Source organism: Mycetocola manganoxydans, from assembly GCF_003667545.1.
In the GTDB taxonomy this organism is placed as follows: Bacteria; Actinomycetota; Actinomycetes; order Actinomycetales; family Microbacteriaceae; genus Mycetocola_A; species Mycetocola_A manganoxydans.
Window position 1 is genome coordinate 281,636 of sequence record NZ_RCUV01000003.1, and the last position, 57,671, is coordinate 339,306.

The 57,671-nt window shown below is 66.7% G+C and carries 52 protein-coding genes (2 of these 52 running past the window's edge); 23 read left to right on the forward strand and 29 right to left on the reverse strand.

The window, feature by feature from the left end:
• On the forward strand, positions 1-428 hold the final stretch of the coding sequence (locus D9V29_RS03645; protein ID WP_121671961.1) for an NAD(P)H-hydrate dehydratase. The gene continues 442 nt to the left of window position 1, outside the view; 428 of the gene's 870 nt are visible here — the last part of the coding sequence; its start codon lies off the left edge, out of view; the stop codon is at positions 426-428.
• A 242-nt stretch (positions 429-670) separates the two neighbouring features.
• On the forward strand, positions 671-2,185 hold the full coding sequence (locus tag D9V29_RS03650; protein ID WP_121671962.1) for a DHA2 family efflux MFS transporter permease subunit: 1,515 nt from the start codon (positions 671-673) through the stop codon (positions 2,183-2,185).
• A gap of 74 nt (positions 2,186-2,259) precedes the next feature.
• Here the strand turns inward: D9V29_RS03650 and D9V29_RS03655 are convergent, their stop codons facing one another.
• Positions 2,260-2,811 carry a dihydrofolate reductase family protein gene (locus D9V29_RS03655; protein WP_121671963.1) on the reverse strand — a complete coding sequence of 184 codons (552 nt, stop codon included), beginning with the start codon at positions 2,809-2,811 and terminating at the stop codon, positions 2,260-2,262.
• Positions 2,812-2,901: 90 nt separating this feature from the next.
• On the opposite strand from D9V29_RS03655, the gene D9V29_RS03660 reads away from it, so the two are divergent.
• Complete coding sequence (locus D9V29_RS03660; protein WP_121672036.1) at positions 2,902-3,198, forward strand: GNAT family N-acetyltransferase; 297 nt, start codon at positions 2,902-2,904, stop codon at positions 3,196-3,198.
• Here the strand turns inward: D9V29_RS03660 and D9V29_RS03665 are convergent.
• On the reverse strand, positions 3,195-6,692 hold the full coding sequence (locus D9V29_RS03665) for a TM0106 family RecB-like putative nuclease (RefSeq protein WP_121671964.1): 3,498 nt from the start codon (positions 6,690-6,692) through the stop codon (positions 3,195-3,197). The genes D9V29_RS03660 and D9V29_RS03665 overlap by 4 nt on opposite strands.
• A 141-nt stretch (positions 6,693-6,833) precedes the next feature.
• Here D9V29_RS03665 and D9V29_RS14860 point away from each other — a divergent pair, with 141 nt between their 5' ends.
• From D9V29_RS14860 to D9V29_RS14865, 3 genes are all read left to right on the forward strand, one after another.
• Entirely contained in the window at positions 6,834-7,007 is a 174-nt protein-coding gene (locus D9V29_RS14860; RefSeq protein ID WP_183084898.1) for a hypothetical protein, read from the forward strand.
• 110 nt (positions 7,008-7,117) lie between these two features.
• Complete coding sequence (locus D9V29_RS03670) at positions 7,118-10,606, forward strand: DEAD/DEAH box helicase (RefSeq protein WP_121671965.1); 3,489 nt, start codon at positions 7,118-7,120, stop codon at positions 10,604-10,606.
• Between the two features lie 51 nt (positions 10,607-10,657).
• Positions 10,658-10,831: a hypothetical protein gene (locus D9V29_RS14865; RefSeq protein WP_183084899.1), complete on the forward strand. Its 174-nt coding sequence runs from the start codon at positions 10,658-10,660 to the stop codon at positions 10,829-10,831.
• 24 nt (positions 10,832-10,855) lie between these two features.
• On the opposite strand, the gene D9V29_RS03675 is transcribed toward D9V29_RS14865, so the two are convergent.
• From D9V29_RS03675 to D9V29_RS03700, 6 genes are all read right to left on the reverse strand, one after another.
• A complete protein-coding gene (locus D9V29_RS03675) occupies positions 10,856-12,274 on the reverse strand; it encodes an LLM class flavin-dependent oxidoreductase (RefSeq protein WP_121671966.1) in 1,419 nt (472 codons plus the stop codon).
• A complete protein-coding gene (locus D9V29_RS03680) occupies positions 12,271-13,500 on the reverse strand; it encodes an acyl-CoA dehydrogenase family protein (RefSeq protein WP_121671967.1) in 1,230 nt (409 codons plus the stop codon). The genes D9V29_RS03675 and D9V29_RS03680 overlap by 4 nt, the downstream gene beginning before the upstream one ends.
• Before the next feature lie 20 nt (positions 13,501-13,520).
• Entirely contained in the window at positions 13,521-15,170 is a 1,650-nt protein-coding gene (locus D9V29_RS03685) for a dipeptide ABC transporter ATP-binding protein (protein ID WP_121671968.1), read from the reverse strand.
• A 1-nt stretch (position 15,171) separates the two neighbouring features.
• Complete coding sequence (locus tag D9V29_RS03690; protein WP_121671969.1) at positions 15,172-16,065, reverse strand: ABC transporter permease; 894 nt, start codon at positions 16,063-16,065, stop codon at positions 15,172-15,174.
• Entirely contained in the window at positions 16,062-17,048 is a 987-nt protein-coding gene (locus D9V29_RS03695; protein WP_121671970.1) for an ABC transporter permease, read from the reverse strand. Before D9V29_RS03695 ends, D9V29_RS03690 begins: the two co-directional genes overlap by 4 nt.
• Before the next feature lie 62 nt (positions 17,049-17,110).
• Positions 17,111-18,766 (reverse strand): ABC transporter substrate-binding protein, encoded by a 1,656-nt coding sequence (locus D9V29_RS03700; protein WP_121671971.1) that lies wholly within the window; start codon positions 18,764-18,766, stop codon positions 17,111-17,113.
• Between the two features lie 279 nt (positions 18,767-19,045).
• Between D9V29_RS03700 and D9V29_RS03705 the strand changes: the two genes are divergently transcribed.
• From D9V29_RS03705 to D9V29_RS03745, 9 genes are all read left to right on the forward strand, one after another.
• On the forward strand, positions 19,046-19,999 hold the full coding sequence (locus D9V29_RS03705; protein ID WP_121671972.1) for a siderophore ABC transporter substrate-binding protein: 954 nt from the start codon (positions 19,046-19,048) through the stop codon (positions 19,997-19,999).
• Between the two features lie 158 nt (positions 20,000-20,157).
• On the forward strand, positions 20,158-21,054 hold the full coding sequence (locus tag D9V29_RS03710) for an ABC transporter permease (protein ID WP_373294797.1): 897 nt from the start codon (positions 20,158-20,160) through the stop codon (positions 21,052-21,054).
• On the forward strand, positions 21,044-22,045 hold the full coding sequence (locus tag D9V29_RS03715) for an iron chelate uptake ABC transporter family permease subunit (protein WP_121671974.1): 1,002 nt from the start codon (positions 21,044-21,046) through the stop codon (positions 22,043-22,045). The genes D9V29_RS03710 and D9V29_RS03715 overlap by 11 nt, the downstream gene beginning before the upstream one ends.
• Positions 22,042-22,800 carry an iron ABC transporter ATP-binding protein gene (locus D9V29_RS03720; RefSeq protein WP_121671975.1) on the forward strand — a complete coding sequence of 253 codons (759 nt, stop codon included), beginning with the start codon at positions 22,042-22,044 and terminating at the stop codon, positions 22,798-22,800. Before D9V29_RS03715 ends, D9V29_RS03720 begins: the two co-directional genes overlap by 4 nt.
• 172 nt (positions 22,801-22,972) lie before the next feature.
• Positions 22,973-23,245: a hypothetical protein gene (locus tag D9V29_RS03725; protein WP_121672037.1), complete on the forward strand. Its 273-nt coding sequence runs from the start codon at positions 22,973-22,975 to the stop codon at positions 23,243-23,245.
• 1 nt (position 23,246) lies between these two features.
• Positions 23,247-24,146, forward strand: a complete 900-nt coding sequence (locus D9V29_RS03730; RefSeq protein ID WP_121671976.1) for an FHA domain-containing protein — start codon at positions 23,247-23,249, stop codon at positions 24,144-24,146.
• Positions 24,147-24,219: 73 nt separating this feature from the next.
• Positions 24,220-25,215, forward strand: a complete 996-nt coding sequence (locus tag D9V29_RS03735) for a Gfo/Idh/MocA family protein (RefSeq protein ID WP_121671977.1) — start codon at positions 24,220-24,222, stop codon at positions 25,213-25,215.
• Positions 25,216-25,299: 84 nt separating this feature from the next.
• Positions 25,300-27,222: a DUF5107 domain-containing protein gene (locus D9V29_RS03740; protein ID WP_121671978.1), complete on the forward strand. Its 1,923-nt coding sequence runs from the start codon at positions 25,300-25,302 to the stop codon at positions 27,220-27,222.
• Between the two features lie 107 nt (positions 27,223-27,329).
• Complete coding sequence (locus D9V29_RS03745) at positions 27,330-27,749, forward strand: hypothetical protein (RefSeq protein ID WP_121671979.1); 420 nt, start codon at positions 27,330-27,332, stop codon at positions 27,747-27,749.
• A 179-nt stretch (positions 27,750-27,928) separates the two neighbouring features.
• Here D9V29_RS03745 and D9V29_RS03750 read toward each other — a convergent pair whose 3' ends face one another.
• The 14 genes from D9V29_RS03750 to D9V29_RS03815 all read right to left on the reverse strand — a co-directional run bounded on the left by D9V29_RS03750 (position 27,929) and on the right by D9V29_RS03815 (position 41,876).
• Positions 27,929-30,490: an ATP-dependent Clp protease ATP-binding subunit gene (locus D9V29_RS03750; RefSeq protein WP_121671980.1), complete on the reverse strand. Its 2,562-nt coding sequence runs from the start codon at positions 30,488-30,490 to the stop codon at positions 27,929-27,931.
• A 100-nt stretch (positions 30,491-30,590) separates the two neighbouring features.
• Positions 30,591-31,445: a ComEA family DNA-binding protein gene (locus D9V29_RS03755; protein WP_121671981.1), complete on the reverse strand. Its 855-nt coding sequence runs from the start codon at positions 31,443-31,445 to the stop codon at positions 30,591-30,593.
• Between the two features lie 8 nt (positions 31,446-31,453).
• Complete coding sequence (locus D9V29_RS03760) at positions 31,454-31,948, reverse strand: hypothetical protein (RefSeq protein ID WP_121671982.1); 495 nt, start codon at positions 31,946-31,948, stop codon at positions 31,454-31,456.
• The gene (locus D9V29_RS03765) at positions 31,945-32,661 is read right to left on the reverse strand and encodes a 4Fe-4S single cluster domain-containing protein (RefSeq protein WP_121671983.1); all 717 of its coding nucleotides are present in this window, start codon (positions 32,659-32,661) and stop codon (positions 31,945-31,947) included. Before D9V29_RS03765 ends, D9V29_RS03760 begins: the two co-directional genes overlap by 4 nt.
• Positions 32,658-32,870: a DUF2997 domain-containing protein gene (locus D9V29_RS03770; RefSeq protein ID WP_121671984.1), complete on the reverse strand. Its 213-nt coding sequence runs from the start codon at positions 32,868-32,870 to the stop codon at positions 32,658-32,660. The genes D9V29_RS03765 and D9V29_RS03770 overlap by 4 nt, the downstream gene beginning before the upstream one ends.
• A 50-nt stretch (positions 32,871-32,920) precedes the next feature.
• Complete coding sequence (locus tag D9V29_RS03775) at positions 32,921-34,555, reverse strand: Ycf46 family AAA ATPase (RefSeq protein ID WP_121671985.1); 1,635 nt, start codon at positions 34,553-34,555, stop codon at positions 32,921-32,923.
• Positions 34,552-35,460, reverse strand: coding sequence for a hypothetical protein (locus tag D9V29_RS03780; protein ID WP_121671986.1), 909 nt, complete (start codon positions 35,458-35,460; stop codon positions 34,552-34,554). Before D9V29_RS03780 ends, D9V29_RS03775 begins: the two co-directional genes overlap by 4 nt.
• A 204-nt stretch (positions 35,461-35,664) precedes the next feature.
• Positions 35,665-36,432 (reverse strand): SGNH/GDSL hydrolase family protein, encoded by a 768-nt coding sequence (locus D9V29_RS03785; RefSeq protein WP_121671987.1) that lies wholly within the window; start codon positions 36,430-36,432, stop codon positions 35,665-35,667.
• 113 nt (positions 36,433-36,545) lie between these two features.
• A complete protein-coding gene (locus tag D9V29_RS03790) occupies positions 36,546-37,220 on the reverse strand; it encodes an NAD(P)H-hydrate epimerase (protein ID WP_121671988.1) in 675 nt (224 codons plus the stop codon).
• Positions 37,217-37,579: a UBP-type zinc finger domain-containing protein gene (locus D9V29_RS03795; RefSeq protein ID WP_121671989.1), complete on the reverse strand. Its 363-nt coding sequence runs from the start codon at positions 37,577-37,579 to the stop codon at positions 37,217-37,219. The genes D9V29_RS03790 and D9V29_RS03795 overlap by 4 nt, the downstream gene beginning before the upstream one ends.
• A 59-nt stretch (positions 37,580-37,638) precedes the next feature.
• Positions 37,639-38,463, reverse strand: a complete 825-nt coding sequence (locus D9V29_RS03800; protein WP_121671990.1) for a DUF1206 domain-containing protein — start codon at positions 38,461-38,463, stop codon at positions 37,639-37,641.
• Positions 38,464-38,534: 71 nt separating this feature from the next.
• Entirely contained in the window at positions 38,535-39,317 is a 783-nt protein-coding gene (locus D9V29_RS03805; RefSeq protein ID WP_121671991.1) for an alpha/beta fold hydrolase, read from the reverse strand.
• 125 nt (positions 39,318-39,442) lie between these two features.
• On the reverse strand, positions 39,443-40,600 hold the full coding sequence (locus D9V29_RS03810; RefSeq protein WP_121671992.1) for a YihY/virulence factor BrkB family protein: 1,158 nt from the start codon (positions 40,598-40,600) through the stop codon (positions 39,443-39,445).
• A gap of 157 nt (positions 40,601-40,757) precedes the next feature.
• Positions 40,758-41,876 carry a carboxylate-amine ligase gene (locus D9V29_RS03815; protein WP_121671993.1) on the reverse strand — a complete coding sequence of 373 codons (1,119 nt, stop codon included), beginning with the start codon at positions 41,874-41,876 and terminating at the stop codon, positions 40,758-40,760.
• An 81-nt stretch (positions 41,877-41,957) separates the two neighbouring features.
• Between D9V29_RS03815 and D9V29_RS03820 the strand changes: the two genes are divergently transcribed.
• A complete protein-coding gene (locus D9V29_RS03820) occupies positions 41,958-42,767 on the forward strand; it encodes a class II glutamine amidotransferase (protein WP_121671994.1) in 810 nt (269 codons plus the stop codon).
• Positions 42,768-42,880: 113 nt separating this feature from the next.
• On the opposite strand, the gene D9V29_RS03825 is transcribed toward D9V29_RS03820, so the two are convergent.
• The 3 genes from D9V29_RS03825 to D9V29_RS03835 form a co-directional block, all read right to left on the reverse strand.
• Complete coding sequence (locus tag D9V29_RS03825; RefSeq protein WP_121671995.1) at positions 42,881-43,612, reverse strand: hypothetical protein; 732 nt, start codon at positions 43,610-43,612, stop codon at positions 42,881-42,883.
• A 230-nt stretch (positions 43,613-43,842) separates the two neighbouring features.
• Positions 43,843-45,543, reverse strand: coding sequence for a BCCT family transporter (locus D9V29_RS03830; protein ID WP_121671996.1), 1,701 nt, complete (start codon positions 45,541-45,543; stop codon positions 43,843-43,845).
• A 170-nt stretch (positions 45,544-45,713) separates the two neighbouring features.
• The gene (locus D9V29_RS03835; protein ID WP_121672038.1) at positions 45,714-46,187 is read right to left on the reverse strand and encodes a small multi-drug export protein; all 474 of its coding nucleotides are present in this window, start codon (positions 46,185-46,187) and stop codon (positions 45,714-45,716) included.
• A gap of 154 nt (positions 46,188-46,341) precedes the next feature.
• On the opposite strand from D9V29_RS03835, the gene D9V29_RS03840 reads away from it, so the two are divergent.
• From D9V29_RS03840 to D9V29_RS03860, 5 genes are all read left to right on the forward strand, one after another.
• Complete coding sequence (locus tag D9V29_RS03840; RefSeq protein ID WP_121671997.1) at positions 46,342-47,637, forward strand: sensor histidine kinase; 1,296 nt, start codon at positions 46,342-46,344, stop codon at positions 47,635-47,637.
• Entirely contained in the window at positions 47,634-48,251 is a 618-nt protein-coding gene (locus D9V29_RS03845; RefSeq protein ID WP_121671998.1) for a response regulator transcription factor, read from the forward strand. The genes D9V29_RS03840 and D9V29_RS03845 overlap by 4 nt, the downstream gene beginning before the upstream one ends.
• Positions 48,252-48,523: 272 nt before the next feature.
• Complete coding sequence (locus tag D9V29_RS03850) at positions 48,524-48,844, forward strand: PadR family transcriptional regulator (protein ID WP_121671999.1); 321 nt, start codon at positions 48,524-48,526, stop codon at positions 48,842-48,844.
• Positions 48,841-49,464, forward strand: coding sequence for a DUF2812 domain-containing protein (locus D9V29_RS03855; RefSeq protein WP_147436215.1), 624 nt, complete (start codon positions 48,841-48,843; stop codon positions 49,462-49,464). The genes D9V29_RS03850 and D9V29_RS03855 overlap by 4 nt, the downstream gene beginning before the upstream one ends.
• A 73-nt stretch (positions 49,465-49,537) precedes the next feature.
• The gene (locus D9V29_RS03860) at positions 49,538-50,530 is read left to right on the forward strand and encodes an alpha/beta fold hydrolase (RefSeq protein ID WP_229790429.1); all 993 of its coding nucleotides are present in this window, start codon (positions 49,538-49,540) and stop codon (positions 50,528-50,530) included.
• 246 nt (positions 50,531-50,776) lie between these two features.
• Here the strand turns inward: D9V29_RS03860 and D9V29_RS03865 are convergent, their stop codons facing one another.
• The gene (locus tag D9V29_RS03865) at positions 50,777-51,649 is read right to left on the reverse strand and encodes an SMP-30/gluconolactonase/LRE family protein (RefSeq protein WP_121672002.1); all 873 of its coding nucleotides are present in this window, start codon (positions 51,647-51,649) and stop codon (positions 50,777-50,779) included.
• Positions 51,650-51,773: 124 nt separating this feature from the next.
• Entirely contained in the window at positions 51,774-53,357 is a 1,584-nt protein-coding gene (locus D9V29_RS03870; protein ID WP_147436216.1) for a LuxR C-terminal-related transcriptional regulator, read from the reverse strand.
• A gap of 124 nt (positions 53,358-53,481) precedes the next feature.
• On the opposite strand from D9V29_RS03870, the gene D9V29_RS03875 reads away from it, so the two are divergent.
• Together D9V29_RS03875 and D9V29_RS03880 are read left to right on the forward strand one after the other, a co-directional pair.
• A complete protein-coding gene (locus tag D9V29_RS03875) occupies positions 53,482-54,126 on the forward strand; it encodes a hypothetical protein (RefSeq protein WP_147436217.1) in 645 nt (214 codons plus the stop codon).
• Positions 54,126-54,728, forward strand: coding sequence for a hypothetical protein (locus D9V29_RS03880; RefSeq protein ID WP_121672005.1), 603 nt, complete (start codon positions 54,126-54,128; stop codon positions 54,726-54,728). The genes D9V29_RS03875 and D9V29_RS03880 overlap by 1 nt, the downstream gene beginning before the upstream one ends.
• Before the next feature lie 178 nt (positions 54,729-54,906).
• On the opposite strand, the gene D9V29_RS03885 is transcribed toward D9V29_RS03880, so the two are convergent.
• A complete protein-coding gene (locus D9V29_RS03885) occupies positions 54,907-55,965 on the reverse strand; it encodes an NAD(P)-dependent alcohol dehydrogenase (protein WP_121672006.1) in 1,059 nt (352 codons plus the stop codon).
• 521 nt (positions 55,966-56,486) lie between these two features.
• Positions 56,487-57,671 carry the 3' portion of an alpha/beta hydrolase gene (locus D9V29_RS03890; RefSeq protein ID WP_121672007.1) on the reverse strand. The gene runs 1,020 nt beyond the window's last position, so only the last 1,185 of its 2,205 coding nucleotides appear in the window; its start codon lies beyond the right edge, outside the window; it ends in the stop codon at positions 56,487-56,489.

Here is a 57,671-nt window from a genome sequence, read left to right on the forward strand (position 1 = left end):
TGCTCCCGAAACTGCCCGGACTCGTCGACGCGTTCGGTGGGCGTCTCGTGCTCACCCCGAACAAGGAGGAGGCCGCGCGACTGCTCGAGCGCGATCTCGACGACCTTGTCGACGGAATCGCCGAGATCGCTCGCCGCTATTCAGCGGTCGTCACCTGTTACGACGTCATCGCCCACCCAGACGGCCGGATCTGGCGCACCGGCACGGGTGGGGGCGGGCTCGCGACGTCAGGAAGCGGCGACGTGCTCGCCGGGGCGATCACCGGGTTGTGCGCGCGCGGCGCCTCACTCGAGCAGGCCGCTGTCTGGGCCACTCACACCCACGCTGCGGCAGGTGACCGGCTCGCTGTACCCGTCGGTCCGCTTGGCTTCCTCGCGAGCGAGCTGCTCGACGAGCTGCCGCGGGTGCTCGTCGAGATCGGAGCCTGAGTACCGTCCGCGGTTGTTCCACGGGCACGTTCGCTGTCGTAAGCTCGATTTCTTCGATATCTTCCCGCCGATGCGGAATAGCGAGTCCATGTCACTCGTTGCGCTTCTTCGCCGCCGGTGTTGTGGCGCCGCGCTGGTGAAGCACCACCCGCGCGACTACCACTCGCCCGCGCGAGCCGCCCCAGACATCCGCTGGGCGTGTACCTCCTGATTTCTGTTCGGCCCCGACCATTGGAACCTGCGTGAACGACTCCGCCGCCGACCTCGACCTCTCGGAGCGCCCCACAGCGCCCCGCCCGGCCGCCCTCGACCACACGGCGCGCAACCGCCGGGTGATCTGGCTGCTGCTCTCCGCGACCTTCGTCGTCATCCTCAACGAAACGATCATGAGCGTTGCCATCCGCGAACTCATGCTCGACCTCAACATCGACGCCCGCGCCGCACAGTGGCTGACGACGGCGTTCCTGCTCACCATGGCGATCGTGATCCCGATCACCGGGTTCCTGTTGCAGCGATTCAATACCCGGCCGATCTTCCTCACAGCGATGAGCTTGTTCTCGGCGGGAACCCTTCTCGCGGCGCTCGCACCGATCTTCGAGGTCCTGTTGGTCGCCCGCGTCATCCAGGCCTCGGGCACCGCGATCATGGTTCCGCTCCTGATGACCACGATCATGACGCTCATCCCGGTCTCCCAGCGCGGCCGCACCATGGGCAACGTCTCCATCGTCATCTCGGTCGCCCCTGCCATCGGCCCGACCGTTTCCGGGCTCATCCTCAACGCGCTGAGCTGGCGCTGGATGTTCTGGCTCGTGCTGCCGATCGCCCTCGTGATGCTGTTCATCGGTTTCCGCAAGGTCGAGAACGTGACCGAGCCCGAGCGCGTTCCGCTCGACATCACCTCGGTGATCCTCTCGGCGTTCGGCTTCGGCGGACTCATCTACGGCCTCAGCCGCATCGGTGAGAGCGGAGCGGAGGACGCGAGTGCCGCCGAGCAGGCTGCGGCGACGATGCCGATGTGGATCGCTCTCGGTGTCGGCGTGATGGGCCTCGGCACGTTCGTCTGGCGCCAGCTTCGGCTGCAGCGCCGCGACCTCGCGTTGCTCGACCTGCGTACCTTCCGCTCGGCCAACTTCGCCGTGTCGATCGTCGTCATGGTCGTCAGCATGGCCGCGCTGTTCGGAACGATCATTCTGCTGCCGATCTACATGCAGCAGGTGCTCGGCTTCGAGCCGCTCCAAACCGGACTCCTGCTTCTGCCAGGCGGGCTCCTCATGGGTCTGCTCGCGCCGCTCGTCGGCCGCCTGTACGACCGGTTCGGCCCCAAGCCGCTCCTGATTCCGGGATCGATCATCGTCAGCTCAGCGCTCTGGGCGCTCACGATGATCACCGAGTCGACAACGTCGACGTACCTGCTCGGCGCGCACCTCCTGCTGAGCCTCGGGTTGGCGTTCCTGTTCACCCCGCTCTTCACCTCGGCACTTGGCTCGGTCAACCCGCACCTGTACTCCCACGCATCAGCGACGGTCGGTACCGTGCAGCAGGTCGCCGGCGCCGCCGGTACCGCCCTGTTCATCACGATCATGTCGTCGACGAGCGTTGCACTTGCGAGCGAGGGGGCTTCTGCCACCACTGCCGCCGCCGGCGGTGTTCAGGCCGCGTTCTTCGCCGGCGCTGTCATCTCGCTGCTGGCCGTCGCCGGGTCGATCTTCGTAAGCAAGCCGGCTGACGTTCCCGAGGGGATGCCCGCCGCACACTGAGTGCCAGAACGGCTGACCGAGAAAAACGGATGCTGCCCGCGCGACTCGCGCAGGCAGCATCCGTTTTTCTGCTGTCAGGTCGCGGGCAGCGGGCGATACGTGGCCTGGGTGAACCCGGAACCGAGGTCACGCGTGCCGGTGAGCTCGAGCCGGATGTCACGGTCCACGTCGCCGAACAGGGGAATGCCCGAGCCGATCAGCACCGGCGCGATACTCACCGTGAGCGAATCGAGCAAGCCCGCGCGAAGGAACTGCTGCACCACCGTGCCGCCGTCGACGTACACGTGCTGCCGGTTCTCCGCGCGGAGGGTGTCGATCGCGTCGTCGAGCGACGCGTGAACGGAGGCGTCAGGCCAGTCGATCGAGGTGAGCGTACTGCTCAGCACGAGTACACGTTTGCCACCGTACGGGTACTCATCGAATCCCCGAACGATGTCATAGGAGTTGCGGCCGAGCAGCATCGAGTCGACGGAGGCGAAGAAGTCGTCGTAGCCGGTGTCGCCGAGGCCGGCGCCGGCGTCGAGCAGCCAGTCGAGGCCACCGTCGGAGCGCGCGATGAACCCGTCGAGGCTCATCGCGAGGAAAGCGGATGCCCGGGGCAGGGGCAGAGCGGAATCGTCGGTCATGCGGGCACGCTATCACCGGCATCTGACAGTGTTGAAGGGGGGTGGTCCCGTCCCGTGGTCATTCCGGAGCGTGAGAACTACGCTGGCAGGATGGCTCCCGACTTCGCCCACGAACCCGACGCTCGCCGCTACACCCTTCGGATCGGCGACGAATTGGTCTGTGTTGCCGACTACTCGGAGCGACCCGGGCAGATCTACTTCACCCACACATACACGTCGCCGGCGCGACGCGGACACGGCCACGCGGCATCCCTCATCGAGTTCGCGGTGAATGATGTCGCATCGAGGACAACGGACCGGATCGTTCCGGTGTGCTCCTTCGTCGTCGACTGGTTCGACTCCCACCCGGAACGCGCCGACCTGCTTCGCCGCGACGCGAAGGCCTAGCTTTTCCCGCCAGGCTCCACGAGCGTGAGGAAGGCGCTGAGTTCGGCTATTCCCTGCGCATTGACCGGCAGATAATCGGTGAGCGCCGGCGAGTACACCAGGTACGCCGCCCATTTTGCGCGCGAGATGGCGACGTTGAGCCGGTTCTTCAGGATCAGGAACCCCATCCCCCGCGGTACCTCGGACGCAGCGGATGCCGCTAGAGTCACGATCGCGATCGCAGCCTCCTGGCCCTGGAACTTGTCGACGGTTCCCACCCGAACGCGGTCGAACCCAGCGGCTGCGAGGGTGTCGCGCACCAGCGCCACCTGCGCGTTGTACGGAGACACGACGATGATGTCGTCCTGGTCGAGCGGGTCGTCGTCACGGGACTCGGTCGGGTCTGTCCACGATCTGCCGATCGCCGCCCGCACCAGCTCGACCACTCGCGCGGCCTCCTCGGCGGAGGCGACGGCGTTGCCTGCGTGTTCGACGGCTTCGATGTGGAGTCCGGGTTCGATGCCGTCGAGGTACCTGCTGGAGGTGACCTCGTGTGCGTGCAACTCACCCTCGTATGACAGCCGCGACACCGGTGCGGTGACGGCGGGATGCATCCGCCTGCTTTCGGCGAGGAAGTAGCCGAGGTCGGCCGGAAGAACGTCGTGCCCGTCGCTCACCCAACCCAGCGCGGACGTGTCGATCGGTTCCGGGTGCAGCCCCTGGCTCACCTGCGGCAGTTGCTGCGGGTCGCCGAGAAGCATGAGGTTCCTGGCAGCGACGCTCGCCGCGATCGTGAACGCGAGCGAATACTGTCCTGCTTCGTCGATGACCAGCAGGTCGAGGCTGTGCCGCGGCACTCGGGCCTTGTTGCTGAAGTCCCACGCGGTGCCGCCGAGCACGAAGCCAGTCGCGTCATTCTCGGTGGCGAACATGAGGTGCCCGTTGGCATCGAGCGGCGTATAGGGGACGCTCGTGGCATCCACCCCTGTCTTCTTCACCTTGCCGACGAGCCCGGCGGGCAGCCCGGCCTTGACGACGGCGGTGAGCAGGTTCTCGACGACGGCGTGGGACTGCGCGACGACACCGATCTTCCAGCCGTGGTCGCGGACGAGAGCGGCGATGACGTGCGCGCCGAGGTAGGTCTTGCCCGTGCCTGGCGGGCCCTGCACGGCGAGGTAGGAACGGTCGAGATCGAGGATGCTCGCGATGACCGCGTCGATGCGCTCCCCGGTCACCGGGGTGAGAGCGCCGGATCGGGTGCGGGGTGGCGTGCGGCGGAGGATGTCGACGACCGGGTCGCTCGGCCACTCCGGCTGCGCGTCGACGATGGCCTGCGCCCATTCCTCGATGGCGGGTTTCTGTTGCCCGGCTGGCGGGGGCGCGGACGGAGTGAGCGCCATCGGCAGGTCGTCGAACGGCTCGATGCCCGCCTGAAGGGTTTCTTCGACGAGGGCGCCACGATCGTCGACCTCGAGCACCTTCACGGAGCGCGTCGGGCGGGAGCCGGGGTCGCCGACCGTCGCCTCGAACGGGCCCGGGTGCTCGTAGAGCACGAACGGTCCGGCTGAATCACCCGGTTTGACGCTGCTGCCCGGTGCCCATTTTCCGGTGAGCCGCACCCAGCGCCGGTCGGTGCGCTGCTTGCCCTCCCGGAACCACGGCTTCTCGACCGATGCTCCGCCGTCTTCGACGACGAGGACGTCTCGGTTGTCTTCCCAGGACTGGACGTCCTGGATCAGGCGCGCGAAGTGAGCCCACCAGAAGCTTTTCTGTTCCCGCTGGTGGTAGTCGATGGCGGCTGCCGCGAAGGCGGCGGCGGTCTGGTCGGCACTTCGCCCGGCGGCGAGACGGTCACCGGCGATCGAGAGCAGGGCATAGCGAAGCGGTGACGGCTCGATGTCCGGGACGGAGTCCTTGGCTTCGTGCAACGTGCCGGGCTGGATGCCGTGCTCACGACCGCGTTCGATCAGCCAGTCTCGAAGGCGAAGCGTCGAAACGCAGTCGTACCGGTTGTAGTCGCCGATCTCGTCGAGCTTGTGCTGCCCGTCCGTGTCGTTTCCGGTCTCGATCAGCTCCCGCGCATCCGCGTATTCGGTGATCGACGCTGCTCCGTCTTTCACGTCGCTCTCGCGCAGTTCGTCACCCATGTAGAGCGGTTCGAGCTTTTTGATCGAGTAGGAGCGGGAGCCGACCCGGATGCTCTTCTTCACCATCGGGTACAGGTCGACGAGGACGTTGTCGCGGAACAGCTGATCGACCTCGTCCTCGCCCTCGCCGTGGCGGGCAGCGATCGACGACAGGTGCGTGCGCTCGTATGAGGCGTAGTGATAGATATGCAGGTTCGGGAATGCACGCCTGCGGTCGGCGACGTAGTCGAGGAAGTTGCGGAGCGCGACGCGTTCCTCAGCGAAGCTGTGTGCCCAGAACGCCGTGAAGGTCCCGTCGACGTCGACGAGCCCGAAGAGGTAATCGAGCCCCCACGAACGGCCCTCGCCCTCGGTGTACAGCGGGTCACCTTCGAAGTCGAAGAAGATGTCGCCGGGGTCGGGTTCGGGCAGCGCGGCGAGTGCGAGCGGATTGAATACCCGCACCGGCGGCGGCGTGCCGGGGCCGGGCTCCGGTGGGCCCTCGAGCTGCAACTGGGCCTGCAGGCGCAGGCCGGCGAGCGTTGAGGCACCGATGCCGACGTCGCTCGCCTCACCGTCGAAGTCGACCAGTTGCTCGATCGTGGTGATGCCGTGCGCGGCGAGCCGGGCCCGCTGGGTCACACGCATCCCGCCGACGAGGAGCACGTCACGAGAGGAAAGGATCTCGGCTTCGCAGGTCTCGCAGCGGCCGCAGATCGTGTATCGGGCGTCTCCCCAGACCACAGCGGCATTGTTGGGGTCGTCGAACCGTTCCGCGATGATCCGGTGCAGCCGCTCTTCACGCTTGAGGTAGACGGGCAGGATGTCACTGACCCGGTGCGTGCTCGTCATCCCGTTGCCGAGCAGGATCTGCACGGTGTCGGCCGGCTCGACGCCGAGCTGCCGCAACTGGACGACGTAGGCGGCGAGCTGGAGCAAAGCGGTCACCTTCGCCGAGCGGGCGAGCTTGGTGTCCTGCACGAGGTACCGGCCGTCGCTCTGCCGCACGATGAAGTCGGCGAACCCGACGAAGTTCCCGTCGAAGAACGTGGCCTGGAAGACGACATCGGCTCCGGCGTCGAACGCACGCTTCGTGGCGGCAACGGCCTCGGCGAGCGCGTCGCGCGTCAACTCAGCGGGGCGCTCGATCTCGACGACACCGGGCCCGAATTCAGCACGGTAGGCGTCGAGGACCCGGGCTTCGTGTTCGTCTCCGAGCCTTCCTGTGCGCGCGAGCATCGCGTCGACCACCTCGTCGACACGCTCCGTGCGGCCGAGCTTGGCGTCGAGTTTGCGCAGGAAGGCGAACTCGCACGTGGACGCGACGGTGAGGTCGCTCGCGCTGGTGACAAGGCACGCGCGAGAGAGCGATTCGTCGAGGAAGAACATGGGACCTCCGAGGTCGGGCAGTTCCGAGGCTAGCGGCAGCCGCCGACATCAGACCCTGCTTCGCCCGGTGGTTGTAGCACAAACGCACGGATGCCCGCACTGCTCTATCGCGAACGACCCCCGGCCGCGTAGCGTGGGGCCATGACTGACAACGACACAACCGAGACCCCGAAGCCCCGCGACCGTTCGCACCACGACGAGACCACCGATCGTCCCGGGCAGTCGGCCGATGGCATCCCAGACGGTTCAGGCACCAACACCGACACCGGTGACGACACCGACCGCGACACTGTGTCCGGCGGCCCCGCCGACTAAGTCCCCCACGAAGTTCCACGAGTGGTTCACCGTCCCTCCGCAAGCGAGGGACTGTGAACCACTTTTGCGCTTCGGGCAAGGCGCAGGCCGAAGGATGAGAGAATGAACGGATGTCGTCTCCCGCCGCTCCCCTGGTGGATGTCACCGACATCATCCGTCTCGTCGGCAACTCCGCGTTCAATCGTGCGACCGCGTACGCCAGGAACGGTGCCGTCCGTGACCTCGACTGGGACCATGACGCCGGCAGCCTGACCGCTGAGGTGCAGGGCACAGCTCCTGATCCGTATCGGTGCAGGGTCGTGCTCGCTCCCGCCCGCAAGGAATTCAGCCGACCGACGACCTCCAGCTGCACCTGCCCGCTCCGCGCGAGCTGCAAACACGTCGCTGCCACCTTGCTCGCGAGCAACGCACGAGCGGTGAAGAACATCGATCTCCAGCCCGGAACACAGGATGACCCGGATGCTTTGTCGCGCGACCGTCAATGGATCGAACGCAACCTGCGATCCGCAGACGAGTGGTACTCAGGCGAGACGACGTGGCCGAGTGACACCTGGGATGAGAAGGAACCCGAGGTTCCCCGAGGCCCCGCTCAACCCGAGTGGAAATCCGCTGTCGGTGCACTGACCGGCCAGCTCGCGGCATCCGGAAGCGCGCCGACGCCGATGGGATTGCAATTCGAGTTGCGGGAGCAGACCCCGCGCACCCGCCACCGCTGGAACGGTCCAACCGCACGCACAGCAAAGAGCACGACCGGGTCCGGTGAGTACAGGCTCGGGGTGCGGCCGGTCATCCGGAACGAAAAGGGCAACTGGGTCCGCACGAACGTCGGCTGGAACACGTTCAGTTATCAGGTCAACCGGCTCGGCCTCGACCCGCAACAGCACCGCTGGTTCAGCCAGTTCGCCGCGCTTCATCGGGCCGCCCGCAACGTGTATACCGTCGGCCAGGACCTGGACTGGCTCTACCTCGACGACTTCAACAGTCCCCTGCTGTGGAACCTCCTCTCCGAAGCGCGATCCCTCGGGATCGAACTCGTCGGCAGCCGCAAGGACGCGAGCGTCCGGATCGGTGACACAGCCCTCGTCGGCCTCGACGCCACAGCGGATACCGACCTGCGCCTCGTCCCCACCCTCACGATCGACGGAGTGACCCATCCGGCCGAGTCCGCTGGGCTCCTCGGCGACCACGGGGTGTACGCCTACGCCCTCGAGCCTGCACCGAGTTTCGTGCTCGCCCGGGCACCGGAACGGCTCACCGAGGAGCAGCAGCGCCTCGTCGGCCAGTCCTCGGACGTCGTCGTACCTGCCGCAGACATCGACGAATTCCTCGCCGAGTTCTACCCGCGTCTTCGACACTCGATCCCGATCACCTCGACCGATGAGACCGTCGAGTTTCCCCCGGTCATTCCCCCTGTTCTCGTGCTCACCGCGGCGTTCTCGGCCAAGCACACCCTCGCACTCGAGTGGGACTGGGAGTACCGCGAGGGCACGACAACGACACGGATGCCGCTCTACGCGACAGCCCACGACTCCGGTTCACGAGACCTCCAGATCGAGCACGTGATCGCGGATCGGGCCCGCGCCATCACACCCCTCGAGTCCAGGACCCTCATCGGGCTCGACGCTGCCGAGTTCACCGACAAGGTGCTCCCAGGCATCGAAGCGGTCGAGGGGGTCCGGGTCGACGTGATCGGCACGAGGCCCGACTACCGCGAGCTCACCGAGACCCCGAAACTCAAGGTCACCACCGTCGAAACCGACCAGCGGGACTGGTTCGACCTCGGCGTTATCGTGACCATCGACGGGCAGAAAATCCCGTTCGGCCCACTGTTCAAGGCGCTGTCGAAGGGCCAGACCAAGCTGCTGCTCGTCGACAACAGCTACCTCTCGCTGCAGCAGCCGGCGTTCGAGCAACTGCACGACCTGATCGAGGAGGCCAGGAGCCTCGCCGAGTGGGACACCGGCATGCGGATCAGCCGCTACCAGTCGAGCCTCTGGGAGGACCTCGAGGATCTCGCAGACGAGTCCGAGCAGGCCGCATCCTGGCGGAGCGCCGTCTCCGGCCTGCGCGAGATCGACACCGTCGAGCCCGTGCCGCTGCCTTCCAGCATCCAGGCCACGCTCCGCCCGTACCAGCTCGACGGTTTCACCTGGCTGGCGTTCCTCTACAAGCACCAGCTCGGCGGGATCCTCGCCGACGACATGGGGCTCGGCAAGACGCTGCAGACCCTCGCCCTGATGGCGCATGCGAAGGAGACGACCGAGAAGGAGAAGCGGCGTCCGTTCCTCGTCGTCGCCCCGACATCCGTCGTCTCGAACTGGGGAATCGAAGCCGCACGGTTTGCGCCGGACCTCGACGTGCGCACCATCACCGCGACGCGTGCGAAGAGCGGCCCGCTCACCGATGTCGGCACAGCGGATGTCGTCATCACGTCGTACACACTGTTCCGTCTCGATTTCGACTCGTACGCGAGGCACGAATGGGCGGGGCTGATCCTCGACGAAGCGCAGTTCGTCAAGAACCGCACCGCGAAGGTGCACCAGTCGGCCCGCGACCTCGACGCCCCGTTCAAGCTCGCGATCACCGGAACGCCGATGGAGAACAATCTGCTCGAACTGTGGTCGCTGTTCGCGATCGTGGCACCTGGCCTGTTCCCGTCAGCCCGCAAGTTCCTCGACGAGTACGCGAAACCGATTGAAGCCGGGGACCGGCCTGAGCTTCTCACGCGACTGCGGCGTCGCATCCGCCCGCTGATGATGCGCCGCACGAAGGAACTCGTCGCCACCGACCTGCCCGCGAAGCAGGAGCAGGTGCTCACCATCGACCTCAATCCGAAGCACCGCAAGCTGTACGACACGTTCCTGCAACGGGAACGGCAGAAACTGCTCGGCCTGCTCGACGACATGGACAAGAACCGGTTCATCGTCTTCCGCTCGCTCACGCTGCTCCGCATGCTGAGCCTCGACGCCTCCCTCGTCGACGAGCAATACGCGAACGTTCCGTCGTCGAAGCTCGACGCGCTCTTCGAACAGCTCGAGGATGTACTCGCCGAGGGCCACCGTGCCCTCATCTTCAGCCAGTTCACGTCGTTCCTCGGCAAGGCTGCCGCGCGACTCGACGCCGAGGGGATCCCGTACGCCTACCTCGACGGCTCGACGACCAGGCGGGCGGATGTCATCAGGAAGTTCAAGGACGGCGACGCCCCGGTCTTCCTCATCAGCCTCAAGGCGGGCGGGTTCGGCCTCAACCTCACCGAGGCGGATTACGTGTTCCTCCTCGACCCGTGGTGGAACCCGGCGACCGAGGCGCAGGCCGTCGACCGGACCCACAGGATCGGCCAGACCAAGAACGTCCTCGTTTACCGGATGGTCGCCAACGGCACCATCGAGGAGAAGGTGATGGCGCTCAAGGCGCAGAAGGCAAAGCTGTTCAACGCTGTGATGGACGATGACGCCGTATTCAGCTCTGCGCTCACCGCAGACGACATCCGCGGGCTGCTCGAGGCGCCCGAAGAACCGACGCCGATCGAGCGTGCCGCCGAGGACTTCGCCGTCATCGAAACGGAGCGCCGTTCGCGCTGGGTTCCCAGCGACGAGTGACATCCGTTTCCCGAGGGAGACAGAAGCCGCCCGCGTGCGTATGCTGTGCAAATGATCTCGACACCAGCGGGCCCCCCGGATGCCTCTCCCAGCATCGCCCATGCGTCTGAGCCATCATCGACAGCGGACCCCGCCGCCGACGGTTACGACGAGTTCCACCTCGACTACGACCCCTCCGCCGGCAGCGGCACGAGCTTCAGCGACCTCGACTTCCCACTCGCCTGACCCGACCCGCCCGTCACCGCCGGCTCACCGCGTGAGCTCCCCCAGACGCAATGGCTCGACCGGGTTGTCGAGGTTCGCTCCGCCCCGGTAACGAGCACCGATGTGCTCGGCGGGCAGGTGCGCTCCGCCACCGAACAGTCGCTCGCGCAGGGTTTCACCCGGTTCGTACCCCTCACGCAGGCGGCCACGCTTGCGCAGCTCTGGCACGACGAGCTCCACGAAATCGCGCGTGGTCCCGAACGAGTGGTACTGGCGCAGGTTGATCCCGTCGACACCGTCCTCGTCGAGCCAGCGTTCGATTTCGTCTGCGACGACACCGGGAGTTCCCGCCACGAAGTAGCGGCCTTCCCTCCCGTTCCGTGCGTCGTCGACGAGGTCCCCCGCTGTCTTTCCCGGTGGAAGCGATCGCGCGAACGGCACCCCGGTCTTCCCTTCGCGCTCGAGGATGTCGGAGACGAGTGTCTCGCGGGGGTATGCGGTCGGGTCGATCGCGAAACCGCCGTGGGCGAGGATTCCGTCGACGCTCGAGTGCTCGCGATAGCTGGCGAGCTTTCTCTCCACCTCGGCATCCGTTCGCCCGGTCACGACACCGGCCTGGACGATGAAGCGGATGCCGTTCCTCTCGCGACCGTGCCGCTCGGCGGCATCCCGCATCGCATCCGTGTTCCGGATGAAGTCGGCGGCCGACCTGCCGCCGGTGAAGACGACCTCGGCGTGCCGGCCGGCGAATTCGATCCCCGCCGGTGAACCGGTGGCCTGGTAGAGCACGGGGGTGCGCTGGGGTGACGGGGCAACGAGGTGCGGGCCGGCGACGCGGAAGTTCTCTCCGGCGTGGTGGATGTACCGCACCTTCGCCGGGTCGCTGAACACGCCCGCCTGCCTGTCCTTCACGACGGCATCGTCGTCCCACGAGCCCTCCCACAGCTTGTACAGAACATCGAGGTATTCGTCGGCGATCTCGTACCGCTTGTCGTGGGGAATTTCGTCGTCGAGACCGAAATTGCGCGCAGCATTCGGCAGGTAGGAGGTGACGATGTTCCAGCCCATCCGCCCCTTTGTCAGGTGGTCGAGCGTGCTCATCCGGCGGGCGAACGCGAACGGCGGCTCGTAGCTGGTGGAGAAGGTGACCCCGAATCCAACGGACTTCGTGACGGCCGCCATCGCCGGAACGATCGTCAGCGGGTCGAGGTTGGGGATCTGCAGCCCCTCCCGGATCGCTGTCTCCGGTCCGCCGCGGAACACGTCGTACGCTCCGACGACGTCGGCGAGGAAGATTCCGTCGAACCCGCCGGCCTCGGTGAGTTGAGCGAGTTCGGTCCAGTAGTCGATGTCGGCGTACCGGTCGCGGTTGTTGTCCTCGAGTACCCACAGTCCGTGGGTGATGTGGCTCACACACGCCATCTCGAACAGGTTGAGGGCGAGCTTCTTCGGTTCGGTGCTCATGCTCGTGCGCTCCCCTGCGTCGTTTCTGCCGGCGCCCCTGCACCCTGCCAGCTCGGTGGCCTGTCGTTGAGGTGGTAGTCCCCGATTTGCCTGGCCCGCTGGACGGCGGGGTTGTGGGAGGCGACGGTGCGGGCGTTTCTCCAGTGCCGGTCGAGCGCTGCCCCGGTGCCGACGGCGGATGCTCCCCCCACCTCGAACAGTTCGGTGGTCGCGTCGAGCACGAGAGGCAACACCACCTGCTGAGCCTTGAACACGTTGAGTTCGGCCATGAGGAACGCCTCATCGGTGCCGCGCCCGGAAATGGAGTCCCGGAGGGCGCGGTCGAGTTCATCCGCACTGGAACGGACGATCGCGCGTGCCGACCACGCCGCACTCGCGACTTTGCCGACGACCGCCTGCACGAGCTCGTTCTCCCGCGGCAGCGCCTCGCCGGCGAAACCGAAGATGCGGCGGCGGGGCCGCACGAAGTCGACCGTGTCGTCGAGTGCCGCCTGCGCGATTCCCGCAGCGGTGGCGAGCAGGCACAACTGGAACACGGCGGCGAGGTACCGGGACTGGCGGCTGTCCGGTTCTGCTCGCGTGATGTCGGCCGGGTCGATGGGAACGTCGGTGAAGACCGCGGTTCCACTCCCGGTGAGTTTCTGGCCGAATCCGTCCCAGTCGTCGACGACGCTGACCCCGTTGTGCGCTGTTCGCACGGTCACACCCACCCGTTCGTCGCCGTCGAGGGCGGAGAGGTAGATCCAGTCGGCGTAGATGCTTCCTGTGGTGTAGAACTTGCGTCCGGTGAGCAGTGGTACGCCGTCGAGCCGGGTGATCCTGGTAGTGATCTCGGCGGTCTCCTGTTTCTCGGACTGCGCGTTGCCGACAAAATCACCGGAGAGGATGCGATCCCGCCAGCGGATGCTGTCAGCCGAGTCCGGGTTGAGCAGGAGAGTTTCGACGAACGCGAGGTGTCCACGGTAGAGGTGGGCGACGTTCGAGTCCGCTGCTGCAAGGTCGATGAGTTCGTCGAAGACGTCGGCGAGCCGCGTGGCCGGGCTGCCGTCATCCGCCAGCCTGCGGCGGCCGAAGCCGATCTCCTGCAGGGCACGGACTTCGGCGAACGGGAGGCGACGGGTGCGCTCCCTGTCGAGGGCGCCGCGGCGGATGTCGTCGACGAGCGTGCGGAAGGTCGAGGTGAAGGCGTGCCCGTGAAGGCAGGGGCGGGGAGTGGTGAGAGTCATGGCATCCGTTTCTGGGGGTCTCAGGATGAGAGCGTCGTGACCCGGGACGGGCCGGGGATGGAGTCGAGCAGCCGGCGGGTGTACGGGCTGCGCGGTGCCGAGAAGATCTCACTCACCGGCCCGGACTCGACGAGGGTGCCCGAGTCGAGAACGGACACCTCGTCGGCGATCTGCCGCACGAGGCTGAGGTCGTGGGAGATGAACAGATAGGTCAGGTTGTGCGTCTCCCGCAGGTCGAAGAGCAGGTCGATGATCCGCGATTGAACGGTGACGTCAAGAGCGGAGGTGGGTTCGTCGAGCACGAGGATGCCGGGGTGTGAGATGAGGGCCCGCGCGACCGCGACCCGCTGGCGTTGCCCGCCGGAGAGTTCGCGGGGGCGCCGGTCGAGAACCGACGACGGCAGGGCCACCTGGTCGAGTGCTTCGGCGACCCGTTCGGCCCGTGCGGCCCGCGAGCGCTGACCGGCGAGGATCAGCGGCTCCTCGAGAGCGCGCCGGACGGAGAAGCGCGGATCGAGGGCGGCGAGCGGGTTCTGGTACACCAGCTGGAGTTGCTGGGCGTGGGGATTGGAGTGCACGGGGGTTCTCTCGAGCGTGCGGTCGCCGACCCGGATCTCACCAGAGTCGAACGCCGTCAGACCCGCGATGGCGCGGGCGATGGTGGTCTTGCCCGAACCGGACTCCCCGACGAGGGCGTGCGTGGACCCGGCGGCGACGGTGAACGAGACGCCGTCCACGGCCGCGTGCGACCCGAACCGTTTGACGAGTCCCGAGACCGTGATCGCGTTCAATTCGGGAGCGGGGTGGACGGATGCCGCACGGCGGTCGCGGTATTTGTCCGGCGAGAGCGCCGGGGCGTCGGAGAACAATTGGCGCGTGTACGGGTCGAGCGGGTTCTCGACGATGTCGGCTGTCGCCCCGGATTCGACGAGCTCACCCTGGTGAAGCACGGCGATCGTGTCGCTGCGCTCCCCGGCGAGAGCGAGGTCGTGGGTGATGAACAGCAGCGCGAGCCCGAGTTCGCGTTGCAGGTCGCCGAGCAGGTCGAGGATCGTTTTCTGCACCGTGACGTCGAGAGCCGACGTGGGTTCGTCCGCGATGAGGAGCTTCGGTTCACCCGCGATCGCGATGGCGATGAGCACACGCTGCAGCTGACCGCCGCTCAGCTCGTGCGGGTAGGAACGCACCCGCCGCTCGGGGTCGCGGATGCCGACCCGGTCGAGCAGCGCGATGGTGCGCTCGAGCACGGTGCGTCTCGTCGCCGACGAATGCTGGAGCAGGGCGGCACCGACCTGGGAGCCGATTCTCTGCAGCGGATCGAGGGAGCTCAGCGGGTCCTGCGGGACGAACCCGACGACGGTGCCGCGGAGGCCATGCCATCCGCGCCGGGACAGCTCCGTGACATCCTGTCCGTCGATGCGGACCGTGCCCGATTCGATCCGGCCGTTGGCGGGCAGGAGCCCACCGGCGGCGAGCGCGATCGTGCTCTTTCCCGAGCCGGACTGGCCGACGAGCGCGAGGGTCTTGCCAGCCTGGAGGGAGAGGCTGACGTCGCGGACGACGGTTGTGGCTGCACGGCCGCTCGCGTAGCCGATCGTGAGGTCGGTGATTTCCAGGATCGGTGCCGTCGTCGGGGGCGTTGTCGGTGTGGCGGGGAGCGTGAGGGTCATGTCAGTCCTTCCGAGTGGAGCTGAAGATGGAGTTGATCCGGCTGATCGACAGCACGGTGAGCACGATGACGAGCCCGGGGAGGAGGGTGAGCCATGGCGACGACACGATGTACTCGCGTCCTTCGGCGACGAGGAGGCCCCACTCCGGCTGGGGCGGCGGGGCTCCGTAGCCGAGAAAGCTCAGGGCGGCGATCCAGAGAATGGATGCCCCGAATTGAAGGGCCGTCATCGACAGGACCGCGGAGTAGGAGTTCGGCAGGACGTGCCGGAACAGAACGGTGAAGCGTTTTGCGCCGATGTGGTGGGCGGCTTCGACGAAGGTCAGGTTTGTGACGGTGAGCACCTCCGAGCGCATGAGCCGCGTGAACGTCGCCACCGAGGCGATGCCGACGGCGATCGCGGCGTTGGTCGCACCGAAGCCCAGGGCGACGACGACGACCATCGACAGCAGCAGCCCGGGGATCGACAGGAGCACGTCGATGACGCGGCTGACGATCACATCCACCCATTTTCCAAAGTAGGCGGCGAGGAGCCCGAGCAACGATCCGACGCCGAGACCGATCGTCACGGCGAGAAGAGACGCCGAGATGGTGCGGCTGGTGCCGAAGACGACCCGGGAGAGCAGGTCGCGTCCGAGATAGTCGGTGCCGAACGGGTGGGCGAGGCTCGGCCCCGCGAGCGTGGTGCCCGGTGTCGCTTCGAGCGGGTCGTACGCGGTGAGAAGCCCCGGCCACAGGATCGCCACCCCGAGGAGGGCGAGGAACAGGACGGCGGCGGCGTCGGCGACCCGTCCTCCGCCGCGGAAGGCCGCGATCGCCCGTCGTGTCGGGCCTCCCGGGGCGAACCGGCGGAAGGGCGCGCTGGCCGGCGAGGTCACGAGGGTCGAATCGGTCATGACACTGCTGCTTTCTGCGTCGGTGCGACCGTCACGGCGACCGGTTTCGGAGCCGTCCGGATCCGCGGGTCGATGAGCGGGTAGACGAGGTCGGTGACGAGGTTCACGAGGGTGAAGACGATCGCCACGATCATCACGATCGCCTGGACCACCGGGCCGTCCTGCGCACGGACCGCCTGTTCGGTGACGAATCCGAGGCCGGCCCGGGAGAAGATCGCCTCGGCGATGACCGAACCGGCGAGCAGGTCGCCGATCGTCAGGCCCAGCAGGGTGACAGCGGGAATCGAGCCGTTCTTGATCACGTGTCCGGTGATGATCCGGTATTCGGGCACGCCCTGTGCACGGAGCACGGTGACGAACGGTTCGCCGTACGCCTTGCGCAGCCCCTGGATGAGGACTTGAGCGATGGGCGCGTTCACCCCGACGGCGAGGGTGATCGCCGGCAGGAGGAGTGACTTGACCCCCTCGTCTCGGATCGACGAGAACCAGCCGAGCTGGTACGCGAACACCTGCAGGAGCAGAAGACCGATCAGGAACCCGGGAGTCGACAGCGCGAGCACCGGCAGCACGGCGAAGAGCTTTCGGAGCGGAGCGAACGGCGCGAAGACGGCGCCGAGGGCGACCCCGAGAGCGAGCACGATGGTGAACAGGAGGGCGACAGCGGCGAGCGCGACGGTGTCTCCGAGGCCCTGCTGGATCAGGTCCGCGACCGGTCGTCCTGTCGCCAGGGAGTACCCCAGGTCGCCTGAGAACAGCCGCGTGACCGAGATCCAGAACTGTTCGATCGAAGCCTTGTCGAGGTTGTAGTACTCGAGGATCGCCCCGGCCTGGTCTGCCGGAATGGGATTCTGCGGATTGTTGATCCTGCTCGCCACCGGGTCACCGGGGAGGAAGAACAGGACGGCGTAGACGAAGACGTAGGTGAGGGCGATGACGAGCAGTGAATGCCCGAGCCGCCGGAGAACGAAGGGGAGGGATGTCATGGGAGCTCCTCGGGAGCGGATGCCGGCCACGCGTCGCGCGACGCGGCATCCGTTCTCGTGTTCTATTTCTTCTCGGTCCAGGTGTTGTAGAACCAGGGCCGCGCTTCGGCGCCCCACTCGAAGTCCCTGATGTGCGGCTGGTAGGCGAAGACCTGCGTGTCGTTGAGGATCGGCAGCAGGTAGGCCTGGTCGACGACGTAGTCCTGCAGTTCGCCGAGGATCGCGGCCCGTTCGTCGGGGTCGATCGCGGTGATGTGGTCGGTGAGGAGCGCATCGAGCTTCGGGTCGGGCGTCGGCAGGTTGAGCGAGTTCGTGTACGCGCTGTGGTAGTTCACGGTGAGGCGCAGCGGGTCGGCCTCTGGCCAGCCGTTGCGGCGGACTCCGACGTTGGGATCCTCGAGCGTCGTGACGTAGCTCGCGTAGTCGGTCTCCTTGATCTCGAGGTCGATTCCGATCTGCTTGAGCTGCCACTGCACGAGCTGGAACAACGGTTTCGCCGTGCTGTCATACACGTCGACGTAGGTCAGGATGGACAGCGGCTCCCCGTTCTTCTCGCGGATGCCGTCGGCGTTACGTTCCGTCCATCCCGCTTCATCGAGCAGGCGGTTGGACTCCTCAGGGTTGTACGCGAGCTTCTCGGACTGGTCCCGATAGCCGATCGAACCCGGCGTGATGATGCTCGATGCTGCGTCCCAGTTGTCGGTGTAGAGGTCGTCCACGATCTGCTCGCGGTCGATCCCGACCTGGAGCGCCTTGCGCACGTTGATGTCATCGAGGAACGGGGCCGACTGGCGGACGTCCCAGACGTTGGCGTTGCCGATGCCCTGCACACCGACGACGGTGAGACCTGCATCCTCCAACGTCTTCTCCTCGCTCGGCTGGACGTACCGGATGAGGTCTGCTTCACCGGAGCGCAGCGACCCGAGCCGGACGCTGTCCTCGGTGACGGGAAGCACGACGATCTCGTCGAGGTACGCCTCCCCCTGGTTCTCGACGCCGGGCGGTGCCCAGGCGTAACCGTCGCGCTTAGTGAAGACGATCTCTTTTCCGTACGTTTCGGATTCGACGACGAACGGGCCACTGCCGATGAAACCGCTGATCTGCGACTGCTTCTCGATGCTTGCGTCGATCGTGGCATCGGCGGCGAGCGCCGTACGCCAGTACGACAACACGGCGAGGAACGGCGCGCTCGGCGCTGCCAGCGTCACCGTGACGGTCTGCTCGGCGTCATCGGACTCGACCGATTCGACCTTCGGGAACCAGTTGTTCGCGGGGATGCCTTTCTCAGCATCGCCGTAGGCCTGCCACTCCAGGTTCCGCTTCACGCTCGCCGCGTCGAGGTCGGTTCCGTCGGAGTAGGTGACTCCGTCGCGGATCGAGAACTCGTAGACGAGTCCGTCGTCGCTGATCTCCCAGCTTTCGGCGATCCACGGTTTTAGTTCAAGCGTCTCGGGGTCGCGGAAGATGAGACGGTCGCCAATGTTCTGGATGTAGGCGCTGTCCTGCCAGGTTCCGCTGGACTGGAGTTGCGTGTTCGACGACAGCTCGGCGTCGAGGTAGACGAGAGTGCCGCCGTTCTTCTCAGTGGAGTTTCCGCCGGCAGCGGGAGTTGCGGCGCAGGAGCTGAGGAGCATCGCCGCTGCGAGCGCTGCGGCTGCGATCGGGGTGGCGCGGCGGACGGGTGTCCAGCGACGGGTGACGGCTGTCTGTCGTGACATGATGCTCCTCGGAGAATGCGATACCCCGCTGATCGGCTCCAATGGCCGAGGCGGTGAAAGCAAGCATGCTGAGGCATCCGTTTCGAGCGCTACAGACGTTAAGCAATGAGTCGTCGTGTGTCGTAACACAGCGGGTGTTCGCGGACCGGTCACCGGCCGTCGGTTCGACAAATCGGGGCGGCTTAGGTTAGCCTAACCTTCGGACAGTGAGCGCCCCCGAATGGGGCCATCCTGTCTGCCGAATCTGGCCACTTTCCCTTCCTGAACTGGAGTTCTTCGATGACCCCTGCTCGCTCTCGCTCTCTCTCCCTCGGCGCTCTCGCGCTCGCCAGCGCCCTCGCCGTGACCGGTTGCGCCGCAACGCCCGCCGAGTCCGCTCCGAAAAAAGCTGCGGCAACCGAGATCGACGTGACGCACGTGCAGGGAACCACCGAGGTTCCGGTCAACCCGAAGAAGGTCATCACTTTCGACATGGCATCGCTCGACACCCTCGACGCGCTTGACGTGAAGGTCGCGGGCCTGCCGCAGCAGAACGTTCCCGAGTACCTCAGCGAGTACGCGGGTGAGGAGTATCTGAACGCCGGAACTCTCTTCGAGCCCGACTACGAGGCCGTCAACGCGGCAGAGCCCGACCTCATCATCGTCGCGAACCGTTCCGCCGCCGCCTACGAGGAACTCAGCAAGATCGCACCGACGATCGACCTCACCCTCGATTGGGAGGACTACCTGCCGAGCTTCCGCACCAACGTCGAAACCCTCGGCGAGATCTTCGAGAAGGAAGACGAAGCCACCGAAGCCCTCGACCAGATCGACGCCAAGATCGATGACGCCAAAGAATTGGCAGCGGATGCCGGCACCGGCTTGATCATCATGACCAACGCGGGTGAAATCACGGCATACGGGAGCGGCTCGCGCTTCGGCTGGCTGCACGACGAACTCGGCCTTGCCACGGCGATCGACGATGTCGAAGCCGCAACGCACGGTGACCCCGTCTCTGCCGAGTTCATCCTCGAGGCGAACCCGGACTGGCTGCTCGTGCTCGACCGCGACGCGGCGATCGGTGAGAGCGGTTCCACCGCTCAGCAGGTTCTGGATAACGAAGTCATCGCGAGCACCACCGCCTGGCAGGAAGACCAGGTCCTCTACCTCGACAGCGTTCCGTTCTACGTCGTCATGAGCGGCCTCGGCGCCGTCAACCAGATGGTCGACCAGATCACGGTTGGCCTGAAGTAATTTCTGCACCGGCCCGCATCGAAGCGCCCCGGGAACCCCGGGGCGCTTCGGCGCACCCGAAAGTCGCACGACCCCGATCCCCGCGCCGGTCAGCCCTCCTGCTGACCGGCGCGGGGATCGCCGTTCTCCTGCTCGCCGTGCTGAGCACGTTCATCGGCGTGAGCGACGTATCGCCGCTGAGCCTTCTCGAGGGTGGTCCGGATGGCAAAGCAGCCCAGCTGCTCGTCGTCAGCCGACTCCCCCGCACCCTCGCCCTCGTGCTGACCGGTGTCGCGATGTCGATCGTCGGCCTGATCATGCAAATGCTCGTCCGCAACAAGTTCGTCGAACCCTCGACCACCGGCACCGCGGAATCCGCTGCCCTCGGTCTGCTCGTCGTCACCATCTTCGCGCCCACCCTCCCGCTGTTCGGCAAGATGGTCGTCGCCGCGATCTTCGCCCTCGCCGGCACCGGCCTCTTCCTCCTGATCCTGCGCCGCATTCCCGTGCGGTCGATCGTGCTCGTGCCGCTCGTCGGCATCATGCTGGGTGGGGTCATCGGCGCCGTCACCACCTTCTTCGCCTACCGCCTCGACCTGCTGCAGACGCTCGGGACCTGGCTGACCGGTGACTTCTCCGGCATCCTGCGTGGACGTTATGAGCTGCTCTGGCTTGCTCTCGCCATGACCGTGATCGCGTGGATCGCCGCCGACCGGTTCACCGTCGTCGGCCTCGGCCAGGAGTTCACCACCAACCTCGGTCTGCGCTACGGCCGCGTGCTCGCGCTCGGTCTGACGATCGTCGCCGTCGTCACCGCGATCGTCGTCGTCACCGCGGGGGTGATCCCGTTCCTCGGGCTGATCGTGCCCAACATCGTGAGCATCGCGATGGGCGACAACGTGCGCCGCTCGATCCCCTGGGTCGCCGTCCTCGGCGCCGGTTTCGTTCTCGCCTGCGACATCGTCGGCCGGCTCCTGCGATTCCCGTACGAGATCCCGCTCGGGATCGTCGTCGGTGTTGTCGGTTCTGTGCTGTTCCTCTACCTGTTGTTGAGGAGGCCGTCACGTGCCCACTGACACCCTCACGCTGAGCCGCCCCGCGTCGGTTCTCGCCTACACGCGCCGGCCCGGCGTGCGACTGGGGATTCTCGCGGTGCTCGCCGTGGCATCCGTCGTCGTGTTCCTCACCGTCGACATCGTCGGCAGCTGGGACTTCGCCGTGCCGTTCCGGGCGCGCAAGGTCTACGCGATGGTGCTCGTGGCGTTCGCGATCGGGGTGTCGACGGTGCTGTTCCAGACCATCACCGACAACCGGATCCTGACGCCGTCGATCATGGGGTTCGACTCGCTCTACCTGCTGATCCAGACCCTCGTCGTGTTCGTGTTCGGCGCCAGTGCGCTCGCCACCGTCGACGAACAGGTGAAGTGGGTGGTCGAGGTCGCGCTCATGGTGACCTTCTCGACGCTGCTGTTCCGCTGGATCTTCGCCGGCGCCAAACGGAGCATCTACCTGCTCGTGCTCGTCGGCATCGTGTTCGGCACCCTGTTCCGCAGCCTCTCGTCGATGATGCAGCGGATGCTCGACCCCGCGTCGTTCGCGGTGCTGCAGGATGCATTCTTCGCAAGCTTCAATGCGGTCGACGAACAACTGATGCTCATGTCGGCGATCGCGATTCTCCTCGTGAGTCTTGTCGGGATGCGGATGATGCGAGTGTTCGACGTGATCGGACTCGGGGAGAGCCACGCGATCGGGCTCGGGGTGAACCACCGCAGGGTCGTCACGGTCATGCTCGTGCTCATCGCGATCCTGGTGTCGGTGTCGACCGCTCTTGTCGGTCCGATCACCTTCTTCGGGCTCATCGTGTCGAACCTCGCCTATGCGTTGCTCGGCACCTCCCGCCACGCTTTCGTTCTGCCCGCGACGGTTTTGCTCGGGGTGATCTGCCTGGTCGGTGGGCAGTTCATTCTGGAGCACGTCTTCGCGCTGGACACGGCCCTGAGTGTCGTGATCGAGTTTGCCGGCGGCATCCTGTTCATTGTTCTGCTGCTGAAAAGAGGGGTGCGATGATCTCCATCTCGCAAGTGACCAAGCGATACGGCAGACAGGCGGTCGTCGACGATGTGTCGCTCGAGCTCGGCGGGTGCGGCATCACATCGATCATCGGGCCCAACGGTGCCGGCAAGTCGACCCTGCTCTCGATGGTTGCGCGACTGCTCCCGCTCGACGGCGGCACGATCACGATCGACGGGCTCGACGTCCGCACGACGCCCGGATCGGTGCTGGCGACGAAGGTCGCCGTCCTGCGGCAGGACAACCACCTCGCTGCGCGACTCACCGTTCAGGATCTGGTGTCGTTCGGCCGGTATCCGTATTCGAAGGGCCGGCTGACGTCGGTCGACCGGGATGCCATCGCGCGGGCGATCGGGTATCTCGACCTCGAGCCGTTCGTCGACCGGTTCCTCGATGAACTTTCGGGTGGGCAGCGGCAGCGGGCATTCATCGCGATGGTTCTCGCGCAGGACACCGACTACGTGCTGCTCGACGAGCCGCTCAACAACCTCGACCTGCGGCACGCTGTCGACATCATGAAGCTGCTGCGCGCGGCCGCCGACGACACCGGCAAGCGCATCGTGCTCGTGATGCACGACATCAACTTTGCGTCGGTGTACTCCGATGAGATCGTCGCGATGCGGGATGGACGGGTGGTATTGCACGGTCCGTCGTCCGAGGTGATGCAGTCGGAGGTGCTCGGTTTGATCTACGACCTCCCGATCGACGTGCGTGAGGTCGACGGGGAGCGGATCGGGTACTACTACCGCTGACGGTCCTGGCTTCATCGGTCCGCTATGACGGGTTTCCGGTCGGGAAACCGGCATTGAACGGATGCCGTTCCGCATTTTCCTGAGCATTATTCGAGAATCGGAAACGCCTCGAAGTTCCGGATCTAGGGTGTACGGACGAGCCGCAACGACGCGGCCAGAAGGTGAGTACATCATGAGCGACAACATCGATACCGCCGGCACCGTCGGCACGGAGAGCGAGCCGAACGAGCGCAGCATCCGTGACTGGGCAGATCTCGGCCAGGAGATGTGGTCATATTTGACGGGACGCAGTGCCGTCATCGACTACAACTTCATCGACATGACGGTGGAAGTCCCGCGGGATATCGGCCCTGATGCACCACGCGCCACGTGGAAGTTCAACGGAACGGTCCGAATAACAACGAGCGACAACCAGGCCGACGGCTCCTCCTCCGTCGGCTCCTGACATGTCGTCGACCTTCCTCGACATCGACCTGTCGTTCTCGCTGGTAGAGCCATCGGCAGCAACCGCGCAGGACGGGACCCATGACGCGACGCGGATGCACGGGAAGATCAGTGCGAACGGCACTGAGGTAGAGGTATACACAAGCGATCCCGAAGCGCTGCTGGGCGGACGGCGACCGAAGCTGTCGCACCTGCGGGTTGTTGCAGATGAACTCGCGAAGCGTGGACTGACCGTTGCCATCAACGGACCGGTCGGCCTCATCGCCAGGGTCGGCGTGGTTCGAACGACGGTCGCGCAACGGCTGGTGACGCGATCGTCGCACATCGAACTCGGGTCCCCTGCCGTTCTCGCGCCGCTGCTGACGGCAAAGCGGCGGTCGGCAGAGGCACGGGCAGCCATCGATCTGCCGCCATCGACGTTGTTTCCCCTTGCGCCGACATTTGACCGTCGGGTGCGCCGGACGGTGACGACGACGCATTACACGCCGGGATCGGGACGACCGCGCCTGATCTTCGTGGTCGGCTCAGAAAACTGGCGCGGGCAGAGGCCGCGTGAGTTCGACCTGCTTCCGACCGTGACCCGGATCGGGTCCGGCGAGTCCAATGATCTGAGGCTCGACGGCCTGCTCGAGAATCATGCGGAGATCGTCCACGACCGCGAAGACGAGTACGTGTTCTACCCGTCGCAGCGGGCGGGGGCGACGACGTCAAGCGGGCGGAGAACCGACGGGCAGATCCTCCGCACGGGTGCGCGGGTCGAGTTGGGGCCGTGGCGGATGGCGTTCTTCCGTGAGGAGTTCGCGGACCACGGTCGTCCCTTCGGCGGGCGGGTCGGCGGGGAATTCGCCTACCAGCGCCCCCAGCCTCCGCGGCATCGTGCCACGGAGCCGCCGCGCGACTGACCGCACGTCGCACCGAACCCGACAGAATGGGTCGCGGACACAGCACCGGCGCTGCCCCACAGAGGAGGAACCCATGACAACCATCGCGATCATCGGCGGCGGGTACATGGGCCGCACGCACGCGGCCGCGTGGACGGAAATCGGCGAGGGGCGTGGCATCCGTTACGTCTGCAGCCGGCATCCGGTCGACGGCTTCGGCGACGCACCGAATGCTCGATTCGTGACCGATCTGGGCGTTGTGCTCGCCGACCCCGAGGTCGACATCGTCTCCATCTGCACGCCGACGCACACGCACCGGGAGATCGCGGTCCGCGCACTGCTCGCCGGCAAGCACGTCCTGCTCGAGAAGCCGATCGCCCTGTCGATCGCCGACGCCCGAGCGATCGCGGCGGCCGCGAGCTCGACCGGGAGAACCCTCATGGTCGCCCACGTTGTTCGGTTCTTTGAGGGGTACCGACGGGCTCGCACCGACGTCGAGGCAGGACGGATCGGCACGGTGCTCTCGGCACGCGCGCGCCGGCTGATCACGAAACCGGATGCCGCATGGTGGTACGACGACGCCCGGTCCGGTGGGGTCGTGGTCGACGTGGGAATCCACGACGTCGACCAGATGAACCTCATGCTCGGCACTCCCGTCGCCGTCACCAGCCGGGCGGTGGACCCGCTCGGACCGATCGAGACGACGATCGAGTACCGCTCGGGTGGTGTCGGGCAGGTGCTGACCTTCGCGGATGTGCCACCCGGCGCGCCGTTCACGAGCTCACTTCAGGTGGTCGGAACAGAGGGGATGATCGACTACGACTTCTCAGCGGATGCCCCCACCGCGTCGGTCGGGTTCAGCGGCGTCAACACGTACCGGCTGGCGACGTCCTCGTCGAGTTCGAGCGTCACCCTCTCCGCGCTCGACCACTATGCCCGGCAGGCGGAGTACTTCCTGGACTGTGTGCGAAACGGGACGGAACCGGAGTTCAGCCCGACGGCATCCGCTGTTCGTGCTCTCGAGGTGGCGCTCGCGGCGCGGCAGTCGCTGCTCACCGGTGAGACGGAGATACTCGAGGAGCGCGCCTGAGTTCGCACTGGACGTGACCTCCCCCGACCGGCCAGACTCTTTCGGAAGCGGCCCGCGCGGCCGAACCCCGGCGAAAGGCACGCGTTGAGTTCGATCCGACGGAGCACCCTGACCCTCCCGACATCGAAGGAGGGGCCGTCGAATCCTCTGCCGAACCTGTTCGGCAGCGGCGACATCCACGCCGAGTCCGGTTTCGCGGACGACGAGCCGGGCCTCGAGCAACGCGCCAGCCGTGGCCAGACGGCACTCCCCTACCTCGACCAGGACGGGTACTCGGCCGACGAGGAACCTCGCGACCACGCGACCATCGTGCTCGAGAACGAACACCTGACCGCGACCTTTTTGCCGGGCCTCGGCGGGCGGCTGTGGTCGCTCATCGACCGCGACTCGGGCCGCGAGCTGCTGCACCAGAACGAGGCGATCCGGTTTCGCAACCTTGCCTTGCGCAACGCGTGGTTCGCCGGTGGTGTCGAGTGGAACATCGGCATGATCGGGCATTCACCGTTCACGAGCTCACCGGTGCACACGGCGGCGCTGAGCGGCCCCGACGGCGAAGTCGGGTTGCGGTTCTTCGAGTACGAGCGCATCCGCAACGTGAGCTTTCGGGTCGATGCCTGGCTGCCCGCCGGGTCGCGTGAGCTGTTCATCCGCGGCACCATCGTCAACGACCAGCCCGACCCGACCCCGATGTACTGGTGGTCGAACATGGCGGTGCCGCAGAACGACGATACCCGCGTGCTGGCCCCGGCCATGTCCGCGTGGCGCTACGGCCACGACCGTGTGCTCGGAACCGTTCCCGTGCCGATCGTCGACGGTGCCGATCTCACCCGGCCGGCCGCGACGGAAACCACCGTGGACTACTTCTTCGACACGCGAGGGGCCCGGATGCCGTGGGTCACCGCGGTGGACGGCTCCGGTTTCGGTCTCGTCCAGGCGTCGACCGCGAACCTCAGAGGCCGCAAACTCTTCGTCTGGGGTCAGGACTCCGGTGGCAGGCACTGGCAGGAGTGGGTCTCCGGCCCGGATTCGTATTGCGAGATCCAGGCCGGTCTCGCCCGCACCCAGCTCGAATACCTCACCATGCCGGCCGAGACCGAATGGACGTGGGTCGAGGCGTACGGTGCGCTCCGAGTCGACCCGGCGGCCGCGCACTCCGACGACTGGGCGACCGCGACCGGAGCCGTCGACGCCGCACTCGCGACTCGCGATCTCGAAGCCAGGCTCGCGGCTTTCTCCGCCAGGGACCGGTCCGCCGAGATCCTCGTCGAGGTGCTGCCGGACGGGTCAGGCTGGGGCGCCGTCGAGAACGCACTGCGTGCACTGGCGGGTCGCACCCCGATCGACCCGGAGAGAACACCGTTCGGTGAGGATGCCGTCGGCCCGGCCGAGGACTACTGGTTGCGACTCGCACGCGGCGAGGCGGCATCCGACCTCGACCCGTCCGTTCCGCCGGCGTCGTACCAGGTCGACCCTCGCTGGGTCGGGTTGCTCCAGCAGCGCAACGACTGGCTCGCGCTTCTGCACCTCGGGGTGATCGCGGCAGCGCAGGAATCGTTTGCCGATGCCGGGGAGTTGTGGCAGGCATCCGTCGACCGCGCCCGGAACGCGTGGGCGCTGCGCAACCTCGGAGCCCTCGCCGCCGACCGCGGCAACACCGCCGAGGCGGTCGGCTTCTACCGGGAGGCGCACGCGATCGCGCCAGCGCTGCTTCCGCTCACGCGCGAACTGCTCGCCGCGCTCGCGAGCGACGGCCGCGCGAGCGAGGTGCTCGAGCTGATCGGACAGCTTTCGACGACCGAACGCGAGGACGGCCGGGTTCTCGTCGCCGAGGCGCGCGCCGCTCTCGCGACCGGCGACGTCGACCGGTGCCGGAGCATCCTCGAGCGGGACCTCGTCGTCATCGACCTGCGTGAGGGTGACCCGCTGCTCGAGGAACTGTGGACCGAGTACCAGGCCGCGGCGGGCACATCGGATCCGCTGCCGTTGGCGTACGACTTCCGGATGTGACGCGCACGGACCGCGAGTTGCCCGCTTTCGCGGGTGTCGCGGCCCGCACACCCGCGAGACCCGGCAACTCGCGGAGGATTCTCATGCACGCGTGCCACGATCGGGGCATGACGGTCACGACGGCATCCGTAACACTGGCACTCGAGCTGCGGAAGGCGGGACTCAGCTGGATCCCCGAGTCCGGAGACCAGTTCTGCCTCGACTCGCACGAGTTCGAGGGTGAGGTCTTCACGGTCAGCGACATGACGATCGAACCGCACGACTACGACACCGGAACGATCCTCGGGTTCAACGGAACGACCGAGTGGGCGCTCGACTCCGTCGCCCTCGAGAAGACACTGTGGTTGCCCCGCGAGGACCAGTTGCGCGCGCTGCTCGGCCCCACCTTCAGCTTTCTGCTCCGCGTCGACGATATGTGGGTGGTCGAAGTTGAGCGCGACGGCGAGAAGCTCCGCTTCGACGGCGCGACGGCACCGGATGCTTACGCTCTCGCCGTTCTCGGCGTGCTGAGCGCGAAGACCGCCTGACCCGTCGCATCCGTTCGCTCGATCGGTCCGAAAAGCTCGTTCGCAGCACGCGCGAGTCGCCCTCTCGGACAGATCGAATCGCGGAACCACCCTTTCGGACCGTTCGAAATGCGAGGCGTCACCCAGGAACGCGACAAGGCCGCCACCGCACGATGCGGAGACGGCCCCTCGCGACCTGCTTACGCTGCCAATTGCGCCTCGACGGTGTTCGACGTGACGAGCAACTCGTCACCGACCACCGAGACCTCGATGGACGAGCCGGCGGCGAGTTCGCTGTCGACCATGAGCCCGGCGATCCGGTCGTCGACCTCGCGCTGGATCACCCGGCGCAACGGACGGGCTCCGTACTCGGGCTCGTAGCCGCGCGTCGCGATCCAGTCGACAGCGTCGTCGGAGACGGTGAAGTCGACACCCTGCACGCTGAGCCGCGACGCCGTGCGCTCGAGCAGCAGCCGGACGATGTCGTGCAGCTCGGACTGCTCGAGCTTGGAGAACAGCACGACCTCGTCGATCCGGTTGAGGAACTCGGGTCGCATCGCCGCACGCAGCTTGCCCATCACCCGGTCGCGCAACGCCTTCTCGGACCCGAACCCGCTGCCGTCAGCAGAGGGAGCGACGAAACCGAGGGCTCCGCTGCGGCTCGCGAGGAACTCCGAGCCGATGTTCGACGTCATGATGATCACCGTGTTGCGGAAGTCCACCGTCCGCCCCTGCCCGTCGGTGAGCCGGCCGTCGTCGAGCACCTGCAGCAGCAGGTTGAAGACATCCGGGTGCGCCTTCTCGATCTCGTCGAGCAGCACGACCGAATACGGGTTGCGGCGCACACGCTCGGTCAGCTGCCCGGCCTCGTCGTAGCCGACGTATCCCGGAGGGGCACCGACCAGTCGAGAGACCGTGTGCCGCTCACCAAACTCGCTCATGTCGAACCGCAGCATCGCGCTGTCGTCACCGAACAGCGACGACGCGAGCGCCTTCGCGAGCTCGGTCTTGCCGACACCGGTCGGGCCGAGGAAGAGGAAGCTGCCGACGGGGCGGTTCGGGTCGCTCATGCCGGTCCGGTTGCGCCGCACGGCCTTCGCGATCGAGGTGACAGCGTCGTGCTGCCCGATCACGCGCTCGTGCAGCTCCGACTCGAGCAACGCGAGCCGCGAACGGTCGTCCTGCGTGAGCCTCGTGGCCGGGATGCCGGTGGCCCGCGAGATGATCTCGGCGATCTGGGCCTCGTCGACGATGGCGGGAACCGAAGCGGATGCCGCGGCATCCGTCGACTCGGCGGCCTTGATCTGCAGGCCGAGAGCCTCGATCTCGTCCCGGAGCCTCGACGCTTCTTCATAGTGTTCAGCCGCGACGGCTGCGTCCTTCGCCGTTTCGAGGGAGGCGACGTGCTCGCGGATCGCGGTGGTGTCGATTTTCGCGACCGAACGCAGGCGCAGGCGCGCACCGGCCTGGTCGAGCAGGTCGATCGCCTTGTCGGGCAGGAACCGGTCGGTCACATAGCGCGCCGACAGATCCACAGCAGCGCGGAGTGCTTCGTCGGTGTACTCGACGTCGTGGAACTCCTCGTACCGGGGGCGGAGTCCGCGAAGGATCGCCTCAGCATCGTCGACGCTCGGTTCACCGACGGTCACCGGCTGGAAGCGGCGCTCGAGCGCGGCATCCTTCTCGATCCGGCGGTATTCGCGGAGGGTCGTCGCGCCGATGACGTGCAGTTCACCGCGAGCGAGGCGTGGCTTGAGGATGTTGCCGGCGTCCATGCCGCCGCTCTCACCCCCACCTCCTGCGCCGACGACGGTGTGGAGTTCGTCGAGGAACACGATGAGCTCACCCTGGTTCGCCGAGATCTCGTCGAGCAGCTTGGTCAGCCGCTCCTCGAAGTCCCCGCGGTAGCGGGTGCCGCCGACCATCGACGCGAGGTCGAGGGAGACGACGCGCTTGTCGCGCAGCAGGTGCGGGACCTCACCGTCGATGATGGCCTGCGCGAGGCCCTCGACGACAGCGGTCTTACCGACGCCGGCTTCACCGATGAGCACGGGGTTGTTCTTCGTGCGGCGCGACAGGATCTCGATCGTCTGCGCGATCTCGTCGGCCCGGCCGATCACCGGGTCGAGCTTTCCGTCGCGGGCGCGAGCGGTCAGGTCGGTGCCGAACTGGTCGAGCATCGGGGTGTCGGATGCCGTCGGCTGGCCCTGTTCTGAACCAGTCGCCTGGGCGGCACGCGCGGATTCGTATCCCGCCTGCAGCGCCTGCGGTGTCACGCCGAAGCTCGCGAGCAACTGACCGGCGGGCATCTCCTGGTTGACGACGAACGCGAAGAAGAGGTGCTCCGGGTCGATGTAGGTCGATCCGAACGCCCGGGCCACCTGGTACGCCTCCATCAAAGCGCGCTGGGTGGACGAGGTGATCGACGCGGACTGGATCTCGCGGTCCGCCTTCTCCGGCAGCCGTTGCTCGACGGCGTCGGCGAGTTCGCCGGGGTCTGTGCCGAGCGAGCGGAGGGCATCAGCAACCGGCTCCTTCTCGATGAGAACGCGCAACACGTGGAGGGCGTCCACTTCGGAGTGACCGTGTTCGACCGCGAACCGCGCTGCGTGCGCGAGCACCTCCTGGGTGCGGCGGCTCAGCAGCCGGGTGATGTCGATCGTCCGTCCGGACTGCGCAGCGTGCTGCCCCTGCAGGTAACGAGCGAGGAATTCGTCGAACGATTCGCTTCCTGAACCGGTCGGACCGAAGAATGTGGGCATGAATCCTCCTGGAACTTGAGTGCCTTCGACTCAACTCAACGGCAGCACATTAGCCGGTATTCCCACGAGTTTCAAAAACTTGAGCGCGAGTGGCTCAGGTCTACAGGTCCAGGCGGCGGCCGAAGCTCCGGGAGGCGCGAGGCCGCGGGGAGCAGAACGCCTCATCGCCGAGGCGCACGATCTCGTGCGGCTGCAGCCCGGCGGCGGTTCCGTAGTCCTCGAGCGAGGCGAATCCACCACGCTTCGTCCGCTCGGCGATGAGCGCTTTGGCCTTCCTGCGGTCCATTCCACTGAGCCGGGACAGTTCCCGCTGGCTGGCCGTGTTCACATCGACGAGGTCCTCGGGCGAAGCGGATGCCGTCGGCCTGCTCGGAGTCGCTGCCGGGGCTGCGGTACGCGCGGGTGTTTTTGCTGCCGCGGTGGCGCTGGGTGCCGTCCGCCGCGGCGTTCTCGTGCGCCGCGACCGGCCCGACGTGCTGCCAGAGGTCGGGGAATCGAGGTAGTCGTCGCGGTCGGTGCCGGCCGCGCCGAGGAGCTCTTCCGCTTCCTCCGGGATCGCGGCGGCGCGCTGCCGTGGTCCGGAGTGCCGGATTCGTCGGTTCTTCCCGTCCGCGCGCGTTCCGGCGATCGTCAGCCCGTTCTCGCGGCGCGCCCAGAGCAGGGTGAGCCAGGCGGGGTTCGCGATGAGCGCGTGGACGAGGATGACGAGCGAGAGCGTCCCCTGCAGGATGCCGTTCTCCATCGCCCCGAAGACGATCGCGGCGATCCCGTAACCGACGCCGGCGATCCACCACTGTGGCCGCCTGCTGATGCCAGCGATGATCATGAAGCCCAGCCACGCGAGCGCTCCGCTCGGTACCAGGACGAGGAGCAACCACGAGCTTGCGCCGATCAGCCACCGGGTGGTGGGCGCGTTCGACGGCGCTTTCCCGTCTCGGCGTTGCGCGTTGGACATGGGGTTCCTTAGGCCTCGGCGCGCACGTTGAGCACCATGGTGACGGTGTCGTCTGCTTCGCGGGTCTCGGAGACGAGGTCGAAGCCGGAGCTGTCGGCGCGGGAGCGGATCTTCTCGGCGACGGCCTGCTGGACCATCGCGGCGTACTCGCCGTCGAGCCGCTGAAGCAGATCCGCGGCGGTCGCTTCGGTCACCGTGTGGCCGTCGGTGCTTTCGACGTGTGCTTCCCACACGTCGTCGTCGGTGAGCGTCATCGTGAGTAGAACGCCGTCCACCTCCGCCGTCACGCGAGTCGCTGACACCGTGATGTCCGACGCGCCGAGGTTCGTCAAGGCGCGGGCGAGGAGGGTGCTGTCTTTCATCCGGGTACGCACTCGGAGCGACGGCGCCGGGGCGGAGCTCGTGTCTGATTTCGCCATCGTCGCGGCGCCGATCGCACCGACACCTCCGGCAGCGGCCGCTGCCGCGAGCGCAATGGGGAGAAGGACAAGGGTTACGCTCATGCGCGTCTCGCTTTCGGGGAGGGCCGGTCCTGTCGGGGACCGAGGTCGTGCAGAAGATTTTCGAGGGCGGCGTCGTCGGCCCAGCCGTTGACGTCGACCCGGCCGTCGGGGTGGATGCGGATCTCGAGCCGGTCGAGGCCACCGCCGTTCTCGATCCGGGCGACCTCGTCGGCGTACGCCGGGGTCAGCGCGCGGATGCCCTGATTGGTCGATCCGAGCCACGGCCGCACCGGGTCCGGTCGATCCCGGAGGTAGGGTCCGTCGATGAGCAGGTCCGTCGCGGCGAGAAGCCGGGCGATGTCGGAGCGGTCCGCCGACCACTCGGTGAGCAGCTCGAGCGGATAACCGGTGAACGTCATCACGGTGAGACCGGCGTCGCGGAACGCCTCGGCGATCGTGGCGAGCGCGGCCGCCTGATCGAATGGTTCGCCGCCGAGAAGGGTGATTCCCTCGACGCCGGCGCCGACGGCATCCGTCACGAATCGCTCGGCCAGCGAGGCGGTCTCGTCGACCAGCCCGCCGATCGACGTCCAGAGGTGAGGGTTGAAGCAACCGGGGCACCGCACGCTGCAGCCCTGCACCCAGAGCGCCGATCGCAGCCCGGGCCCTTCGGCGGCGGTCGCCGGCAGGAACCGCGACCAGCGCAGTTCGGTCCCCGGGCGCTCCGCCGGCTGGACGGTGCCGAGCGTGCTCGGCGGGGAGAGCAGGGTCATCGCGCGTCGTCCCAGTTGCGCGTCGTGATCTCGGCTTCGACGGCCGATTGAGAGTAGGCGTCGGTGAACGACGAGTCGGTCGTCTTGGCTTCGAGCAGGTCCTCGAGCACCGAGATGTAATCGAGGCATTCGCTGCCGTACATCCCGATCGTTTCAGCGTGCACGGTGCCGTCTGGCCGCACCTGGACGATGAGCTGTTTGTCTGCCATGACCTGTCCTTCTGGTTTCGTCTGTCGGAGAAGCGGATGCCGCGGGGCGGCTAGAAGTCGACGGTGCGTCCGCCGCGGTGGCTGGAGAGGCCGGAGCTCGTTGCCCCGATCGCCCCGGCCAGGTCGACAGCGTCTTCGTCGGCGTCGATGTCTTCGCGTCCGGTGGCTCGGACGGCGCGGACTTCGGCCCATTCGCGGATCGCCTGTACCTCCTCCGCTTGCGTCACGGCAAGCGGGATCATGTTGGTGATGGCTGTCTCGAGGTCATCCAGGGTGGCCGGGCGGCGTTCGGCGAACGCTTCGTACAGGGCGACGATGACGGCCTGTTCGATCTCGGCGCCGGAGTAGTTCTCACTCACGTCGACGAGCCTCTCGATACCGGCCGGGTCGATGCTGCTGAGCCCGTTACCGGCCGTCGCGTTCGATGCCAGCTGGATCGACCAGATCGCCCGGCGCTCGACGGCGGTCGGCAGGTCGACGAAGAAGATCTCGTCGAAGCGGCCCTTGCGCATGAACTCCGGCGGAAGCGAGTCGATGTTGTTCGCCGTCGCGACGACGAACACCGGATGCTTCTTCTCCTGCATCCAGGTGAGGAAATAGCCGAAGACGCGAGCGGTGGTGCCCGAGTCGCCCGTGCCTGTCGTGTTCGAGAAACCCTTTTCGATTTCATCGACCCAGAGGATGCACGGCGCGACCGCTTCGGCGGTGGCGAGCGCCGTGCGGAGGTTCTGCTCCGACGAACCGACGAGGCCGGAGAAGATCCGGCCGATGTCGAGCCGCAGCAGCGGCAGACCCCATGATGCTGCCATCGCCTTCGCGGTGAGCGACTTTCCACAACCGGGAACGCCCGTGATGAGCACGCCCTTCGGCGCCGGGAGCCCGAACTGCTCGGCTTCAGCGAGCCAGGATCCGTCTCGGCGGGAGAGCCAGCGTTTGAGGTTATTGAGGCCGCCGACCGAGTCGAGGTCGAGGGCTTTGGTCACGAAGTCGAGCACTCCGGACTTGCTCACGATCTGGCGTTTCTCGTCCAGAACGATGGTGATGTCGCTCGGGGTGAGTTTGCCGTCGTCGACCATCGCGCGGGCGAACGCGTTCTCTGCTTCCGACATGGTCAGGCCGCGGGCGGCCTGCACGAGGTTCTCCAGGTCCTTCGCCTCAGCGGTGACCTTGATCCGTCCGCCACCGGAGGCGTTGTTCTCGATCATCGTGTCGAGCATGGCGCGGAGTTCGTCGGTGTCCGGCAGGGGGAACTCGACGACGTGGCTGAGCTTGTCCAGCTCGGGCGGGATGCATCGGACGGGGGCCGTCACGATGAGCGCTCGCGCGGCATCCCCGTGTCGAAGTTCGAGGACGGTCTCGCGCACCTTGCGGATGATGACCGGGTCGCCTGGGCGCTGGTCCGAGCCGAAGTAGGCGTGCAGGTCGCAGAACACGAACACGGCGTTGTCGGGGATACCGACGATGTGGTCGAGGGCGCGCGCCGGTGTCGACGTGTTGCCGACGGCTTTGGCGTCGGGGCCGATGAGCCCGGTCGCCGAGGTCCAGGTCCAGACGTCGCGGGGGCGGCGGAGCGCTCCGGCGGCGGTGCGGATCGCCTCCTGCACCCGGACCTCCTCGCTCGTCTCGATGTAGAGCAGCGGCAGGCGGGCTTTGAAGGCCTGGTCGAGCGTGTCGATGAAACTCATTCGCGTGGCGTTCCTCTCGTGGGGCGGGATGCCGTCGTGTCGGGTGCCGGCTGGGCGGGGAGCGCTGCCGGGGTGGGAGTCGGATCAGGGGAGGCGGGGTCCGGGGTCGGCTCCACCGGAGCATCCGTCGCCAGTTCGTCGATATCGATCGTCCACGCCCCGTTTTCGGCGTCGGATTCGATGGTGAAGTAGACGCCCCCGTCGGCCGGCTGCCAGGACAGGCGTTCGTTGACGTCACCGGACTCGATGATCGGGCGGTCGGATTCACCGCCGGCGGTCTGGATGGTGACGTAGAACAGTCCGTCGCCCTTGTGCTGGAACCGGGCGCTGACGGCGTCGCCGCGGTAGACCAGGAAGGCGTCGCCCTTGCCGCCGACGATTCCGTCGGTGATCTCCTCGACCTCGGTCTTCTCCAGGGTGAGGGACCAGTCTCCGTCTGCCTCGACCCAGAGCTCGAGGACGCCGTTGCCGGGGAGGACGGGGACTCGGTCGTCCATCCGGATGTAGCTGATGAGGTCCGGCCACTCCCGGTCGGCGTCGGGGTCGTTGGCGTCGTCGACGTTGGAGGCCGAGAGGACGATCCGGTCGTCCTCGGTGGAGCCTGGGCCGAGCGACGCGATGTACGGGTCCTGCTGGTGTTCCTCGAGCGGGATCCGGATCACGCCGTTACCTGTGCCGGACCACGTGTCGCCGTCCCGATCCTCGAACACGGTGGGATCGGCCTCACGCCACGGGTACTCGGCCTCACCGAGAATGCCGAAGCCGTTGTCGCCGATGCCGACGTTGAGGTAGGTGTTGTAGGCGATACCGGCGAGGATCAGGGCACCGACAACCCAGACAACAGCGGAGAACGAACGGATGCGCTGGCGGGCGCCGCTCGACGCAGTGATCTCCCCCGAACTCACGTTGCCATTCCTCCCCGCGTGCGCTGCACAGAAACCCAGACTAGTGGGAGCTGGCGCGGATCCGCGGGAGTTGGGATGGGCACCGCTCCCCATCCGCGGCGCTGCTGTCCGCGCCTTTTCACCGACTGCGGTCGGGATCACCCGGCGTGCCGAGTGAATTCGTCCGCAACGAGTGAAATCGCGGGGACGCGAGCCGCACGTGCCTCAGTCGATCGGCAGCAGCGTGGCGCGCTTTGCCGCACGTCCGTCGCCGGAGGAACGCCCGGTGACCCTGCGCCCGATCCACGGCAGCACGAACTCGCGGTAGTACGCGGCGGTGTTCCGGGAGCGGGGCCCGCCGACGGCATCCGCGACCTCCTCAACACCCCACTCTTCGGGCACGGGAACTCCGAGCGCTGTGAGCACGTTCGACGCCACCCGGGCGTGGCCGAGAGCGTTCAGGTGCAGCTTGTCGACCGACCAGTAGCGGATGTCCGTGAGCGTCTCGTCTGCCCAGTTGTTGACGAGCGTGACGGGAGTGTCGCGGAGTGCGGTGAGGACGGCATCCGCCAGCAGGTCACCGCGTCTCTGCATCAGCCCGCCCATCGGCAGGTGGCGGGACGGGTTGGCGCCGGCGAGCACGACCATGTGCAGTCCGTCGAGCTGAAGGGCGCGGCCGACGAGCTTCACCGTCTCGTCGACGACCCAGCTGATGGTGACGCGGGGGCGCATGATGTCGTTGCCGCCGCCGTTGAAGGTCATCAGGTCGGGGTTGAGTGCGAGGGCCGGCTCGAGCTGCTCGGTGATGATCGGGCCGAGTTTGCGGCCACGGATCGCGAGGTTGGCGTACCCGATCGGCTCGTCAGCGGCGGCCTGCAACCCCAGGGCGACGAAGTCGGCCCAACCGCGAACGCGGCCGTCGGGCAGTTCATCGCCGACGCCTTCGGTGAAGCTGTCGCCGAGGGCAACGTAGCGGGAGAAGGGTGCGCTCATGTGATGGGTACTCCGAAACTGTGCGGCCCCCACCGGATGTGCCGGGCCGCTTCTCCATTATCGTCGGCGCTCCGGATGCTCCGTCTCCCGTTGACGGGGACGGCGCGGACAGGTCAGCCGCCGGCCGCGATCCGCTCGAGCTCCGGGCCCAGTCCGATGTCGACGACGACGAGCCGGCCGACGTATTCGGCGGCGGGCGCCAGCAGCAGCCCGGTCTTGCAGGCACCGAACGTGACCGTGACATCCGCAGGCAGAACGGTCGGGTCCGGCACACTGCCGTCGTCCGGATGGACTCCGCTCGGCAGGTCGACGGCGACCACGATCGGCGGATGCTCTCCCGCCAGCACGGGAAGGATCGCCGCGACGATCTCGCGCGCCCTCCCCCGCAACGCCGGGCTGAAACTCGTTCCGGTTCCGAGGATGCCGTCGACGATCACGTCGGATTCGCGCGCGACGGATGCCACGGCATCCGTCGCGGAGTCGGCCGACAGCATCCGTGCGCCCGCGTCGACCGCGGCGTCGCGACCGGCGTCGTGGAGGCGATCGGAGGTGGGCAGCACGGTGACGGCGATGCCGAGGCCGGCGAGTTCGGCGGCGGCGAAGAGCGCGTCGCCGCCGTTGTTGCCTGGACCGGCGAGAACGAGAACCCGTGCGGTTTCGTCGGCGGGAAGAACCAGCCGGATCTCCCGGGCCAAAGCGGCGGCGGCACGCGCCATGAGCGGCACTCCCGCATCGAGGAGCGGCTGTTCGGCGGCGCGAACCTCCGCGGCGGTGTACGTCTCCATCATGCGATGCCGAGGATGTCGCGCCAGTTTTCTGGCACCCGGTCCGCCGGCCCCGGCGACGGCTGACTCTCCGGGCGGCTCGTCGGTTCGGCGAGCCTGGGTCCGAAGAACGTCTTCTGCTCGGGATAACTCCAGAACCAGTTCTCCCCCGGTTCGAAGCTCTGCATGATCGGATGCCCTGTCTCGGTGAAGTGCGCGGTCGCATGTTTGGAGGGCGACGTGTCGCAGCATCCGATGTGGGCACACAGCGCGCACCGGCGCAGGTGCACCCACCAACCCGAAATCGCTTCGCAGTCGGGGCAGACGGTGCCGACGGGTGCGACGCTCGGGTCGATTCCGTCACGGCCGTCGTTGTCGGTCATGGTTCCCCCTCCCGATGGGAAGGAGCATACTCCCGGCGGCCCGCAGGCGAAACGGCGGGTTAGAGTCGGGCGTACTTCGCGCGGGCGAAGCAGTACACGCCGTACGCCATGAGTCCGAGTGCAACGACGGTGAGGATCACCGGTCCGAGCGGCAGCTCGACGAGCGACTTGAGTGCGCCGTCGAGACCGGTCGCTTCGCTGGGGTCCGAGGTGAGGGCGGCGACGCCGAACAGGATCCCGACGACCGAGATCGCGATGCCCTTGGCGATGTAGCCGACCCGGCCGAGGGTGGCGATCGTGCGGCCGGTCTTGCCGTCTGGGGCGGAAATGTCCTGCAGGAACTTCTTCTTCGCGCCCTTGACGATGAAGTAGACGCCGACGGCGAGCACGCCGAGACCGAGGATCACCACGAGAAACACACCACCGGGTGATGAAAGCAGTGTCGCGGTGATGCCCTGCGTCTGGCCGGAACTGTCGCTTCCACTGCCCATCGCAACGCTGGCCGCGGAGAACCCGATCGCGAGATAGGCGACCGCTTTGCCGCCTTCCTTGGCACGATCGGCCCAGGCGTCCTTGTCGGTGCCCTGAACGAGGAACGCTTCGAGCACCTGGAACAAGCCGAGTGCGAAGAGCCCGATAGCGACGACCCAGAGAAGGAACACTCCGCCCGGGCTCGACGCGAGTCCGCTCAACGCACCGCCCTGGTCGGCTTCGCCGCCCGATCCGAAGGCGACGCCGAGTGCGATCCCGCCGATGAGCAGGTGCAGCAGACCGTTGACCGCGAACCCGGTGCGGGCGGCGAGCTGGAAGGCACGGTTGTCCTGCAACCGGGAGGCAGCGGACCGGGCGGACGCCGTGGACGACGAGGAAGAAGAGTGGGACATGGCTTTCACCCTAGGCGGGTTGGCGGCTACCTCCCTGCCCCTTGCGATCCGCGCAACTCGTCAGATTCGCGTCAGCCCTCACGAAGGAACGCCAGCGCGGCCTGCCGGAAGTCTTTCGACGTCGGGGCGTTGAAGTGGTTCCGGCCCGGGATCTCGAAGAACGTCCCGTTCGGCGCGGATTCGGCGAGAGTGCGCGACTTCTCGAGGATGGAGTCCTCGGTCCCTGTGGCGAAAAGCACCGGTTGCCGTGGTGGATTTTCCGGGTCGGGCTGCGCTCCCCCGCGCATCCCCTCGACGAGCGAGATCAGGGCTGGGAGGTCATTGCCCGGGATGCCGCCGGCCATCGTCACGTAAGCGGCGGTCAGTTTGTCGGTGGGCGGCACTCCGGTCTCGATGCTTGCCCATGCTTCGTCGACCCGGAACCGGGTCAGCGGGTCACCGTCCGGGATGCCGCCGAGCACGGCTCGCGTGATCCGGCCCGGCAGGTCGAGACAGGCCTGCCAGCCGACCCGGGCCCCGAGCGAGTACCCGACGAACAATGCCTCGTCGATGAGGAACGTGTCGAGCACATCGAGAAGATCATCGACGAGAAGCGGCATCGTGTACGCATCCGGTGTGTGCGGTTTCCCGCTCGCACCGTGCCCGCGCTGGTCGATCGCGAGAACCCGGTAGCCGGCACGGCTGAGCACGCGGGTCCAGCCGGCGAGGTGCCAGTTGAGCAGGGCGCCGGAGGCGAAGCCGTGCACGAGCACGACCGGTTGCCCGGCCGGGTCACCGAACTCGTAGGTCGCGATCCGGATGTTGTCCTTCGCCAGCACGAACCGGGGGTCTGGTGATTCTGGCAGCACGGGCATGGTCCCCATTATTGCGGCAACGACGAGAACGGATGCCGTCGCGCACGCGGGCGCACAGCATCCGTTCTTCGGAATCGGGTCCGAACGAGAGCGCCCGCTGCAGGTGGCGCTCCCGCACGGACGGGTCAGCGGCGGTGGTCGGCGCCGCGCGCTCTCGACTTCGAGGTGGACGTCGAGTCCGACGTCGACGAGGAACCGGGCTTCTGTGATTCACCTTCGGTCTCGCGCAGTTCGCGGCCGCTGTCGATGTCGTCCTGTTCCTTCTGCTGCTTCTTCTCGCTCGCCTTCGTGTCTCGCGGCGGGAGCTGCAGCGAGTCCTCGGCTTCGATACCGCCCTGCAGCTGGCGTCCGCGTTCCATTTCGGCGTCGAATTCGGCGCCGAACAGGAGCGACAGGTTCATGATCCAGATCCACAGCAGCATGATGATGACGCCGGCGATGCTGCCGTAGGTCTTCTGGTAGTTGCCGAAGTTGGCGACGTAGAAGAAGAACGCGACGGTCGCGATCGCCATGACGAGAAGGGCGATGAACGCGCCGAGCGTCATCCAGCGGAACTTCGGCTGCTTCACGTTCGGCGTGCCGTAGTAGAGCACCGCAACCATCACGATGGCGAGCAGAGCGATGACGGGCCACTTGGCGATGTTCCACACCGTCAGCGCGACTTCGCCGAGGCCGATGGCGCCACCGATGGTTTCCGCGACCGGCCCGGAGAGGATCAGGAGCAGCACGATCACGACAGCGATGATGAGCAGGATGACCGTGATGAGCAGAACGGTCGGGCGCAGCTTCCAGAACGGACGCCCCTCGTCGACTTCGTAGATCTGGTTCATCGCCTGGCTGAAGGCGTTCACGTAGCCGGACGCCGACCAGATCGCACCGAGCAGACCGACGACGAGAGCGAATCCGGCACCCGGTGCGCTTGCGAGCTGTTCGATCGGCTGGCGCAGGGTCTCGGCGGTCGACTGGTCGGCGACGCTCTCGATGACCTGCATCAGCATCTGGGTGGTCTCTTCCGCTTCGCCGAACAGTCCGATGATCGAGAGCAGCGCGAGCAACGCCGGGAAGATGGCGAGCACCGCGTAGTACGTCAGAGCGGCAGCGAGGGTGGTGCACTTGTCGCGGCCGAATTCCCGCAGGGTGCGTTTGAGCACGTACCCCCACGACGGTTTCTTCACATCGGTCGGGTCGTCCGGTTTGCGGGAGTCGTTGGGGTCCGGAGCGTTCCGGTCCTTCGCCACGCTGTCCTCGCGGCCCTTGTCAGCGGTGTTCTGTCGGGTAGCCATGATCGCCCTCGCCTTTTTCTGGTGCATGCCCGGAGCGTTATCCCGGGGATTCAAGGTTTCCCCTGCGGGAGGAATCAGACCAGAGGCTCGACGGATGCCGTCGGCAAAGTTATAGTGCCGCGTCGCGGTTCGCGTTCATCGCCGGCGACTGCTGCAGTCAGAGCGCGTCCTGCCCCGCGGTGACGCGCGCGAGGTCCGCGACGACGTCGGCGAGCTGGCCGGTGCGCGCGAAAACCGCCCGTTGGCGGACAGCGCCGTTGCCACGGGTCAGCACCGCGCGGACACCGGACTCGACGAGGGCTTCGTCCCCGTTTGCGGCGAGCACCGGGCGAACGTGCCCGACGAGATCGCGGAGGACATCCGCCGCTGGTCGGGGGGTGAGGGTGGACGGATCGAGGAGGTTCCCGCCCACGCCGAACCTCCCGGCCTGCCAGGTGGCGAGCCGCAGCATCGCCGCGGGCACCTGGAGCGCGGCGTCGCCGTCCCGCCACTCGGTGGCAGCGGTCTCGACGAGCGCACGAGCGAGGGCGGCGATGAGCACCGTGTCCGCGGCATCCGCACAGACATCCGCAACGCGGATTTCGACGGTGGGCACGTGGTGCGACAGCCGCGCGTCGAAGTACACCATGCCCCGGTCGATCATGACGCCGGAGTCCAGCATTGCCGCGACCGCAGCATGGTAGTTCTCCGCGGAACCGAACAGCTCGGTGGGGCCGGCGGTCGGCCAGCGCAGCATCGCCTGTGAGCGGTAGCTGGCGTACCGCGTGTCTGCGCCCTGCCAGAACGGCGAATTCGCGCTCAGCGCGACGAGGATCGGAAGCCAGCAGCGGATCCGGTCGATCACGGCGACGCCTTCCTCGTCCGACTCCACCGCCACGTGCACGTGCAGTGCGCACGTCATCTGCTCGCTCGCGGTGATCCCGAAGGCGTCGAAAAGCCGCTCATAGCGCGGGTCGTGGAACAGCCGCGGCGCGACCGGAAGCGGCGACGTCGCCGACGCGATCACCCGGACGCCGGCCCCTCGCGCGGCGAGGTCGGCGCGACGGCGACAATCGCGGATGTCATCCTCCAGCTCGCCGAGATCGGCATGCGGTGCGGTGTTCGTCTCGAGCATCTGCTGTTGCACTTCGTGCTCGATCGTTCCGCCGAGGTGGGTACCCGGGGGCTCCACCGGCGTCCCGCCCGTGATCTTGAGGATCCGGGAGGCCGCCGACCGCGCGCCGCCCGACTTCGGGTCGACCAGGAGAAGCTCTTCTTCGACCCCGACGGTGCGCATGGCACCAGTGTTGCAGCGGATCCGAGTTGCCACCAGCTTCGGATAGGAGAAAGCTTGAGACCGAGAACGAGGAGTATCCGGATGTGCCGCCTGCTCGGTTATGTCGCCAGCCACCCCACCGCCCCCGCCGACGTGCTCGGTGAGCCGGCGTTCGACGCGTTCACCTCACTGGCCGCGCTGCACGGTGACGGCTGGGGTCTGGCCTGGCGCAGCGCGGACGCCGGCACTCGCGTCGTCTCGAGTCCGGATTCCGCGGCGCGCGACCCCCGCTACGCCGAACTGACCAGGCAACCCCTCGGAGCCGCAGGCCTTGTCCACTTGCGCTGGGCGACCGGAGGGCTTCCTGTGGTGCCGGAGAACACGCATCCGTTCACCGATGGAACGTACGCGTTCGCGCACAACGGCCACATTCAGCCGATCCCGCTGCTCGATGAGCTGCTGACGGCGGAGTCGCGGGCGAAGCTGAAGGGTTCAACCGACAGTGAGCGGTACTTCCGGTTCGTTCTGCAGTGCATCGACGAAACCGGGTCGGAAGCGATGGGGGTCACGCGGGCGCTGCGCACGATGACGACCGAGTTCCCCGGTGCGAGCCTCAACGCGCTCCTCCTCACACCCGACACGCTCATCGCAATTCACATCAACAGTCGTGCGGACTCTCCCCCGCGGGCGCTCAGCGCGCTCTACCCGTCGGATGCCGACATGCCGCACAGGCATGCGACCGAGTACTACGCGATGGACTACCGGATCACGCCCACCGCCGTGCACGTGATCTCCAGTGGTCTCGACGAGCCCGGGTGGACCCGGGTGCCGCCGGACTCCGCCGCGATGATCGACCTGCGCACCCGTGAACTGGCGCGGCTCGACCTGCAGCCGGTGCGGCCGGGCGGCTGAGCGCGCTCGTCGGCCGCGTTTTCACGCGTCCCGGACGAGTTCACCCGGTACGCCGGGTGAATCCGTCCGCAGTGAGTGAAAACGCGGGCGTCGAGCGGATGCCCCGCCTCGCGTCAGCGAATCGTCCGGAGAAGCGCGCGTGACCGGTCGAGGAAGTCCCCGAACGGCTCGTCATTCTCGGGCCGGTCGAGTCTGAGCTCTTCACTGCTGAACCGGTGGAGAGTCTCCGCCGTGTCCTCGGCCCCCGACGCCGAAAGCCAGTCCTCGTAGCCGGGAAGCTCACCCCTCGCCCGCTGGTCCGACAGCACGGCGATGTTCGCCACTCCCTCAGCCCAGTTCGGCCTGTCAGCGTCCGCGACCCACATCCCGCGCATCAGGGTCGCCGTGTGAAGCATCACCATGTCGCGCTCCGCCCCGTCGTCTGCGAGCCAGGTCACGTAGTCGGCGATCACCTGCCATTGGTCGCGAACATCCGTGCCGCCTTCCTCCGGGGTGAACGCAACACTCAGTGCTCGCGTGCGCCGGTCCTCGCCGAGGTCGATCGAGGCGCAGTGCAGTGCCGCCGGTTGCGTCCAGAACGTCTGCTCCTCGGCATCCGTCCACGATTCCGTTCCATCGAGCGCCGGTGCCCCGTCGGGCCGGGACTCGTTGGAAACGCAGCCGGCGAAGGAGTCGGATTCGAGCGCCGCCCGGATGCCGGTGGCCGGCGCCAGGAGAGTGCTCGCGAGCACGGTCCCCGCGATCGCAACCATCGCAACGAGAGCGATGCCTCCGATCAGCAGGCGCCGGGAGCGTTGACGGCGCAGGTCGTCAGCGTCGCTATCTGGGGTGGGGACACGGGGCACGGGCAGCTCCTCGGGCGCGGGCAGCCGGCGCGACGGTCGAAGCCATCGCGTGGCCGGGGTCGGACGAAAACACCTACCGAAAAGCTACCGTGTCGACCGCGACCGCGAGCGGAGTTCGCGTTTTCACGCGTTCCGGACGGGTTCACGCGGTACGCCGGGTGGACCCGTCCGAAATGAGTGAAAACGCGGGCGGTGCGCTGGCGGCACGCCGTGAGGGGCGCGCGATCGCGCTAGAAGACCTCGGTGTGCGGCTCGTCCGCCGACGCGGGTTTGCGCGGGCGGCGACGGAACAGCGGGAGCCGCGGCGAGGCATCCGCACTGTCCGGGCCGTCGACCTCGAGGCCGTAGTAGTCGCCGATCCGGTCGACGAACGCACTACGCCGGGCCTTCTCGTACGCCCGATGCTCCCGGCTGAACGCTTTCGCCGTCGCCCAGCAGATCAGCAGCATGATCACACTGAACGGCAGGGCGATGATGATCGCCGCCGTCTGCAACGCCTGAAGGCCGCCCGCGAGCAGGAGCGCGATGGCGAGAGCGGATGTCACGCACGCGAAGAACGCGCGGATCCACCGTTTGGGTTCCACCTGGCCACCGCTGGCGATCATGCTCATCACGAGCGAACCGGAGTCCGCCGACGTGACGAAGAACACCGCGATGAGGATGATGCCGCCGACCGTGAGGACCGAGCCGGCCGGCAGTTGCGCGAACATCGCGAACAGGGCGCCCTCGACGTTGACGCTTCCGTCACCCGCGACGAGCCCACCGGGGCCGTTGAGCTCGGAGTACAGGGCAGTGCCGCCGAGAACGCTGAACCAGAGGAAGGTGATGAGCGTGGGGACAAGCAGCACACCGGTGACGAACTGTCGCACCGTGCGACCCCGCGAGATGCGAGCGATGAAGATCCCGACGAACGGTGCCCACGAGATCCACCAGCCCCAGTAGAACGTCGTCCACGCCGCCTGCCACGCTTCACCCTCGGCGCCCGCGTACGCGCCAACGGTGAAGGACAGGCCGACGAAGTCCTGCAGGTAGTTCCCGATGGACTGCACGAAGTCGCGCAGCAGGAACTGGGTCGGACCGACAATGAGGATGAAGACCACGATGAGGCCGGCGAGGATGAGGTTGATGTTGGACAGCCACTTCATGCCCTTGGCCACACCGGACAGCACCGAGAACAGCACGGCGGCGGTGATGATGAGGATCAGGATGATGTTGACGAAGTCGGATGCCGCGATGATTCCGGCACTCTCGAGCCCGGCACTGATCTGAACAACACCCAGGCCGAGCGAGGTTGCCACACCGAACAGGGTTCCGACGAGGGCGACGACGTCGATGAGGTTGCCCCAGCCACCCCGCACACGCCTGCCGAGCAGGGGCTCGAGGGTCCAGCGGATGGAGACGGGGCGCCCGCGACGGTGGATCGCATAGGCGAGCGCGAGACCGATGACCACGTAGATCGCCCAGGCGTGCACACCCCAGTGAAGGTAGGTCTGCGACAGAGCCTGCTGCGCGAGCTGGTTGCCGTTGCCTTCGACTCCCGGCCGCGGGTTGGCGAAGTGGCTGAGCGGCTCACCCACGCCGTAGAAGACGAGGCCGATGCCCATTCCAGCGGCGAAGAGGAGCGAGAACCAGGAGCCGAGCGAGAACTCCGGCTCGTCGTCGTCCTTTCCGAGCTTGATGTCGCCGTATCTGGAGAAGCCCACCCACAGACTGAAAATCACGAAGAAGGCAGCGATCAGCACGTAATACCAATTGAAGTTGCTGACGATCCCGGCCTGGATTCCCGCGAAAAGCGCCTCAGCGGCATCCGGAAGGAGGATGGCGAAGGCAACGAAGAGGAGAACCACGATCGCTGCGGGCCAGAACACCCACTTCGCGACCTCGGGGACCTTCGCGGCAGGGGCAGTTTCAGTGCTCGAAGGGGTAGACATGGTGCCAGCCTAGGATTCCCGAGCCGTCCCCACAACGAGGGACGCCCTGCTGCGCCAGATGCTATGGCGCCGGGACCGCGCCGCCTGCTCCGTCAAAAATGGTCGCAGTTCGCGAAGAACTGCGACCATTGTCGACCGAGCACAGCGGATGCCACGGGGCGGCGGGCGGGTCAGCCCAGGACCGACACCCCCAGCGTCGCGAGCACGCCGAACCCAACGCCCCAGATGATGATCGAGATGGTCTGCCAGAGGATGACGGCGTTCTTCGAGGCACCGAACGACACCATCGCGGCCGAGGTGATCTGACTCGGGAGGAGGGTCTGGCCGAGGAGGCTCACGCCGGCGACACCGTACTTGTCGAAGCGCTCACGCAGCTTTGCGCGCCGGGCAGTCTCAGGTTTGGCTTCCTTGCCCCCGCGCACTTTCGACCGCACGCCGTGTGCGCTGAGCACGAAGATGAGCATCGACACGACGTTTCCGACGATGGCGGCGAGGATTGCGACGACGGGGTTGATGCCGGCCAGAATGCCGACCACGGAGCCGAAGTAGGACTCCACGAACGGGATCGCCGACGCGAGGATCACGCCAACCCACTGCAGCAGGTCGGGAAGTCCGGAGGTGAAGTCTCGCAGTGCGTCAATCATGAGGTGCCTTTCGTCGATGTTCTCGTGGTGCGTATCGCCGGGCCGGTGGGCCGCTGTCGGTGGCGATGAGTCCATACTTCCGCTCAGACAGTGGCCGGATAAGTGTCGCAGCGTCATGACATCCGCCGCGTTTCTGCACCTCGATCCGTGACAAATGTCACTGCTCTACGCTGGAAGCCATGCACCCGACATCCGCGCCAGAACGGCGATCCTCGTGACCGGCAGCCGCCCGTCCGGGTCGCCCGCACTGCCAGAATCACGACGCTCCGACCAGGCGCGCGGCGTGCAGACCACCTGGTTGTACACGCTCGGCGCGATCGTGTTCTTCTTCGTGGTGCTCGACGCCATCCTGATCCTGACGGTGTCGTCGAACTTCGCTGTTTCGCGGTCGCCGCTCGACGGCATCCTGCTCGTGCTCATTCTTCTGTCGTCGGTGATGCACGTGCGGTACTGCTTCTTTCTCCGGGTCGGACCGGGGGGTGGGATGCCGCGTCCCGCCTGGACCGTCGCCCTCTTCGCTCCGGCTGTTGCCGCGTGGGTCCTTGGGTTGTTCACGCCGGGCGCCGGACTCTACGCCGCCCTCCCCCTCTGGATGGCTGTCAACGCCCTCGCTCCGCTGCTGCCGACGGCCCAGCGCTGGGGGGTCATCGCGCTCGGGCTTCTCATCACCATCCCGCATCCCTTCATCGCGTCGGCGCAGTTCGGGAACACCTTCGACCTCGCGGAGGCGAGTCGGGCGTGGATCCTGTTCTTCTACGGCGCAAGCCTGCCGATCATGGTGCTCTCCAGCCTGTGGTGGTGGGGAATCGTTGTGCAGCTCGACCGGCACCGGTCGACTGCCGCCGAGCTCGCTGTCGCCCAGGAACGGCTGCGGTTCGCCTCCGACCTGCACGACATTCAGGGTCACCACCTTCAGGTGATCGCCCTCAAGTCGGAACTCGCCGAACGGATGCTCGCCATCGATCCCGAGGCCGCGCGCGAACACGTACACGAGACCCGGCTGATCGCGAAGCAGGCTCTCGAGGAGACCCGGTCGCTCGTTGCCGGGTACCGCGAGGTCGACCTCGCCGCCGAACTCGAGAACGCCCGCGAGGTACTCACGGTCGCCGGCGCCGAGTGCGAACTGCAGCTCGGGGCGCTGCCCGCGAACCCGGAGGTTCGGCGCGTTCTTGCCCTCGTCGTTCGCGAGGCGACCACGAACATCCTGCGTCACAGCTCGGCTACCTGGGCGTCGATCCGGGTCACGACGACTCCCGACGGCTCGACTCTCGAGATCTCCAACGATGCGGCGTCGCCGGCAACGGATGCCGCGGGTCGCGCGGCCAGCAGCGGTCTCGCCGGGTTGCGGGATCGGGTGTCAGCGGTCTCGGGCGATTTGTCGACCCGGCTCGATGGAGACACGTTCACCCTGCGCGTGTTCGTTCCGGTGAGAGTGGGGGCGGACGCGTGACCGAGCCCCGTGTCATCCGTCTGCTGATCGCGGACGACGAGCACCTCATCCGTGGCGCGCTGAGCGCCCTGCTCAATCTCGAGCCCGATATCGAGGTCGTCGCGAGCGTCGACAACGGTGTCGCTGCAGCGGAACTCGCGCTCGAACTGAAGCCTGACGTCTGCCTGCTCGACCTCGAGATGCCGCAGGCGGACGGGCTCGAGGCCGCGGCGCGGATTCTGTCGACGGTTGCGACGAAGGTCGTGATCGTGACGCGGCATGCGCGGCCCGGTGTGTTGCGGCGCGCGCTCGCCGCACGGGTCTCCGGTTTCGTGCCGAAGTCGACGCCTGCCGAGGAACTCGCCGATGTGATCCGGGATGTCGCCGCCGGCAAGCGGTACATCGACCAGGAGATCGCGGCGACGGCCCTGACCGCCGAGCGGTGCCCGCTCACCGATCGCGAGCTCGACGCGCTCCGCTATTCGCGCTCGACCATGAGTGTGCAGGAGATCGCCGACCGGTTGCACCTCGCCGCCGGCACCGTACGCAACTATCTGTCGTCGGCGATGACGAAGCTCGATGCTCGTTCGCGCCACGAGGCGGCGGAGATCGCGTGGCAGCAGGGGTGGATCTAGCGAGGCGCCCTGCGCCGCTCGGCCCCGCGCGTGCTGCCGAGCCCCGTGGCATCCGCTGCATCCCGTGGCATCCCGTGGCGTCCGTGGCATCCGTGGCATCCGCTGACGAACGCGTTTTCACGCACTGTGGACGAAAACACCCGTTGTTTCGCGTGATTCGGTCCGCAACGCGTGAAAACGCGGCAGCGAGCGGAACGCATCCCTGCCCAGCCGAATAGTCAGTTGCGCGTTATATCGGCCAACTGTATAGTTGCCCGATATAAGGAGGCGTGATGAACCGGAATCCGCAATTGCCGCTCACCGAGACGGTGTTCTACATCCTGCTCGCCCTGATCGAGCCGGCTCACGGCTATGTGATCATGGCCCGGGTCGAGTCGATGAGCGGCGGGGCTGTGCGCCTCGCACCGGGCACGCTGTATGGCGCTCTCGACACCCTCCTGAAGCAACAGATGATTGCGCGGGTGGACAGCCCGGATCCGCGACGCAAGGTCTACGCGATCACCGATTCCGGATACCAGACCCTCAAGCAGGACGCCGAGCGGATGACGCACCTCGTCAGCCTGTTCGACCAGACCCGGGGAGACAACCAGTGAAAACTCTCAGAATGTTCGTCGACTACGACAAGGAAGAAGCCTGGCTGAACGAGATGGCCGGCAAAGGCCATCTCGTCGTCAAGGCGGGGCCACTGTATTCGTTCACACCGATCGAGCCCGGCGCAGCGGTCGTGCGTGTCGATCACCAGCCCAGCATGAAGGCGGGTGACTTCGACGATTATCGCAATCTCTTCGCGGATGCCGGCTGGCAGCACCTCGCCGGAACTCGCGGGAGCGGGGAGCAATACTTCGCCTCCTTCTCCGGCGACGCGAACGCTGACATCTTCTCCGAGAACGAGTCCAAAGCCCAGCGGTATCGCCGGGCAATGACGACGAACTCGGCGATTCTGCTCCCGCTCTTCGTCATCGTGGTCGCCCTGTGGTCGACGTGGAATGTGAGCCCGGAGTCGTTTCTCTCGCCGCGGGACTGGTACCTCACTCCCGGGCTCTGGGAGAGGGAAGGGTGGGCGTTCGCGGGAGCCTTCCTGTTTGAAACCCCGATTGTCGCCCTCCGTGTCGGCGGGCCGCTGATCCTCATCGGGTCGTGCATCGTCATTCTGGTGCTCCTCGCGTACCAGTGGGTGCTGTACCGCAGGACTCGCGCCCGGGCCCGCGCGTAGCGCCACGCGTGCCGCCTTTTCACCCACTGTGGACGAAAACACCCGGCGTACCGGATGCTTTCGTCCGCGCCGGGTGAATTCGCGCCGCGGCATCCGCTCAACGTCGCCATTAGCGCCACGGCATCCGCTTCGCACAGGCGTCGAGCACCAGGTCGCCGTACGCCTCGCAGCTTGCCCCGGCCAGATCAACCCCTCGCCGCAGGGGGCGGAACTGATCGAAGCTGAGGGAGTGACTCCGCAGCGCATCAGCACCTTTACTCGCGACGGCCTGACCTTCGAGGTCTCAGACACCGGGCCGCTCGATGGACAGACCGTTGTGCTCCTCCACGGGTTCCCCGCAAATAGGCACAGTTTCGATGAGGTCGTCCCGATCCTGAACGCAGCGGGGTTCCGCACCCTCGCCCCGAACCAGCGCGGGTACTCGGATGGCGCGCGCCCACACCGCAGCAGGGACTATCGGGCGGTGGAGCTCCAGCGCGACGTTCTCGCGCTCGTCGACGTCGCTGGCGTGGACCGCGTCCATCTCGTCGGCCACGACTGGGGCGGCGTGCTCGCATGGCAGCTGGGAGCGGTTGCACCGGAACGGCTCACCGGACTCACCGTGCTGTCGACGCCGCATCCGTCCGCGATGATTCGTTCGCTCGTGGCATCCGCTCAGGCGTTGCGTTCCTTCTATGTGCTCGTGTTTCAGTTGCCGATGCTGCCGGAGTTGCTGTTGCGCAAGAAAGTGGAGCCGCTGCTGCGTCGGATGGGTCTGAACGCCGACGCCGCTGCCGAATACGGGCGGTTCATGTCGAAACACGGCCGCCTCACCGGGGGACTTCACTGGTACCGGGCGCTGTGGCTCCCCGATCGTCGGACGTCGCGCAGACGCCTGGTTACCGTGCCGACCACCTATCTGTGGGGCAACGGCGACCAGACACTCGGGCGCCGGGCAGCAGAGCTCAGCGGCTCGTACGTGCGCGCTGAGTACCGGTTCATCGAGGTGGACGAGAATCACTGGTTGCCCGAGAACGCTCCGCGAGTTGTTGCCGCTGCGATCCTCGACGACCTCCGGTTGCCGTAAGGCCGGCTCGGTGTCGCGTTCTCACTCACTGCGGACGAAAACACTCGGCGTACCGGGTGATCCGGTCCGCGCCGGGTGAAAAGGCGGGCGAGGCGCCCCGTGGCATCCGCACGCCCCCGCACGTCGGCGAGGACGACACCGCGTCACGCCCGGCGGCTCGGTGTCGCGTTCTCACTCACTCCGGACGAAAACACTCGGCATACCGGGTGATGCGGTCCGCACCGGGTGAAAACGCGGGGGCCCGCGTCAGCGCACGGGCCGCGCAGCCGCCGTCGTTGTCGTCCGGATCCGGTACAGGCTCGACGACGCCGTGATGTACAGCTCGGTGCCGTCGGGCCCGCCAAAGCACACGTTCGACGCCACCTCGGGCACCGGGAGGTCGAGCAGAAGTGTGCCATCCGGCGCCAGCACCTGCACGGCATCCCCCGCTGACGTCCACACCCGGCCAGCGACGTCAATGCGCAGCCCATCGGTCGTTCCGGCCGGTGCCGCGAACACGCGCGACTCCCCCGTGTCGACCCGATACTCACGGATGTGCCCGCCACCGACGCCCGTGTCCGTCACGTAGAGCAGCGACTCATCGGGTGAGAACGCGAGCCCGTTCGGGTGCACCATGTCGGTGATCACTGGGGTCGCGATACCGGTGGTGGCGTCGAGCCGGAAGACGAAGCATCCGCCGTACTCCTCGTTCCCCGGGTGCCCCTCGCGCCCACTGGGCTGGATGCCGTAGGGCGGGTCGGTGAACCAGATCGCGCCGTCGGATGCCACGACAACGTCGTTCGGGGAGTTGAACCGTCCGCCTTCCCACCGTTCGGCGAGCACCTCGACCTGGCCGTCGACCTCACGCTCGACCGCCCGGCGACCGTGGCTGCACTGCACGACGCGCCCTTCGGAGTCGAGGGTGCGGCCGTTGGTGTACTCGACGTCGTCGCGGTGAACGCGGGTCTCACCCGTGGTGCGGTCGAACGCGAGGATGCGCGTGTTCGGGATGTCGCTGAACCGCACCGTCCGCGACTCGGGCACCCACAGTGGCCCCTCGAGCCATTCGCCTCCGGTCCACAGTCTCTCGAGGTCGCCGGTGAGGAGGCCGTGGGTGTCTGCAGTCGCGTCGTTGCTCATGCGCCCACGCTAGCAACGCACGACCCGGCTTGCTCGGTCGACAACGGCCGGATCCCGCCGGATTCTTCGACCACTATCGACCGAGCAACGCCCCGCACCAGCCAAAAGTGGCCGAGCATCCCGGTCAATGCCCCTTGAGGAACCACGCCGTCACTGCCGACCGTGACCCGACCCCCAGCTTGTGGAGAATGTTGGCCACATGGTTCTCGATTGTGCGCTCGGATAGGTACAGTCTCGTGGCGATCGCCCGGTTGCTCAGCCCCCTGGAAACGAGGGCGGCCACTTCCGATTCGCGAACGGTGAGCGGATGCCGCAACGAATCGGCACCGCGCCCCCCTGGCACGACATCGAGTCGGTTCAGATGTGTTCGCGCCTCAGCGGCGAAGTGCGCGGACCCCAGCCCCTCGGAGAGTTCGATCGCCGTCTCGAGGTGCCGGCGAGCAGCAGCCGGGTCGCCACGAAGCGCGGCGAGTTTGCCCAGGGTAAGCGCCACCGGACCGGCAGATGGGGTCATCGCGTTCGCCACCGCCTGCATCCGTTCGAACGGGAGAAGCTCGTCATACAGTTCGACGGCGGCGTCGCGGTCACCAAGGTAGACGCAGATTTGACTGTGGCCGACAGCGCCGATCAACCATTCAGGGCTGTGTCGCGGGAACTTCGCCAAGTGCGGCCTGATCTCCTTCCAAAGACCTTCAACCTCGCTTCGACGGTCCTGCGCGGTGAGGAGTGAGGCCAGCCAACCGCGGGCAAAGTAAGGAGCGTCCTCAAGGATCTTCCGCACGGACGCCTCAGCTTCGGCGAGGCCCGCGCCCGTGCGAACGGCGATGTCGCTCATCATGATGAGGTGCATCCAGCTCGCGCCGGCGTCCCCTGCCCCCGCAGCGGCACTCAGGGCATCGTCGGCGCGGAGCTTCGCCTCGGCGAATCGACCTTCAAGATGAAGTAATACGCCCTGCACGAGCATCAGTCGCCAGTCCCACAGCGGTTCACGCAAGCGCGTGACGACTGCAGTCAGCACGCTCAACTCGGCCGTTAGATCGACGATATTTCCGAGTTGCAGGAGAGCGTCGATACGCCACAAGAGACCCCAGGCGAGAAAGTCGTCGACACCGTGGCGTCGACCGAGATCCAAGGCACGGTCGGCTATGGCGAGCCGGTCGTCGACGTACCCCGCCCACACCTGCTGCACGTGCAGCGCGTTCAGGGTAAGGAACGCCGTGTCGGGGTCGTCGATCGCGGCATCCGGCAGCGCCTCGTCGAGAACGAAGTAGCGGGTACTCACCCACGGGCTCCCGGTCAATGCGAGCTGCGCTCGCACGCGGGCCGACCGCACAGGATCGCCCTCACCGAGTAGGGCGAGCGTTTCGATGCAAAGATCATGAATCTCGGCTTGCATCGCGAAGTCGCTGGTCCCACGCAGCACGACAGCGGCATCCGCCATGGCAGCGGGTTCTTTTAGGCCTCGGGCCTTGTCAGCGACCGCCGTACACGTGCGCCAGGCGGCGACGGTTCGTCCCGCTCGGACCTGGCTGCCGGCGAGGGCCAGGAGCAGTGCCGTGTTCTGGATGCCGTCGGCCGAGTCATCCAACGCGATGGCCCGCTCCCACAGGTCGGTGGCTTCAGCGTGAGCACGCCGAGCGGTCGCTTCATGAGCCGCACGAAGCGTGGCCTCGAAGGAGGCCGAGCCCTTGCCGGACGATGCGGTCACGCCCTCATCGTATTCGCGCACTCGGCAACGGGGAACTGAGTGGAGAGTCGAGTGTTTCCACGGATTCCGCGGAGGTCGCAAGCGAGCAATCTGAAGACACCACACTCAGCCCAAGGAGAGCATCATGGTTGCTATATCAGAGACAGTGTCCAGGCCCCAGAGCAGGCAGATTCGAACGTGGGGCGCGATCGGGTTCTGGGGCGGGGTCGCTGGCGCACTGTCCGCTGCTCTGCTAATTCTTTACCCGGCCGAGGTTCCACTGGAACGCTTCAGCTACCCGTTCCGCGGTATCGGGTTCACCATTGCGCAGATGTTCTTCGCAATCCACCACCTGACGATGGTGCTGGTGGTCGTCGGACTGCTGCGATCCGCATCAGGTCGATCGCGGCTCGCCGCTGGCGGTTTGATCGTGGCCATCGTCGGACTCATCCTTTTGTCGATGCTCGAGATCGTCGTGCTGACGGCGGCGGATGCTGTGGTCGGCGACCCACTCTTCGACACGATGTCGTCGCTATTCGGAGTTCCGATGATGCTCATCGCGATCGGTCTTGTGAGCGGCGGAATCGGGATCCTGCGCGCGGGCGTGTGGCGCGGTCGGGAACGAGCGTTGCCGGTGATTCTCGGCGCGTACGTGATTGTCGGGGTGATTCCGGCCCTGTTCGGGCCGAACTGGCTGGGCCGTGTAGCGATCGGGATCTGGTGCCTGCTGTTCGCCGCACAGGGCTGGATTCTCTGGCGCGGCTCCCTCTCCCAATCGGAGGTCGAATAATGACCGAGCGCAGCCTGGATCCGATCCTTCTCGGTGCAGTCGGCGGACTGGCGTGGGCGGCGAGCCTGCGCGGCTTCATGACCGAGGTTGCCGGGAGCGAATCACAGGTCTCCTGGACCGACACCTTCGTCGGCATCCTGCTGCCCGGGTTGGTAGCGGGTGGACTACTGGGGTGGGCGGAGCTGCGGCGTCGCGAGAGCCGCCCGGTTCGCGCCCTGACTGCGGCACCATTGTTGTTCGCGGTGGCGACCCTCTCTTTGCCCGGCCAACTGATGGCGTTCGTCACAACGGGTATCGGGGGCGGAGCCGTGGCCGTCCCGCTGATGGGCATCATGGGCGGCTATGTCCTGGCCGGTCGTCACCGCTGGGCACGCATCGCGTGCAGCGCACTCGCCATTTCGCTCCTTGCCCTGGCAGCTGTCTTCACAGTGGTTCTGGGCATCCCCCTCACTGCCCGCACCACCTGGGTCGCCGTGCTCATCCTTACCCTGCTCGTCGTGCAAGCGTGGGCGTGCGCGATCCCACTGCGTGCCGCTCCGGCCGCTTCAGGCCGGGCGCGTCGGTCTCTGTCAACGGATGCCGCTCCACTGCTCGGTCGATAATGGCTGCAGCTGACGAACATCTGCAGCCAGAACGGACGGAGCACGCGCGCGCTTCGGCTTGCTCGGTCGACAATGGCTAGACCCCGGCCCGTTTTTCGACCACTATCGACCGAGCAACACCGCGCACCAGCCAAAAGTGGCCGAGCAAGCGGGCCGCGGGGCCGCCGGCGAGCGGATGCTACGCGGCAGGCGCCGGGATCGTCGCGGTGTCGATCACGAAGCGGTAGCGCACGTCACTCTTGACGACGCGCTCGTACGCCTCGTCGACCTGGTCGGCGCCGATGACTTCGACGTCAGCACCGAGACCGTGCTCGGCACAGAAGTCGAGCATCTCCTGCGTCTCGCGGATGCCACCGATGTTCGACCCGGCGAGGCTGCGGCGTCCACCCGTGAGGGAGAACACGCGGAAGGTCTGCTCGTTTTCGGGCAGCCCGACGAAGACCATCGACCCGTTGAGGGTGAGCATCGACAGGTACTTGTCGATCGGCAGGTCCGCCGACACCGTGTTGATGATGAGGTCGAAGCGCTTGCGGTTGGTCTTGAAGGTCTCGTCGTCGCTCGTCGCGAAGTAGTCGGTCGCGCCGAGGCGCATCCCGTCTTCCTTCTTGGACAGCGTCTGGCTGAGCACGGTCACTTCGGCGCCGAGCGCGGCGGCGATCTTGACGCCCATGTGTCCGAGCCCGCCCATACCGACGATCGCGACCTTCTTGCCGGGGCCTGCACCCCAGTGCTTGAGCGGCGAGTAGGTGGTGATCCCGGCGCAGAGCAGCGGTGCGGCGACGTCGAGGTCGATTCCCTCGGGGATACTCAGCACGTAGTTCTCGTTGGCGACGATCGAGGTGCTGTAGCCCCCGTAGGTCTCTTCACCGGAGTACTCGCGGCCGTTGTAGGTGGCAACATTGCCCTTGAGGCAGAACTGTTCCTCGCCGGCAAGGCAGTTCTCGCATTCGCGGCAGGAGTCGACGAAGCATCCGATTCCGACCCGGTCACCGACCTTGTGTCTGGTGACGTCCGATCCGACGGCGCTGACGATGCCGGCGATTTCGTGGCCGGGCACCATCGGGAAGATCGCTGCACCCCACTCCTCACGGGCCTGGTGGATGTCGGAGTGGCAGATTCCGGCGAAGGCGATGTCGATCTGCACATCGTTGGGGCCGACGTCGCGGCGTTCGATCGTGGAGCGCTCGAAGGCTGCTCCGGCGGATGCTGTCACGAGTGCGGGCACGGTGGTGGGCATGGGAACCTCCGGAAGTGTGGTGGGGCGGCCGCGTCTGCGCTGCCGTCGGTCAACGCTACAGCGCCGCCCCGATCGCGAGGGGGTGCTTGCGCTCGGCTGAGCACGAGGTCCATCGCCTGCTTCTACCTCCCGTGAGGACCGAGGTGCTGCTCCCGGTCACTTCAGTGCGCGCAAAGTGCTCCCAAACCCGCGTCAGAGGTACTCTTGCGCGCACTGAGTCTCAGCCGAAATTTCACTGCGCGCTAAGTGCCCTCAAACCTGCGCTGGAGGTACTTTTGCGCACACTGAAGCCGAAGAGCGAGAACTGAACTCTCGTCAGCGGAGACCGAAACTCAGTCCTCGGCCGACGAGGACGCGCACGCTGACGTACCGCGCTCTGCACCGCCGGCTCGACGATCGGTTGTCATCGATGTCTCCACGCAGCAGGCACATCCATCCCGGCAACTCATCTGTGAAACGACGGCAGCACTGTGCCCCGGCGGCCACAGACCACCGGGGCACAGTTCCACTGAAGAGGAGTGCTACTCGCCGTCGAACAGGCGCGGCGCGAAGTCGATCAGGTTCTTCTGCCAGACATCCCAGCCGTGCGGGCCAACGGTCACGCCGTTGAACTCGTAGTTCACACCGAGGCCATCGAGGGTCTCCATCATCGCCAACACGTTGGGATAGGTGAAGTCGGTGATGTCACCCGTGTACAGACGCACGAGTTCGGTCTCCGCGTTCACTTTCGCCACATCGATGTTCGGAGGAAGCCCGAACAGGAATCCGGCAAATGCCCCCACCTGAGAGAACTCACCCGGGTTGCTGAGCAGCAGGCTCATCGTGCGCTGTCCGCCGAGCGAGAGCCCGGCGATCGCGCGCTGGTCGGGATCGTCACTCACGTGGTACGCACCCTCCACCGCCGGGAGCACGTTGTCGAGAAGCTCGGCCGGGTAGTTGTTCACGTTCCCGTTCGGCATCACGACGACCATCGGGTCGATGGACCCGTCGAGCGTCAGGTTGTCGAGAATCTGCCTCGCACGCCCCACCTCGACCCAGTCCGTCCAGGTCTGCCCGCCTCCGTGGTTCAACACGAAGAGCGGATACGCCTCCGCGCGGTCCGCGTCGTATCCCGGCGGTGTCCACACCCAGGCGCTGCGCTCCTGCTGGGCAACGGTGCTCGAGTAGGTCAGCACGTTGAGCTCCCCACCCTGGCCCTCAGCAACATCGGCGAGCAGGCGCGACTCCTCACCCTCCACGAAGAAGGTGCTCCAGGTCGGCTCGGTCGTGACCTTCGTCGGGTTGGAGGCATCCTTCACCGAAACACCGTCGACGATGAAACGGTAGTAATACGACCACGGGTCCAGCGGCCCGACGGTTGCGCGCCAGCGGTCACCGACCTTGTTCATTTCGACGCGGAGCCAGCTTCCGCCCGGGCCCCAGTTGGCCCAGACCGACACGTATTCGGCATCCGCGAATTCGGTCGTCGTCTCGAAGGTGACGAAACCGTCATCGGTGACCCACGGCGTCGGCGTCGTGCCGGCGGCGGGGAGCACGAACGGCTCCTCGATGTCGGTGTGGCCCTCGCTGAAGCCGGCGTCACCGGTCTTCTTGCCGTTGAAAATTCGCGGCGCGAAGTCGATCAGGTTCTCCTGCCAGGCGTTCCAGTTGTGGCCGGCATCCGGGTTGGCGCCGTCGAACTGGTAGTCGAGACCCAGCGCATCGAA

Bases quoted from the DNA above. Each gene is read 5' to 3' on its own strand.
- D9V29_RS03755 (WP_121671981.1), bottom strand. From the start codon at position 31,445: ATGTCCAACGCGCAACGCCGAGACGGGAAAGCGCCGTCGAACGCGCCC.
- D9V29_RS03720 (WP_121671975.1), top strand. From the start codon at position 22,042: ATGATCTCCATCTCGCAAGTGACCAAGCGATACGGCAGACAGGCGGTC.
- D9V29_RS03700 (WP_121671971.1), bottom strand. From the start codon at position 18,766: ATGTCACGACAGACAGCCGTCACCCGTCGCTGGACACCCGTCCGCCGC.
- D9V29_RS03810 (WP_121671992.1), bottom strand. From the start codon at position 40,600: ATGGCTACCCGACAGAACACCGCTGACAAGGGCCGCGAGGACAGCGTG.
- D9V29_RS03655 (WP_121671963.1), bottom strand. From the start codon at position 2,811: ATGACCGACGATTCCGCTCTGCCCCTGCCCCGGGCATCCGCTTTCCTC.
- D9V29_RS03760 (WP_121671982.1), bottom strand. From the start codon at position 31,948: ATGAGCGTAACCCTTGTCCTTCTCCCCATTGCGCTCGCGGCAGCGGCC.
- D9V29_RS03785 (WP_121671987.1), bottom strand. From the start codon at position 36,432: ATGAGCGCACCCTTCTCCCGCTACGTTGCCCTCGGCGACAGCTTCACC.
- D9V29_RS03770 (WP_121671984.1), bottom strand. From the start codon at position 32,870: ATGGCAGACAAACAGCTCATCGTCCAGGTGCGGCCAGACGGCACCGTG.
- D9V29_RS03885 (WP_121672006.1), bottom strand. From the start codon at position 55,965: ATGCCCACCACCGTGCCCGCACTCGTGACAGCATCCGCCGGAGCAGCC.
- D9V29_RS03875 (WP_147436217.1), top strand. From the start codon at position 53,482: ATGGTTGCTATATCAGAGACAGTGTCCAGGCCCCAGAGCAGGCAGATT.
- D9V29_RS14865 (WP_183084899.1), top strand. From the start codon at position 10,658: ATGATCTCGACACCAGCGGGCCCCCCGGATGCCTCTCCCAGCATCGCC.
- D9V29_RS03805 (WP_121671991.1), bottom strand. From the start codon at position 39,317: ATGCCCGTGCTGCCAGAATCACCAGACCCCCGGTTCGTGCTGGCGAAG.
- D9V29_RS03850 (WP_121671999.1), top strand. From the start codon at position 48,524: ATGAACCGGAATCCGCAATTGCCGCTCACCGAGACGGTGTTCTACATC.
- D9V29_RS03680 (WP_121671967.1), bottom strand. From the start codon at position 13,500: ATGACTCTCACCACTCCCCGCCCCTGCCTTCACGGGCACGCCTTCACC.
- D9V29_RS03675 (WP_121671966.1), bottom strand. From the start codon at position 12,274: ATGAGCACCGAACCGAAGAAGCTCGCCCTCAACCTGTTCGAGATGGCG.
- D9V29_RS03685 (WP_121671968.1), bottom strand. From the start codon at position 15,170: ATGACCCTCACGCTCCCCGCCACACCGACAACGCCCCCGACGACGGCA.
- D9V29_RS03735 (WP_121671977.1), top strand. From the start codon at position 24,220: ATGACAACCATCGCGATCATCGGCGGCGGGTACATGGGCCGCACGCAC.
- D9V29_RS03835 (WP_121672038.1), bottom strand. From the start codon at position 46,187: ATGATTGACGCACTGCGAGACTTCACCTCCGGACTTCCCGACCTGCTG.
- D9V29_RS03865 (WP_121672002.1), bottom strand. From the start codon at position 51,649: ATGAGCAACGACGCGACTGCAGACACCCACGGCCTCCTCACCGGCGAC.
- D9V29_RS03795 (WP_121671989.1), bottom strand. From the start codon at position 37,579: ATGACCGACAACGACGGCCGTGACGGAATCGACCCGAGCGTCGCACCC.
- D9V29_RS03670 (WP_121671965.1), top strand. From the start codon at position 7,118: ATGTCGTCTCCCGCCGCTCCCCTGGTGGATGTCACCGACATCATCCGT.
- D9V29_RS03765 (WP_121671983.1), bottom strand. From the start codon at position 32,661: ATGACCCTGCTCTCCCCGCCGAGCACGCTCGGCACCGTCCAGCCGGCG.
- D9V29_RS03830 (WP_121671996.1), bottom strand. From the start codon at position 45,543: ATGTCTACCCCTTCGAGCACTGAAACTGCCCCTGCCGCGAAGGTCCCC.
- D9V29_RS03730 (WP_121671976.1), top strand. From the start codon at position 23,247: ATGTCGTCGACCTTCCTCGACATCGACCTGTCGTTCTCGCTGGTAGAG.
- D9V29_RS03660 (WP_121672036.1), top strand. From the start codon at position 2,902: ATGGCTCCCGACTTCGCCCACGAACCCGACGCTCGCCGCTACACCCTT.
- D9V29_RS03745 (WP_121671979.1), top strand. From the start codon at position 27,330: ATGACGGTCACGACGGCATCCGTAACACTGGCACTCGAGCTGCGGAAG.
- D9V29_RS03695 (WP_121671970.1), bottom strand. From the start codon at position 17,048: ATGACATCCCTCCCCTTCGTTCTCCGGCGGCTCGGGCATTCACTGCTC.
- D9V29_RS03815 (WP_121671993.1), bottom strand. From the start codon at position 41,876: ATGCGCACCGTCGGGGTCGAAGAAGAGCTTCTCCTGGTCGACCCGAAG.
- D9V29_RS03665 (WP_121671964.1), bottom strand. From the start codon at position 6,692: ATGTTCTTCCTCGACGAATCGCTCTCTCGCGCGTGCCTTGTCACCAGC.
- D9V29_RS03750 (WP_121671980.1), bottom strand. From the start codon at position 30,490: ATGCCCACATTCTTCGGTCCGACCGGTTCAGGAAGCGAATCGTTCGAC.
- D9V29_RS03725 (WP_121672037.1), top strand. From the start codon at position 22,973: ATGAGCGACAACATCGATACCGCCGGCACCGTCGGCACGGAGAGCGAG.
- D9V29_RS14860 (WP_183084898.1), top strand. From the start codon at position 6,834: ATGACTGACAACGACACAACCGAGACCCCGAAGCCCCGCGACCGTTCG.
- D9V29_RS03840 (WP_121671997.1), top strand. From the start codon at position 46,342: ATGTCACTGCTCTACGCTGGAAGCCATGCACCCGACATCCGCGCCAGA.
- D9V29_RS03800 (WP_121671990.1), bottom strand. From the start codon at position 38,463: ATGTCCCACTCTTCTTCCTCGTCGTCCACGGCGTCCGCCCGGTCCGCT.
- D9V29_RS03705 (WP_121671972.1), top strand. From the start codon at position 19,046: ATGACCCCTGCTCGCTCTCGCTCTCTCTCCCTCGGCGCTCTCGCGCTC.
- D9V29_RS03690 (WP_121671969.1), bottom strand. From the start codon at position 16,065: ATGACCGATTCGACCCTCGTGACCTCGCCGGCCAGCGCGCCCTTCCGC.
- D9V29_RS03775 (WP_121671985.1), bottom strand. From the start codon at position 34,555: ATGAGTTTCATCGACACGCTCGACCAGGCCTTCAAAGCCCGCCTGCCG.
- D9V29_RS03790 (WP_121671988.1), bottom strand. From the start codon at position 37,220: ATGATGGAGACGTACACCGCCGCGGAGGTTCGCGCCGCCGAACAGCCG.
- D9V29_RS03820 (WP_121671994.1), top strand. From the start codon at position 41,958: ATGTGCCGCCTGCTCGGTTATGTCGCCAGCCACCCCACCGCCCCCGCC.
- D9V29_RS03880 (WP_121672005.1), top strand. From the start codon at position 54,126: ATGACCGAGCGCAGCCTGGATCCGATCCTTCTCGGTGCAGTCGGCGGA.